Raw genomic sequence first — 56335 nt, forward strand, 5'->3', positions numbered from 1 at the left:
TCGCGGCTGCGCCTTCGCTGCGCTCGGTCCGGTTCTTGTCCATCGGCTCGCAGGTTCGCTCCACGCTTCCTCCCCACGGTCGGTCGCCCTTCCGCAGTTGCGCTTCGCTTCGCTCGCTGTGGCCAGCTCGCGGGAGGACTTGCACCTCCAAGAGTGCGCCCGTGCCGGGCGCACCGAAGAAAAAGGCGGGCCGAAGCCCGCCTTTTTCGTGTACCGCGGAAGCCGCGATGCTTACGCGTCGGCGCCTTCCTCGTTCACGGCCTTCATCGACAGGCGGATGCGGCCCTGCTTGTCGACTTCCAGCACCTTGACCTTGACGATGTCACCTTCCTTGAGCTTGTCGGACACCTTCTCGACGCGCTCGTTGGAGATCTGCGACACGTGCACCAGGCCGTCCTTGCCCGGCAGGATGGTCACGAAGGCGCCGAAGTCCATCAGCTTGGCCACCTTGCCTTCGTAGATCCGGCCCGGCTCGACGTCCGAGGTGATCTGCTCGATGCGCGACTTGGCGGCCTCGGCGGCGGCGCGGTTGACCGAGGCGATGACGATGGTGCCGTCGTCCTGGATGTCGATCTGGGTGCCGGTCTCCTTGGTGATCGCCTGGATGGTCGAGCCGCCCTTGCCAATGACCTCGCGGATCTTGTCCGGGTGGATCTTCATGGTCAGCAGGCGCGGGGCGAACTCGGACAGCTCGGCGCGCGGCGCGCTGATGGCCTTGGCCATCTCGCCGAGGATGTGCAGGCGACCGTCCTTGGCCTGGGCCAGGGCGATCTTCATGATCTCCTCGGTGATGCCGTCGATCTTGATGTCCATCTGCAGGGCGGTGACGCCCTCGGCGGTGCCGGCGACCTTGAAGTCCATGTCGCCCAGGTGGTCCTCGTCACCGAGGATGTCGCTGAGCACGACGAAGCGGTCGGCTTCCTTGATCAGACCCATGGCGATGCCCGCCACCGGCGCCTTGATCGGCACGCCCGCATCCATCATCGCCAGCGAGGAGCCACACACCGAGGCCATCGACGAGGAGCCGTTGGACTCGGTGATCTCGGACACGCAGCGGATGGTGTACGGGAACTGCTCCATGGTCGGCATGACGGCCTGCACGCCGCGCTTGGCGAGACGCCCGTGGCCGATCTCGCGGCGCTTCGGGCCCATCATGCGGCCGGCCTCGCCGACCGAGTACGGCGGGAAGTTGTAGTGGAACAGGAAGTGTTCCTTCGATTCACCCTCGATCGCGTCGATGATCTGGCCGTCGCGCGCGGTACCGAGCGTCAGGGTGACCAGCGCCTGGGTCTCGCCACGGGTGAACAGCGCCGAGCCGTGGACACGCGGCAGTATGCCGGTGCGCACGGTGATCGGACGGATCGTGGTCAGGTCGCGGCCGTCGATGCGGACCTTGGTGTCGAGCACCGCGGAGCGCATGGTCTGGTACTCGAGCTCACCGAACTCCTTGCTCATCTCGCCGGCCGACCAGCCGTTCTCCTCGGCCTGCGCCTTGAGCGACTCGATGACCTCCTTCTTCAGCGCCGAGATGGCGTCGCGGCGCTGCAGCTTGTCGCGGATCTGGAAGGCTTCGGACAGACGGTTGCCGACGGCGGCGCGGAGCGCGGCGATCATGGCTTCGTTCTTGGCCGGCGGCTGCCAGTCCCAGTGCTTGACGCCGACTTCGGCGGCGAACTCGTTGATGGCCTGGATGACGGCCTGCATCTGCCGGTGACCGAACATCACCGCGCCGAGCATCACGTCTTCGGACAGCTCCTTGGCCTCGGACTCGACCATCAGCACGGCATTCGCGGTGCCGGCGACGACCAGGTCGAGCTGCGAGCCCTGCAGTTCGGTGGTGGTCGGATTGAGCAGGTACTGGCCGTTGGCGTAGCCGACGCGGGCAGCACCGATCGGCCCCTTGAACGGCACGCCGGACAGCGCCAGGGCGGCCGAGGCGCCGATCATCGCCGGGATGTCGCCGCTGACCTCGGGGTTCATCGAGAGCACGGTGGCGATGACCTGCACCTCATGGCGGAACTCTTCCGGGAACAGCGGGCGGATCGGACGGTCGATCAGGCGCGAGACCAGCGTCTCGCGCTCGGTCGGGCGGCCCTCGCGCTTGAAGAAGCCGCCGGGGATGCGGCCGCCGGCGTAGAACTTCTCCTGGTAGTCGACCGTGAGGGGGAAGAAGTCCATGCCCTCACGGACGGTCCTGTTGCCCACCGCGGTCACCAGCACCACGGTATCGGCCATCTTGACGATGACCGCACCACTGGCCTGGCGGGCGATCTCGCCCGTCTCCAGCGTGACCTGGTGGTTCCCGTACTGGAAGGTCTTGGTTACTTTCGCCACGTTTTCATTCCTTCAGTCTGATGAGGCGGGGACGGCACCCTTGCCGGCCCCCGCCGGACCGCGGCCCAAACCGCGGTCCAAAAAAAACCGCGGCGCATTTCTGCGCCGCGGGGAGATGCGGATCAGCGGCGGATGCCGAGGCGCTCGATCAGGGTCTTGTAGCGCTCCGCGTCCTTGCCCTTGAGGTAGTTCAGCAGGCGGCGACGCTGGTTGACCAGCTTGAGCAGGCCGCGACGGCCGTGGTGGTCCTGCTTGTGGACCTTGAAGTGCTCGGTCAGCTGCTCGATACGGGCGGACAGCAGGGCGACCTGCACTTCCGGCGAGCCGGTGTCGTTCGGCGCGCGCTTGAATTCTTCGATGATCTTGCCGGTGTCGATGGACATGTTTACCTCGTTGGATGCGCGACCTGCAGGAACGCCGCTACGCGGCGACGCACCGCCTGGCCCGCCGTTGATGGAAAAAATCGCTGGGTTAGCCGTGAAATTGTAGCCCGGACAGGGTTTTGCGAACAAGGGCGCTAGCAGGCTGTTGGAAAACAGCCTGCCAGGCGAGCCAGGGATGGCTCGCAACGCAGATCGATCACTGCAAGTGGTTGATCTGTCGGGAGCGAGTCCGGACATGTGCCGGACTCGCGACTTGAAAAACGCACAGGACGTGCGTTTTCAACAGGCTGCTAGTCCGCCACGCCCGGCTTGGCGGCTTCGGCCGCCCAGCGGAACAGCCGCTGCGGGCGCAGGCAGCCGTCCAGGCCGATCTCGCCCAAGCCCAGCACACGGCCCGCCCGGCCGAACACGGCGACCGGGCCCGGCGTGGCGCCCTCGGCCAACCGCAGGGTCTGCCCCTGTCCCAGCCGACGCGCCTGTTCAGGTTCCAGATCGATCCGCCGCCAATCACCCAGCCCGGCTTCGACCGGCAACAGCAGCGCCTCCCGCCCGGCCTCGTCCAGTGCTTCCAGCCTGTCCAGCGTGGTCATGGCAGGTTGCCGGAACGGATCGACCCAGAGCCGGCGCAACTCGAGGATATGGGCGCCGCAGCCCAAGGCCTCGCCCAGGTCGCGCACCAGGCTGCGGATGTAAGTACCCGGGCCGCACTCCACCTCCAACCGCAACCGGTCACCGTCGCGACCGAGCAGTTCCAGGCGGAAGACCTCGACCTCGCGCTCGCCGACCGTCACCTGCTCGCCGCGGCGGGCCTTGGCGTACAGCGGCTCGCCGCCCTGCTTGAGCGCCGAATAGACCGGCGGACGCTGGCGGATGCGGCCGCGCAGCCGTGTCAGTGCGTGCTCGATCGCGGCATCGTCGAACGCCGGTACCGGCCGCTCGCGCAGCACCTGGCCCTCGGCATCCTCGGTGTCGGTGGTGACACCCAGCCTGGCCACCGCCAGGTAGGCCTTGCGCGAGCCCAGCAGATGGCCGGCCAGCTTGGTGGCCTCGCCAAAACAGATCGGCAACAGGCCGGTGGCGAGCGGATCCAGGCTGCCGGTATGGCCGGCCTTGGCCGCACGCAGCAGGTGGCGCGCGCGCTGCAATGCCTGGTTCGAGCTGATGCCACGCGGCTTGTCGAGCAGCAGGATGCCGTCGAGGTCGCGGAAAACGGTGCGCTGGCGGTGGGTCATTCGCAGGAGCGGATCGTGACTTCGGTCGATGCATGGGAGCGGCCATGACCGCGACCGGAGTGCCATGCCGGGCTCATCGCGGCCATGCCCGCTCCCACGCAACCCGTCCTGCGCTCACGCGACGGGATCAGCCGCGGTCGAGGTCGCGCAGCAGATTGTCGATGCGCTCGCCGCGATCGACCGAATCGTCGTAGTGGAAGTGCAGCTCCGGAATGCTGCGCATGTGCAGCATACGGCCCAGACGGAAGCGGAATTCGCGTGCCAATTCCCGCAGCGCGGCCACGGCCTCGGCCGACTTCTCCGGCTGCAGCGCGGTGACGAACACCTTGGCGTGCGCCAGATCGCGGGTGACCTCGACGTCGGACACGCTCACCGACGGCAGCCCGTGCTCGCGCACGGCCTCGTGCACGAGCTGGCCCAGCTCGCGGCGGAGCTGGGCCGATACCCGGTCGGTCCGATGGAAGGTCTTCCGGCTCAATGCATCAGTCCCGTGCGATCACAGCGTGCGCTGGACTTCGATGCGCTCGTAGCACTCGATGTGGTCGCCGACCTTGACGTCGTTGTACTGCTTGACGCCAATGCCGCACTCGGTGCCCATGCGCACTTCGTCGACGTTGTCCTTGAAGCGACGCAGCGACTCCAGCTCGCCCTGGAAGATGACGGTGTTGTCGCGCAGCACGCGGATCGGCTTGTTCCGCTTGACCACGCCCTCGATCACCATGCAGCCGGCGACCGCGCCGAACTTGGAACTGCGGAACACCTCGCGGACCTCGGCGATACCGATGATCTCCTCGCGCACCTCCACGCCGAGCAGGCCGGAAGCCACCTGCTTCACCTGGTCGATCACGTCGTAGATGATCGAGAAGTAGCGCAGGTCCAGGCCGTTGGCCTCGATGACCCTGCGCGCCGAGGCGTCGGCGCGGACGTTGAAGCCGATCACCACCGCCTTCGATGCCGCCGCCAGGGTGGCATCGGACTCGGTGATGCCGCCCACGCCGGCCACGATCACGTTGATCCGGATCAGCTCGTTGGACAGGTTGGTCAACGCGTCGCGCAAGGCCTCGACCGAACCCTGCACGTCGGCCTTGACGACCAGGTTGAGGACCTGCTGCTCCCCGCCCTGGCCCATCTGTGCCATGATGTCCTCCATCCGGCTGCCGGCCTTGGCGACCAGGCGCGTTTCGCGGCGCTTGGCCTCGCGCTGCTGGGCCACGTCCTTGGCCAGGCGCTCGTCCTCGACCACGACGAAGTCGTCGCCGGCTTCGGGCACGCCGGACAGGCCCAGCACCACCACCGGGATCGACGGCCCGGCCTCGCTGACTTGCCGGCCGGTCTCGTCGAACAGCGCGCGGACGCGGCCGTACTGCACGCCGCAGACCAGGAAGTCGCCCTTCTTGAGCGTGCCGGACTGCACCAGCACCGTGGCGACCGGACCGCGGCCCTTGTCGAGCGAGGACTCGACCACCACGCCGGTGGCGCGACCGTCGCGCACGGCCTTCAGTTCCATGACCTCGGCCTGGACCGAGATCGCGTCGAGCAGGGCGTCGATGCCCATGCCGGTCTTCGCCGACACCGGCACGAACTGGGTGTCACCGCCCCATTCCTCGGGGATGACATCGTGGTTGGCGAGCCCCTGCTTGACGTTGTCCGGGTTGGCGTCGGACTTGTCCATCTTGTTGATGGCGACGATCAGCGGCACGCCGGCGGCCTTGGCATGCTGGATCGCTTCGACCGTCTGCGGCATCACGCCGTCGTCGGCGGCGACCACCAGCACGACGATGTCGGTGAGCTTGGCACCGCGCGCGCGCATCGCGGTGAACGCGGCATGGCCCGGCGTGTCGAGGAAGCTGATGACACCCTTGGGCGTCTGGACGTGGTAGGCGCCGATGTGCTGGGTGATGCCGCCCGCCTCACCCGAGGCGACCTTGGTGCGGCGGATGTAGTCCAGCAGCGAGGTCTTGCCGTGGTCGACATGACCCATGATGGTGACCACCGGCGGCCGCGGTTCGGGCGTGCCCTGCGCGGCCTCGGCATGCGCCTGCAGCGCCAGCTCGGCGTCGTCCTCATGGGCGCGCACGGCCTTGTGGCCGAGTTCCTCGACCACCAGCACGGCGGTGTCATGGTCGATGGTCTGGTTGATGGTGGCCATCACGCCCATCTTGAACAGCGCCTTGACCACTTCGCTGCCCTTGAGGGCGAGCTTCTGGGCGAGGTCGGCAACGACGATGGTGTCGCCGATGGCGACCTCGCGCGACACCGGCGCGGTGGGACGCGAGAAACCGTGCTGACCGGAGGCCTGACGGCCGTGCTCCGGTCCACGCGCCTTGCCGCCCTTCTTGCGGCTGGCGCCGCGGCGGGCACGCTCGGAGTCGGACAGGTGCAGCTGCCCGCCGGTATAACGGCCGCGCCCCTCGTCCTCCTCGCCGCCTTCGCGGTGGCCGTGGCCGCGGGCGGCCTTGTGGCGGTGCGCCTTGTCGTCGCGCGCGGGCAACGGCGCGGCCGTGCGCGGCGGCGCGGCCGGCGTCCGCGCCGGCGCTGGGGCCTCGATGGCGGGCTCGTCGGTGCGACGCGCTTCGGCGGCCTCACGCGCCAGGCGCTCGGCCTCCTCGGCCTCGCGGCGGCGGGCCTCCTCCTCGGCGCGCTTGCGCTCGGCCTCCAGCCGCGCGGCCTCCTCGGCCTCCTGCTGGCGGCGCGATTCCTCGAGCTTGCGCAACGCTTCCTCGCGCTCGGCGTCGACCGGCGAAGCCTCCTCGACCACGCTGCGCTTGACGTAGGTGCGCTTCTGGCGAACCTCGACGGCCACCGTGGTCTTGCTCTTGCCGGCCGCGACGGTCAGCTCCTGCACCTTGCGGCGCTTGAGCGTGATCTGCCTCGGCGCGGCCTCCTCGGCGGCCGTTTCGGACTTGCCGTGGGTGCGCCGCAGGAAGCCGAGAAGCTTCATCTTCTCGGTCGGGGTCACCAACTGGTCCGGCCCGCTGAAGCTCATGCCGGCCTCGGCAAGCTGCTCAAGGAGCTTCTCGACCGGGGTGCCGACCAGCTTGGCGAGCGTACGTACGGTGACTTCGGACATGTGACTTCCTGTTCCTGGGCGTCTGGGCGCCCGCTGGGGCGCCCGGTTCAAGCAAGCGTGCTCGACTCAAGCGAGCGATTGTACAGCCTGGCCGGCCATGCCGGCGCGGCTCATTCGAACCAGTGCTGGCGCGCGGCCATGATCAGGGCCGCGGCGCGCTCCTCGTCCATGCCTTCGATGTCGAGGATCTCGTCCACCGCCAGGTCGGCGAGGTCGTCACGGGTGACGATCCCGCGCGCGGCCAGGGCGTAGGCGGTCGCCTCGTCCATGCCGTCCAGCGCGAGCAGATCGGGGTCGGGCTTGTGCTCCTCCAGCTCCTCCTCGGCCGCCAGCGCCTCGGTCAGCAACGCGTCGCGGGCACGGGCGCGCAACTCTTCGACGATATCCTCGTCGAAGCCCTCCACCGCCAGCAGCTCGCCGACCGGCACGTAGGCGATCTCCTCGACGGTGCTGAAGCCCTCGGACACCAGGATGCCGGCGATTTCCTCGTCCACTTCCAGCTTGTCCATGAACAACTGGCGGGCGGCGGCCTGCTCGGCCTCCGTCTTGGCGGTGACCTGGTCCTGGGTCATCACGTTGAGCTGCCAGCCGGTCAGCCGGCTGGCCAGGCGCACGTTCTGGCCGCCCTTGCCGATCGCCTGGGCGAGCTTGTCCTCGGCCACGGCGATGTCCATGGAGTGCTTCTCCTCGTCGACGATGATCGACTGGACCTCCGCGGGCGCCATCGCGTTGATCACGAACTGGGCCGGATTCTCGCTCCACTGGATGATGTCGATGCGCTCGCCGTTGAGCTCGTTCGACACCGCCTGCACGCGCGAGCCGCGCATGCCGATGCAGGCACCGATCGGATCGGTACGGTTGTCGTGGGCGATCACCGCGATCTTGGCGCGGTCGCCGGGGTCGCGGGCGGCGGCCTTGATCTCGACCAACCCCTGGCCGACCTCGGGCACCTCGAGCTTGAACAGTTCGATCATGAATTCCGGCGCGGCGCGCGAGATGAACAGCTGCGGGCCGCGGGTCTCGGCGCGCACGTCGTACAGGTAGCCGCGCACGCGGTCGCCCGGGCGCAGCACGTCGCGCGGAATCGCCTTGTCCTTGGGAATGAAGCCTTCGGCGTTGCCGCCCAGGTCGACGTAGACGTTGCCGCGCTCGACACGCTTGACGATGGCGGTGACCAGCTCGCCGACGCGGTTTTTCCATGCCTCGACGACCTGCGCACGCTCGGCCTCGCGAACCCGCTGCACGATTACCTGCTTGGCAGCCTGGGCAGCGATCCGGCCGAACTCCGGATTCTCGATCTTCTCCTCGATGAAGTCGCCGACCTGGACATCCGCCTTCTCCTCGATCGCGTCCATCAGACGGATCTGCCGGTCGGGAGACTCCATCACCACGTCATCGGGGACGACCTCCCAGCGGCGGAAGGTCTCGTAGCTGCCGTCCTTGGGGTTGATCGACACCCGGACCAAAACGTCCTGGTCGTGGTAGCGCTTCTTCGCCGCCGAGGCGAGCGCCGCCTCCATCGCCTCGAAGATGACCTCGCGCGGGACGCCCTTCTCGTTGGCGACCGCGTCCACCACCATCAACAGTTCCTTGCTCATGGCATAGCTCCAAATGCGGTCGGACCGCTCAAGATTTCCTGGAAGACTTTCCGGCGCGCCGCGCACGACCGGCGCCTGGCGCCGGCTCGGGCCTGGCCGGCGCCAGACCGAGCGCGACCAGGTCCGGCACCAGCCGGGCCTTGTCGATATTGCCGTGCGGCAGCGCGAATTCCTGCTCGTCGGCGACCAGCACGATGGTGTCGCCATCCACGCGGGCGATGATGCCCTGCAGGCGGCGGCGCCCGTCGATGGGCAGACGCAGCGACACTTTGGCCCGCTCTCCGGCGAAACGGGCGAACTGTGCCGGGGTGAACAGCGGCCGGTCGATGCCGGGCGAGGACACTTCCAGCGTGTACTGACCGCTGATCGGATCGTGAACGTCGAGCACCGCCGACACCTCGCGACTGACCGATTCGCAGTCGTCCAGCGTCACGTGCCGCTCGGGCGCGTCGATATACAGACGCAGCAGCGAGCGGCCGCTCGACGGCGCGAATTCCGCGCCCAGCAGCTCCAGCCCCAGCGAGGTCACGGTGGGGGCCAGCAGTTCGACGATTTCGGTCGCCTTGTCGCTCACGTCGGCTGTTCCTGTGCAATCGAGCGGGATGATTCCGCCAACAAAAAAGGGCCCGCAAGGCCCTTTCCGGTACGTCCTGGTTCCGGGGTGCCGCGCCCGGCCGGGCGATCACGGCACCAAGCCCCGGTAAGCAAAAGAGCCTCGCGAGGAGGCTCTTTCGTTACCAGAAACTGGTAGCGGGGGCAGGATTTGAACCTGCGACCTTCGGGTTATGAGCCCGACGAGCTGCCAGACTGCTCCACCCCGCAGCAGAGACCGCAATTATAGGAACGCACCGCGTGGTTGGCAAGCCTCTGGCCCCGGGGACGGCACGATCAGATTCCGAAGGCCCGCTGGCACCAGACCATGACCGGGCTCCAGGCCAAGCCCAGGCCAAGCAGCAGCAGCGCATTGACCGACAGCAGCCAGCGCAGGTGCGGATCGGCCGCCGGCGCGGGGCCGGTCTCACCCTCGGGCTCGTCGAAGTACATCGCCTTGATCACGCGCAGGTAGTAGAACGCGCCGATAACGGCGAACACCACACCGACGATGGCCAGCCAGATCATCCCGGCCTCGACCGCGGCGCGCAGCACCGCCAGCTTGGCCCAGAAGCCCAGGAAAGGCGGCACGCCGGCCAGCGAGGCCATGATGCACAGCACCAGCAGCGCGTGCCACGGATTGCGCGCGTTCAAGCCGCGGAAATCGGCGATGTTCTCGGCTTCGAAGCCCTTGCGCGAGAGCAGGATGATCGAGGCGAAGGCGGCGGCCGACATCAACGCATAGCTGATCGCGTAGAACATCGCCGCGGCGTAGCCCTGGGCGTCGGCCGCGGCCAGGCCCAGGAACAGGAAGCCGACGTGCGAGATCGTCGAATAGGCCAGCATGCGCTTGAGGTTGGTCTGCATCAGCGCGATCAGGTTGCCGGTGGCCAACGACAGCACCGCCAGCCAGGCGACCATGATCTGCCACTGTTCGCCCAGCGGACCGGCGGCGCCCTCCAGCAGCCGGTACGCCATGCCGAAGGCCGCCAGCTTGGGCGCCGAGCCGATGAACAGGGTGACCGGGGTCGGCGCGCCCTGATAGACATCCGGCAGCCACATGTGGAACGGGGCGGCGCCGAACTTGAAGGCGATGCCGGCCAGCACGAACACCACACCGAACATCAGCAGGGTCTTGTCGCCGTCGGCGGCGGCCGCGCTGTAGATGGCACCGAGGTCGAGCGAGCCGCCGGAGGCGCCGTAGATCATCGACATGCCGTACAGCAGCATGCCCGAGGCCAGCGCGCCGAGGACGAAGTACTTCATCGCCGCCTCGGACGCCAGGCGGTTGTCGCGGTCCATCGCCACCAGCGCGTAAGAGCTCAGCGCCAGCAACTCCAGGCCGAGGTAGACGGTGATCAGGTTGCCGGCCGAGACCAGGATCATCATGCCGAGCACCGCGAACAGCGTCAGCACGTAGAACTCGCCCTTGAACAGGCCGCGATCGACCAGCCACGGCTTGGCGTAGACGAAAGCGGCACCGGTGACCACGTAGATCACCAGCTTGAGCACGTCGCTGGCGGTGTCGCGGATGAACATGCCGCCGAAGGCGGTCGCGTCGGGCAGCGCGCCGGCACCCCCCTGGCGGAAGGTCAGGATGCCGGTGGCGATCAGGGTGAAGATGGCCAGGAAATGCACCAGGCCGCGGCGCTGGTCGCTGAGGAACAGGTCGAGCAACAGGATGGCGCAGGTCGCACCGAGCAGGAGCAGCTCGGGCGCAAGCAGCAGGAAGTCGGCGGAAGTCACCATGGGGTCGTGGTCCTTACAGCTTGCTGACGGCGAGCAGACGCACCAGCTCGACGATCGAGGCATCCATCAGGTCGGTCAGCGGCTTGGGCCACAGGCCGATCGCCAGCACACCGATGGCGAACACGACCAGTACCAGCGCCTCGCGTCCGTTGATGTCCTGCAGCTCGGCGACGTGCTGGTTGGCCACTTCGCCGAAGATCACCCGCTTGACCAGCCACAGTGTGTAGGCCGCGCCGAGGATCAGGGTGAAGGCCGCGGCGAAGGCCAGCCACGGGCTTTGCTGGAAGGCCGCCAGGATGACCATGAACTCGCCGACGAAGCCGGAGGTGCCGGGCAGGCCGGAGTTGGCCATCGCGAACAGCACGAAGAGCGTCGCGAACCACGGCATCGTGTTCACCACGCCGCCGTAGTCGCGGATCTGACGGCTGTGCACGCGGTCGTAGAGCACGCCCACGCAGGAGAACAGCGCACCCGAGATGAAGCCGTGCGAGATCATCTGCACCATCGCGCCCTGCAGGCCGAGCTGTGCCGCCGTCTGGTTGCCGTGCTCGCGCACCAGCGCGAAGGCGATGAAGGTGCCGAGGGTGACGAAACCCATGTGCGAGATCGACGAGTAGGCGATCAGCTTCTTCATGTCCTGCTGCGCGAGCGCGACCAGACCGATGTAGATCACCGCGATCAACGACAGCGCGATCACCAGCCAGGCCCACTCATGTCCCGCATCCGGCGTGATCGGCAGCGAGAAGCGCAGGAAGCCATAGCCGCCGATCTTGAGCATGATCGCGGCCAGGATCACCGAGCCGCCGGTCGGCGCCTCGACGTGCGCGTCGGGCAGCCAGGTGTGCACCGGGAACATCGGCACCTTGACCGCGAACGCCACCAGGAAGGCGAAGAACAGCCACATCTGCTCGGTGGCGCTGAGCGGCAGCGCGTACAGGTCGGCGAGCTGGAAGCTGCCGCCCTTCAGGTACAGGTACACCAGGCCGACCAGCATGAACACCGAGCCGAGGAAGGTGTACAGGAAGAACTTGATCGAGGCGTACACGCGCCTGGGGCCGCCCCAGACACCGATGATGATGAACATCGGAATCAGCATGCCCTCGAAGAACACGTAGAACAGGATGGCGTCCATGGCGCAGAACACGCCCACCATCAGGCCTTCGAGGATGAGGAACGCGGCGTAGTACTGGCTGACGCGCTGCTCGACCGAGCCCCAGGCGCCGATCAGCACCAGCACCGAGGTCAGCGTGGTCAGGATGATCAGCGCCACCGAAATGCCGTCGGCGCCGAGCGCGTACCAGATGTCGTAGCTCGGCACCCACTCGCGCCGCTCGACGAACTGCATGACCGCGCCGGTCGGGTCGTAGCCGGTGTACAGCGGCAGGCTCAGGGCGAAGGTGACGATCGCGACGACGAGCGCGAACCAGCGCGCCTGTGCCGGACGTGCGTTGCCGAACGCCAGGGTCGCGAAGCCGCCGAGGATCGGCAGCCAGATCAGCAGACTGAGCAGGGGCCAGGAGGACATCTGCGGCGCTTCCTTGTCTTTCTTGTCAGCTCAGCGCGCGGATCAGCACGGCCAGCATCACGATGAGGCCGAGGATCATGGCGAAAGCGTAGTGGTAGAGATAACCCGACTGGACACGGCGCACCACCGCGGCCACCCGGTCGACCAATGCGGCCGAACCGTTGACGATGGCGCCGTCGATCAGGCCGGTGTCGCCGGCCTTGTACGACACCTCGCCCAACTTGACGCCGCCCTTGGCGAAACCGTCGATCCAGAGCCTGTCGAAGCCGTACTTGTTCTCCAGCACCCGGTACGGCAGCGCGAACATTTGCTTCAGCCGGTCGGCCAGCGACGGGTTGAACAGATAAATGTACGTGGCTGCGGCGAAACCGGCGAAAGCCAGCCAGAACGCGGGCGAGGCCCAGAAATGCAGGCCGAAGGCCAGCGCGCCGTGGAACAGCTCGCGACCCACCACCGCCAGGGTGTCGTTGGCCTCGCGGACGAAGATCGCACCCTCGAAGAAATCCGAGAACAGCATCGGCCCGACGGTGAAGAAGCCGATCAGGATCGACGGGATCGCCAGCAGCACCAGCGGCAGGGTCACCACCCAGGGCGATTCGTGCGGCGTGTGGGCGTGATGATGGTCCTCATGCGCGTGCGCCAGCGCCTGCTCGTGCTCGGTGCTGTCGGCCTCGGGCGCCACGTAGTCTTGGCCGACCCGGTCGTGGAAGCGCTCCTTGCCGTGGAAAGTCAGGTACAGCAGGCGGAAGCTGTAGAAGCTGGTGACGAACACCCCCAGCAGCACCGCCCAGTAGGCATAGGCCTGCACCCAGCCGCCCCGCCCCATCGCCACCTTCACGGCCTCGATGATCGAGTCCTTCGAGTAGTAGCCGGAGAAGAACGGGAAGCCGACCAACGCCAGCGTGCCGATCAGGCAGGTGGCGTAGGTGACCGGCATGTACTTGCGCAGGCCACCCATGCGGCGCATGTCCTGCTCGTGATGCATGCCGATGATGACACTGCCCGCGGCCAGGAACAGCAGTGCCTTGAAGAAGGCATGGGTCATCAGGTGGTACACGGCGCCGGCGTAGGCCGACACGCCCAGCGCCACGGTCATGTAGCCCAGCTGCGACAGGGTCGAATAGGCCACCACCCGCTTGATGTCGTTCTGCACGATACCGATCAGGCCGGTGAAGAAGGCCGTGGTGGCGCCGATGAACAGCACGAAGGCCAGCGCGGTGTCGCTCAGCTCGAACAGCGGCGACATGCGGGCGACCATGAAGATGCCGGCGGTTACCATGGTGGCGGCGTGGATCAGCGCCGAGATCGGGGTCGGGCCTTCCATCGAGTCCGGCAGCCACACGTGCAGCGGCACCTGCGCCGACTTGCCCATGGCGCCGATGAAAAGACAGATGCAGATGAAGGTCGGCACCGACCAGTCGCGGCCGATCAGCTCGACCATCGTCAGGTGCTCGATCTCGGTCGCCCGAGCGAACACGGTGGCGTAGTCGAGCGTGCCGAACCAGTACAGGATGCCGGCAATGCCGAGCAGGAAGCCGAAATCACCGACACGGTTGACCAGGAAGGCCTTGAGGTTGGCGAAGATCGCCGTCGGCCGCTTGTACCAGAAGCCGATCAGCAGGTACGAAACCAGGCCCACCGCCTCCCAGCCGAAGAACAGCTGGAGGAAGTTGTTGCTCATGACCAGCATGAGCATCGAGAAGGTGAACAGCGAGATGTAGCTGAAGAAGCGCTGGTAGCCGGGATCCTCGTGCATGTAGCCGATGGTGTAGATGTGCACCAGCAGCGACACGAAGGTGACCACCACCATCATCATCGCGGTCAGACGGTCGACCATGAAGCCGACATGCGCGGAATAGCTGCCGATCTCGAACCAGGTGTAGATGTTCTCGTTGAATGGCGCGGCGCCGGCGAATGCAAGCTGGTAGAACACCTGTACCGACAGCGCGCAGCTGACCGCAACGCCGAGGATGGTGACCCAGTGGGCGCCGGCGCGGCCGATCTGCCGGCCGAACAGGCCTGCGACGATGGCGCCGAAAAGCGGCGCCAGCGCGATGACGAGCAGGGTGTTTTGGCTCAGCACCGGTTTACCCCTTCATCGATTCGATTTCGGCGACGTTGATCGTGCGCCGGTTGCGGAACAGCACCACCAGGATCGCCAGGCCGATCGCCGACTCGGCCGCGGCCACGGTGAGGATGAAGAACACGAAGACCTGGCCGTCGACGTCGCCCAGGAAGCGGGAGAAGCCGATGAAGTTGATGTTGACGGCGAGCAGCATCAGCTCGATCGCCATCAGCAGCACGATCAGGTTCTTGCGGTTGACGAAGATGCCGGCGACGGCGACGCAGAACAGCACCGCGCCCAGCGCGAGGTAGTGGCCCAGGCTGATCACGGGGTGTCCTCCTGCTTGCGCTCGGCGGCCATCTTCACAAGCCGCACGCGGTCCTCACGACGCACCATCACCTGCCGTGCCGGGTTCTGGTGCTTGGTACCCTTGCGACGACGCAGCGTGAGCATGATGGCGGCGATGATCGCCACGGTCAGGATCACGGCGGCCAGTTCGAATGGCAGGATGTAGTCGGTGAACAGCGCCTTGCCCAACCATTCGGTATTGCTCATGCCGGCGGCCAGTGCCGGATCCGGCGAAGTGATCTTCTGGCCGAAGCGCTGTACGCCGATCAGCGCGATCATCTCGACCGCCATGATCACCGCCACCAGCGCGGCCACCGGCAGGTAGCGGGCGAAGCCTTCGCGCATCGGTGTGGTGTTGATGTCGAGCATCATCACCACGAACAGGAACAGCACCATGACGGCGCCCACATAGACCAGCACCAGCGCGATGGCGAGGAACTCGGCCTCGGCCAACAGCCAGATGCAGGCGGTGGAGAAGAAGGTCAGCACCAGGCAGAGCACGGCGTAGACCGGGTTCTTGACGGTGATCACCGCCAGCGCGGACAGCACGGTGACGGCAGCGAAACCGTAAAAGGCGATCAGGGAGAAATCCATCGTGTTCTCCGGTCCTCAGCGGTAGGCCGCGTCGAGCGCCCTGCGCTCGGCGATCTCGGCCTCGAAGCGGTCGCCGATGGCCAGCAATTGCGGCTTGGTGACGATGTTCTCGCCGCGCTTCTCGAAGTGGTACTCGTAGATGTGCGTCTCGACGATCGAATCGACCGGACAGCTCTCCTCGCAGAAGCCGCAGAAGATGCACTTGAACAGGTCGATGTCGTAGCGCGTGGTACGGCGGGTGCCGTCCTCGCGCGGCGCCGAGTCGATGGTGATGGCCAGCGCCGGGCATACGGCCTCGCACAGCTTGCAGGCGATGCAGCGCTCCTCGCCGTTCGGGTAGCGGCGCAGCGCGTGCAGGCCACGGAAACGCGGCGACTGCGGGAACTTCTCGAACGGGTAATGCAAGGTGTACTTCGGCTTGAAGAAGTACTTCAGGGTGAGCCACAGCCCCTGGAGCAGCTCCAGCAGCAGCAGGCTCTTGAGGTAGTTGATGACGCGCTTCATTCGTTCGACCTCACTGGCCCGCGACGAACCAGCCCGCGTGCGCAGCCCAGGCGGCGACGAGGATCCAGACGATGGTGATGGGGATGAAGACCTTCCAGCCCAGGCGCATGATCTGGTCGTAGCGGTAGCGCGGGAAGGTGGCGCGGAACCACAGGAAGCAGAAGGCGAAGAAACCGGCCTTCAGGAACAGCCACAGGATGCTCGGCTGACCGAGGAAGGAATCCGTCCAGCCCTGGAACGGGCTCAGCCAGCCGCCCAGGAACAGCAGGGCCGCCAGGAAGCTGATCAGGATCATGTTGGCGTATTCGGCCAGGAAGAAGATCGCGAAGGCCGAACCGGAATACTCGACGTGGAAGCCGGCGACGATCTCCGACTCACCCTCGGCGACGTCGAAGGGTGCGCGGTTGGTCTCGGCCACGCCGGAGATGAAATAGATGACGAACAACGGCAGCAGCGGCAGCCAGAACCAGTCGAACAGCCCGGCCCCGCCCTTCTGCGCGTTGACGATCTCGCTGATGTTGAGCGTGCCGGCGGCGACCAGCACGCCGACCAGGGCGAAGCCCATGGCGATCTCGTAGCTGACCACCTGCGCGGCCGAACGCATGGCGCCGAGCAGCGCGTACTTGGAGTTGGACGCCCAGCCACCGAGGATGACGCCGTAGACGCCCATCGAGGTCATCGCCAGCAGGAACAGCAGGCCGGCATTGATGTCGGCCAGCACCAGCCCGTCCTCGAACGGCACCACCGCCCAGGCTGCGAGCGCCGGGGCCAGCGCCAGCACCGGCGCCAACCGGTACAGGAAGCCGTGCGCGTTGGTCGGAACGATCAGCTCCTTGAACAGCATCTTGAACACGTCGGCGAACGGCTGGATGAGGCCGATCCTCAGGCCGAACAGGTTGATGCCGCCGACGTAGGCCGGGCCGTGACGCACGTGCATCCAGCCGATCACCTTGCGCTCGGCCAGGGTGTAGAAGGCAACGGCAACGATGATCGGGACACTGATGAGCAGGATCTTCAGCAGCGTCCAGACCAGCAAGCCGAAGGTGCCGAAGGCGAGGAAGAACTCGCGGACGATCTCGATCACGCTCAGGCCCTCGTCACGGAAAGCACGCCGTGCGGCGCGATCGGCGCCGTGGCGTCGTAGCAGGATTCGATCCAGGCCGCGCCCTTGGCGACGGCGGCATCAACGGCCACCGGCAGCGCCGCGGTGCCGCGACCGTCGTCGACCTTGGCGATGGCGCCGGTGGACAGGCCGCGCGAAAGCGCATCCTCGGGGTGCAGCACCACGCGCGCGCCCTTCGTGAGCGGATGCGCGTTGAGCGCGGTGGCACGGCGCAGCACGGCGTCGGTCCGGTAGATCGGACGGGTGGCGATGCGCTCGAGTCCCTCGCCGGGGGCATGGACGACCGCCAGCCCCTGGCCGCAGGCGGCCGGCGTGGCCGTGAGCCGGTCGCGCAAGGCATCCAGCTCGACGAAGTCGAAGCCCGCCAGGCCAAGCGATTCGCCCAGCGCACGCAGCACCTTCCAGCCCGGGCGCGCCTCGCCCGGCAGCTTGCCGCCGGCGCGGGTGGACTGGTCGATGCCATCGACGTTGGTGAGGGTCGCCTCGATCTCGGGCGTCAGGCCGATCGGCAGGATCACCTCGGCCACGTCGCGCATGAAGGCCGGAGCGTAGGCGCTGAAGGCAACGACCCGGGCGCCGGCCAGCGCCTTGGCCGCCAGCGCGCCGTCGGCGAAGTCGTGCGGCGGCTCGGCGCCGTAGAGCAGGTAGGCTTGGCGCGGCTGCGCCAGCATGGCCTGGGCGTCGAGCCTGCCAGGCAGCACGCCATGGCGGGTCAGCCCCAGCGCATTGGCACCAAGCGGGATGCGGTTGATGCGGGCACCGGTTGCCTCTGCCAGCCGGCGTGCGGCGTCACGCAGGTGGCTGGCCTGCGGGTGCGTCTCGGCGATCTCGCCAAGCACGATGAGCGCCGAGGAGGCGTTCTTCAGCGCATCGAGGATCGCGCGGGCGTCATCGCCCTGCCCCTCGGCCACGGCCTTGAGCGCAGCCGGCAGCTGCGACGGCGCGACGACCCGCTTGCCGGCCAGTGCGAAGGTGAACTCGAAATCGACCGGATTGATGGCGTAGACCTTGGCCCCACGCTTGGCGGCCTTGTGCAGGCGCTGGTGCAGCAACGGCATTTCGTGGCGGAGGTTGCTGCCGACCAGCAGTACCGCCGTGGCCTGTTCGACCTCGGCCACCGGCAACCCGAACGGTTCGGCCACCGGCGCATCGGCAAAGTCGGTGAAATTCAGGCGGTGGTCGAGGTTGGGGCAACCCAGGCCATCGGCGATCGCCTTCAACAGCGCCCCCTCCTCGTTGGAGGTCGCCGGATGCACCAGCACGCCCAGGTCGTCGCCGCCTTGCGCCTTGAGCGCAGCGGCGGCGGCGGCCAGGGCCTCGTCCCAGCCCACCTCGCGCCACTGCCCGTCGACCTTGAGCTGCGGACGGGTCACGCGATCCTCGGCATACAGGCCCTGGTGCGAGTAACGGTCACGGTCGGACAGCCAGCACTCGTTGACCGCCTCGTTGTTGCGCGGCACCACGCGCAGGACCTCGCCGCGGCGCACATGCAGGAACAGGTTCGAACCGAGCGCGTCGTGGTAGCCCAGCGATTCGCGCGCCATCAGCTCCCACGGCCGGGCGCGGAAGCGGAACACCTTGTTGGTCAGTGCGCCGACCGGGCACACGTCGATGACGTTGCCCGACAGCTCGCTCTCCAGCGGCTTGCCGTCGTAGGTGCCGATCTCCAGCCGCTCGCCGCGCTGCATGCCGCCCAGTTCGTAGGTGCCGGCGATCTCGGCAGTGAAGCGGACACAGCGGGTGCAATGGATGCAGCGGGTCATCTCGGTGGCGACCAGCGGCCCCAGATCCTCGTCGGCCACCACGCGCTTGCGCTCGGAAAAGCGCGACACCGAGCGGCCATAGCCCAGGCTCAGGTCCTGCAACTCGCACTCGCCGCCCTGATCGCAGATCGGGCAGTCGAGCGGATGGTTGATCAGCAGGAACTCCATCACGTTGCGCTGGGCGTCCAGCGCACGCTTGGACTGGGTGTAGACCCTCATGCCTTCCATCACCGGCGTGGCACAGGCCGGTGCCGGCTTGGGCATCTTCTCGACGTCGACCAGGCACATGCGGCAGTTGGCCGCGATCGGCAGCTTCTCGTGGTAACAGAAGCGCGGAATCGGAATGCCGGCCTTGTCGGCGGCCTGGATGATCATCGAGCCCCTGGGCGCCTGCAGGGCGACGCCGTCGACTTCGATGTTGACCAGGTCGGGGGCCTGATTGTTTGTCGGTGCGGCGCTCATGCGGTCGCCTCTTCCGGAAATGGGGAACGGGAAGCGGAAAATGGGAAAAGAATTCCGGGCTGGCGCAGCTTCCGCCGCCCCCGATTTCCGGTTCCCGATTTCCGGCTTCCGAAAACGAAACTCATGCTGCCTGCTCCAAGCGGGCGTCATCCACAAGGAACCGCTTGTTGACGATCGCGTACTCGAACTCGTGCCAGAAGTGGCGCAGGAAACCCTGCACCGGCCACGCGGCGGCCTCGCCGAAGGCGCAGATGGTGTGGCCCTCGATCTGGCCGGCGGCGGCCTTGAGCATGTGCAGGTCGTCCATCGTCGCCTGGCGCTCGACGATGCGGGTCAGCATGCGATACATCCAGCCGGTGCCCTCGCGGCACGGCGTGCACTGACCGCAGCTCTCCTTGAAGTAGAAGCGGGCGATGCGCTGGCAGGCGCGCACCATGCAGGTGGTCTCGTCCATGACGATCACCGCGCCCGAGCCCAGGCCCGAGCCGGCCTTCTGGATCGAGTCGTAGTCCATGGTGCAGCCCATCATCACCTCGCCCGGCAGCACCGGCATCGACGAGCCGCCCGGAATCACCGCCTTGAGCTTGCGACCGCCGCGCACACCGCCGGCCATCGCCAGCAGCTCGCTGAACGGCGTGCCCAGGCGGATCTCGAAGTTGCCAGGGTTGTTGACGTGGCCGGACACCGAGAACACCTTCGGGCCGCCGTTGTTGGGCTTGCCCAGGCCCAGGAACCACTCGGCACCGTTGCGGATGATGGCCGGCACCGAGGCGTAGGTCTCGGTGTTGTTGATCGTGGTCGGCCGGCCGAACAGGCCGAAGTTGGCCGGGAACGGCGGCTTGAAGCGCGGCTGACCCTTCTTGCCCTCCAGTGACTCCATCAGCGCGGTTTCCTCGCCGCAGATGTAGGCGCCGGCGCCGAGCGCGTTGTGGATGTCGATGTCCACGCCGCTGCCCAGCACGTTCTTGCCCAGCCAGCCGTGGGCATAGGCTTCCTTCAGCGCCTGCTCCATGCGCTCGAACGGCTCATGGTGGAACTCGCCGCGCATGTAGTTGTAGGCCACGGTCGCCCCGGTGGCGTAGCAGGCGATCGCCATCCCTTCGATCACCGCATGCGGGTTGTAGCGCAGGATGTCGCGATCCTTGCAGGTCCCCGGCTCGGATTCGTCGGAGTTGCACAGGATGTACTTCTGCCCCGGCGCGCTGCGTGGCATGAAGCTCCATTTCAGTCCGGTCGGGAAGCCCGCGCCGCCGCGACCGCGCAGACCCGACTGCTTGACCATGTCGATGATCTGCTCCTGCGGAATCTTCTCGGTGAGGATCCTGCGCAGGGCCTGATAACCGCCGACCTTGAGGTAGTTCTCGTACGACCACGGCTCCTCGAAATGGAGCGTGTTGCGCACGACGTTGTGCTCCTCCGGAGCCGGACCGAAAGGACCGCGAATCTGATGATGCGCCATCTCGAATCACTCCAGCCCGTCGAGAATCTCGTCCACCTTCGCAGGGGTGAGCTTCTCGTGGTAATGCCCGTTGACGACCATCATCGGCGCGCCGCAGCAGGCGGCCAGGCACTCTTCCTCGACCTTGAGGTAGATGCGGCCATCCGGCGTACTCTCGCCGTGCCTGATGCCGAGCTTGCTCTCGCAGTGGCGCACGATGTCCTCGGCGCCGTTGAGCCAACAGCTGATGTTGGTGCAGATGGCGACGTTGTTGCGGCCGACCGGCCGGGTTTCGAACATCGAGTAGAAGGTGGCGACTTCGTAGGCCCACACCGGCGGGATGCCAAGATACTTGGCGACCGCCGCGATCAGCTCGTCACTGAGCCAGCCGCCATTCTGCTCCTGCGCCGCCATCAGGCCCTGGATCACCGCCGAGCGCTTGCGGTCGGGCGGGAACTTCGCCACCCAGTGGTCGATGTGCTGGCGGGTCCTGTCGCTCAGTGCGACCAGTGGGTCCACATGCCGGCAGGCCTCGAAATTACCGGTGGCCTTCATCGGTCGATCTCTCCGAAAACGATGTCGTAGGTGCCGATCATGGCGACCACGTCGGGCAGCATGTGACCCTTCACGATGGCATCCATCGACGACAGATGGGCGAAGCCCGGCGCGCGCAGCTTCAGGCGGAACGGCTTGTTGGCGCCGTCGGAGACGATGTAGGCGCCGAACTCGCCCTTGGGCGCCTCGACGGCGGCGTAGGCCTCGCCTTCCGGCACGCAATAGCCCTCGCTGAACAGCTTGAAGTGGTGGATGAGGGCTTCCATGTCGTCCTTCATCTCCTCGCGGGAGGGCGGCGCGACCTTGAAGTTCTTCACCATCACCGGACCGGGATTGGCGCGCAGCCAGGCCACGCACTGCTTGATGATGCGGGCCGACTGGCGCATCTCCTCGACACGTACCAGATAGCGGTCGTAGCAGTCGCCCTGCACGCCCACCGGGATGTCGAAGTCGACTTCGGCGTACTTGGCGTAGGGCTGCTTCTTGCGCAGGTCCCAGGCAATGCCCGAGCCACGCAGCATCGGGCCGGTCATGCCCCAGGCCAGCGCCATCTCCGGCGGCACCACGCCGATGCCGACGGTGCGCTGCTTCCAGATGCGGTTGTCGGTCAGCAGGGTCTCGTACTCGTCGATCTTGCCGAAGAAGTCGTCGCAGAAGGCGTCGAGGAAGTCGAGCAGCGTGCCTTCGCGCCACTCGTTGCTGCGCTTGAGGTCCTTGCCCTTGCGCCAGGGCGACTCCTTGTACTGCGGCATCCGGTCCGGCAGGTCACGATAGACGCCGCCCGGGCGGTAGTAGGTCGCGTGCATGCGCGCACCCGACACCGCCTCGTAGACGTCCATCAGCTCCTCGCGCTCGCGGAAGGCGTACAGGAACAGCGCCATCGCGCCCAGGTCCAGGCCGTTGGAGCCGATCCACATCAGGTGGTTGAGGATGCGCGTGACCTCGTCCATGCAGGTCCGGATCCACTGCGCGCGCTCGGGCGGCTCGATGCCCAGCAGCTTCTCGATGGCGCGCACGTAGGCGTGCTCGTTGCACATCATCGAGACGTAGTCGAGACGGTCCATGTAGCCGATCGACTGGTTGAACGGCTTGGACTCGGCCAGCTTCTCGGTGGCGCGGTGCAGCAGGCCGATGTGCGGGTCGGCGCGGCGCACGGTCTCGCCGTCCATCTCCAGCACCAGTCGCAGCACGCCGTGCGCGGCCGGGTGCTGGGGACCGAAATTCATCGTGTAGCTGCGGATTTCCTCTGTCATGCCGGGCCCCTCACTGCTTTTCCGGCTGCCGCTCGGCCCGGGCCTGCTGCAGACGCGAATCGTGACGGATCACGCGCGGCACCAACACGCGCGGCTCGATGGAGACCGGCTCGTACACGACCCGCTTCCTGTCGGCGTCGTAGCGGACCTCGACGTTGCCGATCAGCGGGAAGTCCTTGCGGAACGGATGACCGACGAAACCGTAGTCGGTCAGGATGCGACGCAGGTCGGGATGTCCTTCGAAGACGATGCCGAACAGGTCGAATGCCTCGCGCTCGAACCAGTTCACGCCCGGCCAGACATCGACCAGCGAGGGCACCACCGGCAGCGACTCGTCGGCGGCGAAGCAGCGGACCCGCAGGCGACGGTTGTGGTGGATCGAGAGCAGATGGACGACGACGGCGAAGCGCTTGTCGGGCCCCTTGCCGCGCGGGCGCTCGGCCCAGGTGAAGCGGCCCATCGCCTGGCCCTCGACGCCGCGACTGAAGCCCTCGGAGGACACGTCGGTGGTGTCCCATTCGGCCTGGCCGTAGCCGAGGTAGTCGACGCCGCACAGGTCGGTCAGCTGCTCGAAGCGCAGTTCGGGCTCGTCGCGCAACGCGCGACACACTTCGAGCCAGTGGTCGGGGGCGACCTCGATGGTGGTTTCGCCATGCGCCTGCGCGATCGACAGCAGCTTGCCGTCGAAGCGTGCGCGCAGGCGCTCGATGAAGGGGGTTGCTTGCTCGGCCATGGGCTTGGCGGGCAGTCCTGGATGTGTCGTGGGCGGCCGCGCTCAACGCGCGATCGTGTTGGTGCGGCGGATCTTCTTCTGCAACTGCAGGATGCCGTAGACCAGCGCCTCGGCGGTCGGCGGACAGCCTGGCACGTAGACATCCACGGGCACGATGCGGTCGCAGCCGCGCACCACGGCGTAGGAATAGTGGTAATAGCCGCCGCCGTTGGCGCAACTGCCCATCGAGATGACCCACTTCGGGTCGGGCATCTGGTCGTAGACCTTGCGCAGCGCCGGGGCCATCTTGTTGACCAGCGTGCCGGCCACGATCATCACGTCGGACTGGCGCGGCGACGGGCGGAAGATGACCCCGTAGCGGTCGAGATCCAGGCGCGAGGCGCCGGCGTGCATCATCTCGACGGCGCAACAGGCCAGACCGAAGGTCATCGGCCACATCGAGCCGGTGCGGGCCCAGTTGACCAGGGCATCGACACTGGTGGTGACGAAGCCGCGCTCCAGCAGCGGGTTGTCGCCCTCGGGACGCAGGATGTCGTCGACCCGGCCGATCGGCTCGGGGTTATGGAAGAACTCTTTCACTCCCATTCCAGCGCGCCCTTCTTCCACTCGTACACGAAGCCGATCACGAGGATGCCGAGGAACACGGCCATGGAAACGATCGCGGTCATGCCGATGTCGCGGAACACCACCGCCCACGGGAACAGGAACGCGATCTCGAGATCGAAGATGATGAACAGGATGGCGACGAGGTAGTAGCGCACGTCGAACTGCATGCGCGCGTCCTCGAAGGCCTCGAATCCGCACTCGTAGGGGGAGAGCTTCTCGCTCTCCGGGCGCTGCGGGCCGAGCAGCCAGCCCAGCACCAGCAGGGCCACACCGATGACGGTGGAAACGAACAGGAAGAGCAGGATCGGCAGGTATTCGCCCAGCACGTGCGCCTCACATCGCGCCACAGGGGCGCATGCGTCGCGCCGCCCGTGCGGCGGGCGGCGCGCCGTCAGTTCAATCTGGTGCCCAAGGGGGGACTCGAACCCCCACGACTTGCGTCGCTACCACCTCAAGGTAGTGCGTCTACCAATTCCGCCACCTGGGCAGGTGTCGTTCCGGTTGCGCGAACCGCGCCGCGGAACCTTGCAAATTGTATCAGCCGATCAGTCCTGCGTGTCGTCCTGCGTGTCGTCTTCTGACGGCTCTTCTTCCACAGGCGCGGCCGGAACCTCCGCCTGCGCCGGCCCGACTGCCGGCGCGGCCGGCACCTCGGCCGGGGTGGCGGCCGCCGGCACGCGCCCCATCACACCCAGATCCTCGGCCGCCGGCCCACGCACCGAGCGCGTCGCGTACATGGCCATAGCGAGGCTCAGCGCGAAGAACACGATCGCGAGCCACTTGGTGGCCTTCGAGAGGAAGTTGGAGGCGCCGCGCGCACCGAACACGGTGGCCGAGGCGCCGGCACCGAAGCCGGAGCCCGCGGCCGCACCGGCGCCGCGCTGCATCAGGATCAGCGCGACCATCGCCACGGCGACGATCAAGTACAGGATGGTGGCCAGCTGGATGAACATGTCGTATCGGCTCAGGCCGGCGCCGCGGCCGCGGCGATGGCCAGGAAATCGTTCGCAACGAGGGAGGCTCCCCCGACCAGGCCGCCATCGACGTCCGGCTGGGCGAACAGCTCGGCGGCGTTGGCGGGCTTGACGCTCCCCCCGTACAGGATGGGCAGCGAGCCGGCAATGTTAGCATCCCTCGCCGCGACTTCGCCACGGATGAAGGCATGCACGTCCTGCGCCTGCTGCGGGGACGCGGTCCTGCCGGTGCCGATCGCCCACACCGGCTCGTAGGCCACCACGGCGTCGGCGAGGACCCCGGCGCCGCCGAGTTCGAACAGCGGCTCGAACTGCCCGCGGATGATCCGCTCGGTCTCCCCTGCCTCGCGCTGCGCCAGGGTCTCGCCGACGCAGAGCACCGGGATCAGGCCGGCCCGCTTGGCGGCGATGAACTTCTCGGCCACCCGGCGACTGCTCTCGGCATGATACTGGCGACGCTCGGAGTGGCCCACCAGCACGTAACGGCAGCCGATGTCGGCCAGCATCCGTGCCGACACCTCGCCGGTGTAGGCCCCCTGCTCGTTGACGTCCACGTCCTGGGCCCCGAACGCCAGCCCACGCCCGCCGTAGGCGGCGATCAGCTCGGCCAGATAGGGCAGCGGCGGGCAGACCACCAGCTCGACGCCGGCCGGCCGCGGCCCGGCCACCACCGCATCGAGCAATTCGCGGGCGAAGGCACGGTCACCGTGCAGTTTCCAGTTGCCGGCCACGATGCGTGCACGCATGGGGGACTCCTTCCTGAAAGCGCGGAAGGATAGCCGGCCGTCTCCGGCCAGCCAAGGCGAGGCGCATGACTTGCGTCAAGCGGGACGCTCCGTGAGGCTGTCGCGACCCGATCGCGACGAGATTCCCGCATGACCACGACCCCGCCCGGCCACACCCTGATCACCGGCGCCTCCAGCGGCATCGGCGCCGCCCTGGCCCGCGAATACGCGCGCCGCGGCCGGCCGCTGGTACTGACCGCGCGCCGCGTCGACCGGCTGCAGGCGCTGGCCGACGAGTTGTCCGCGCAGGTGCCGGTCGAAATCATCGCGGCCGACCTGGCCGACCCCGCCACGCCCTCGGCGCTGTTTGCGGAAGCGCAGCGACGGGGACTGTTCGTCGCCACGCTGGTCAACAATGCCGGCTATGGCGTGCCCGGCCGCTACCTCTCGGCCGACTGGGACACCCATGCGCGCTTCCTGCAGGTGATGCTCACCGCCGTCGCCGAGCTGACCCACCGCTTCCTGCCGTCGATGGAGGCCGCCGGCCATGGCCGCATCCTCAACGTCGCCTCGATGGCGGGCCTGGTGCCGGCCTCCGCCGGCCACACACTGTACGGCGCGAGCAAGGCCTGGATGATCAAGTTCAGCGAGGCCCTGGCGCAGGAAAGCCGGCCGCGCGGCGTACACGTCACCGCGCTGTGCCCGGGCTTCACCCTGACCGAATTCCATGACGTCACCGGCACCCGCGACCGCGTCTCGCGGATGTCGCCGGGCATGTGGCTGGACGCGGCCCAGGTGGCCCGCGCCGGCGTGGATGCGGTCGAGGCCGGACGGGTGCTGTGCGTGCCGGGCTGGCGCTACAAGCTGATCCGGCAGATGGCCAAGCTGTTGCCCGACGCACTGATGCACCGGATCGTGGCGGCGCGGGCGAAGGATTTTCGGGACGCAGAATGAGGGCCGGGGCTCGGGGCCGGGGCCGGGGAATCGCATCAAGACATCGCCACCCCGGCACAAGCCGGGATGACGGCTGCTGCGAGTGCGACGGCTCGCGCGTCCCTCCCGCGCCCGCTCCAGGCAATTCCCGGGCCTCCGGCCCCGTGCCCCGGGTCCCCGCTCTTACTTGAGCCTGATCTCGCGCAGCCGCTCTTCTAGGTAGTCGTGCGAGGTGATCGGCGTCGGGTAGCGGTCCGGATTGTCGGCCGAGACGCACTGCGGCAGCGTCCGGATCAGGAAGTCCGGGTTCGGGTGCAGGAAGAACGGCGTGGAGTAGCGCGGCTGGCGCGCCTTCTCGCCGGGCGGGTTGACCACCCGGTGGGTGGTCGACGGATACACGTGGTTGGTCAGACGCTGCAGCATGTCGCCGATGTTGACCACGATGGTGTCGGCATCGGCAGTGAAGGGGATCCACTCGCCCTTGCGCGAGAGCACTTCCAGCCCCTCGGCGCTGGCGCCGACCAGCAGTGTGATGAAGTTGATGTCCTCGTGCGCGCCAGCGCGGACGTTGGGAATGTCGGGCGTGGTGATCGGCGGGTAGTGGATCGGACGCAGGATCGAGTTGCCGAATTGGGTCTTGTCGGCGAAAAAATCCTCCGGCAGGCCGATGTGCAGGGCCAGTGCGGCGAGCACGCGCGAGCCGAGCGCATCCAGCGCCTCGTACAGCGCGTAGCCGTATTCGCGGAAACCAGGCACTTCCTCGGGCCACAGATTGGGCGGCATCACCGACGCATACTTCGAATCGCGCGGGATCTCCCGGCCGATGTGCCAGAACTCCTTGAGGTCGGGGTACTGCGAGTCCTTGGCTGTCTCCACGCCGAAGGGCGTATAGCCGCGCGCGCCGCCGCTGCCCGGCAGGTGGTACTTCATCTTGGTCTCGGTCGGCAGCGCGAAGAAACGCCGAAAGGCGTCGTAGGCATCGTCGATCAGGGTCTGCGGGATGCCGTGGCCGCGGATGCCGCAGAAGCCCCATTCGCGGTAGGCGGCGCCCAGCTCGGCGACGAAGGCCTGACGGTCACTGTCGAAACGGCGGATGTCGAGTGTCGGGATGGTCGTGTTCACGGGCTGTCTTCTGTCGGAGCCGCCGGAAATCCGGCGGCAAGTCTGGTTCTGGAAAGGGGATTTTGGCTCGATCGCCATCAGGCCGCTGCCGCCACGGCCTTCGCCAGCCGCTGCAGGGTCTCTTCCAGCAGGGCCTCGTCGGCGGCCTCGACGGTGACCCGCACCACCGGCTCGGTGCCGGAAGGCCGCAGCACCACCCGGCCCTGCCCGGCCAGCCGGTCGCGGGCATGGGAGAGCTCGGCCTGCACGACGGCCGAATCGACCGGCCGGGTGCCCGGCACCACGCGCACATTGACCGTCTTCTGCGGCACCTTGCGCAGGTCCTGCAAGGCATCGCGAAGGCGCAGGCCACGGCGGCGCAAGACTTCCAGCACCTGCAGCGCGCTGACGATCCCGTCACCGGTGCTGGCGCGATCCAGGCACAGCAGGTGGCCGGAGGTCTCGCCGCCGAGCACGCCGTCATGGGCCAGAAGCTGCTGGTGCACGTAGCGGTCGCCGACCTTGGCGCGGACCAGGCCGATGCCGGCGGCGGTCAAGGCCTGCTCCAGGCCGAAGTTGGTCATCAGCGTCCCCACCACCGGGCCGCGCAGGCGTCCACTGGCCTGCCAGTCCATGGCCAGTACGTAGAGCAGGTCGTCGCCATCCACCGGCGAGCCGAGATGATCGACCATCTGCACGCGGTCGCCGTCGCCGTCGAAGGCGATGCCCAGTTCGGCGCCGCTGTCGAGCACATGCCGCGACAGCGCCTGGATGTGGGTGGAGCCGACGTCACGGTTGATGTTGAGCCCGTCGGGCGCGGCACCGATGGCGCTCACCTCCGCGCCGAGCTCGGCGAACAGCCGGGGCGCGATACCGTAGGTGGCGCCGTGCGCGCAGTCCAGCGCCAGTTTCAGGCCGCGCAGATGGAACTCCTCGGGCACGGTCGACTTGCAGAACTCCGCGTAGCGTGCGGCGGCATCGGGCACGCGCAGCGCCTTGCCCAGCGCCTCGGAGGCGACCGTGGCGAACGGCGCATCGAGCGCGGCCTCGATCGCCGCCTCGGTCGCATCGTCGAGCTTCTCGCCGTGGGCGGAGAAGAACTTGATGCCGTTGTCGTGATGCGGATTGTGCGAGGCGCTGATGACGATGCCGGCATCGGCCCGCAGCGAACGCGTGAGATAGGCCACGGCCGGGGTCGGCATCGGCCCGAGCAGCCTGACGTTGGCGCCGGCCGCGACCAGCCCGGCCTCCAGCGCTGACTCGAACATGTAGCCGGAAATGCGGGTGTCCTTGCCGATCACCACCACCGGCTGGTCGCGACCGGCGGCGGCCAGCACGCGACCGAGCGCGTTGCCCAGCCGCAGCACGAAGTCGGCCGAGATCGGGCCCTCGCCGACCCGGCCACGGATGCCGTCGGTGCCGAAATACTTGCGCTCGCGCATGGAATCGTCTCGTCCCTGCTGTCGCGGATCAGGCCGCAGAAGCGGCCGGCGCCGGCCGGCGGGTGAGGATGGCCAGCAGCGCGGCCAGCTTGTCGCGCATCTCGCGGCGATCGACGATCAGGTCGATGGCACCGTGCTCCAGCAGGAACTCCGAGCGCTGGAACCCCTCCGGCAGCGTCTCGCGCACGGTCTGCTGGATCACCCGCGGGCCGGCGAAGCCGATCAGCGCCTGCGGCTCGCCGACATTGATGTCGCCAAGCATGCCCAGGCTGGCGGACACGCCGCCGGTGGTCGGATGGGTCAGCACCGAGATGAACGGCAGGCCGGCGGCGCGCATGCGCCCGAGCGCCGCGGCGGTCTTGGCCATCTGCATCAGCGAGAACAGGCTCTCCTGCATGCGCGCGCCGCCGGTCGCCGAGAAGCACACCAGCGGACAGCGCAGCGCCAGCGCGCGCTCGGCGGCACGGGCGAACTTTTCGCCCACCACCGACCCCATCGAGCCGCCCATGTACTTGAACTCGAAGGCCGCCGCGACCACCGGCATGCCCTTCAGACGCCCCTCCATCGAGATCAGCGCGTCCTTCTCGCCGGTCTGCTTCTGCGCGGCCTTGATGCGGTCGGGGTACTTCTTGGTGTCGCGGAACTTCAGCGGGTCGGTCGGCGCCAGGTCGGCGTCGAGTTCGGTCGCGCTGCCCTCGTCGAGGAAGGCGGCCAGCCGCGCACGCGCGCCGATGTAATGGTGGTGGCCGCACTTGGGGCAGACCTCCAGGTTGCGCTCCAGCTCCGGCCGGTAGAGCACGGCCGAACACTTCTCGCATTTCTCCCACAGCCCTTCCGGAACCCCTCGCTTGTTACCGGTCTGGGTGCGGATGCGCGACGGCATGAGTTTCTGCAGCCAGCTCACGATGCGGCCTCGTTCAAGAGCTCGAATGTCATGGCGATGTCCTCGATCCGGGCGCCGGCGCCGGAGGGCGCGGCACGACCGGCCAAACCGGCAGTTTACGTCAGCCGGCCGGCGGCGACATCGTCGAGCGCGGCCCGCAGGGGGGCGAGGAAGTCGCGCGCCCGCGCCGGCGCCTGCGCCGGATCGCCCGCAGCCAGCCGCTCGACCAGTGCGCTGCCGACCACCACGCCGTCGGCGCATGGCGCCAGCGCGGCGGCGGTGGTGGCGTCCTTGACGCCGAAGCCGACCACTACCGGCACGGCGGCTTGCGCACGCAGTGCGGCCACCCGACCGGCCACCGCGCCGGTGTCGATCCGGTCGGCGCCGGTCACGCCGGCGAAGCTGACGTAGTAGAGATACCCCTGCGCCTCGCGCGCCATCCTCGCCAGCCGCTCCGGCGAGGTGGTCGGCGACGCCAGCGCGATCAGCGCCAGGCCGTGCCGGTTGAAGGCAGCGCGGGTGTCTCCGGCTTCCTCGGGCGGCAGGTCGACCAGCAGCACACCATCCACACCGGCCGCCGCGGCTTCGCGGGCGAAGCGCCCGGCGCCGCGCATTTCGACCGGGTTGAGGTAGCCCATCAACACCACCGGGGTATCGGCATCGGTGTCGCGGAAGGCGCGCACGCAACCGAGTACGTAGTCGGTACCGGCCCGGCGCGCCAGCGCACGCTCGGAACTGCGCTGGATGACCGGCCCGTCGGCCATCGGATCGGAGAACGGCATGCCCAACTCGATCACATCGGCCCCGGCCGCGACCAGCGCGTGCATCACCGGCACGGTCGCCTCCAGCGACGGATCGCCGGCGGTGATGAACGGAATCAGCGCCTTGCGGCGATGGGCGGCGAGTTGCGCGAAACGGGATTCGATGCGGGTCATTTTTCCTGCCACGGATCTACACGGATGAACACGGATGAGTACGCAGTTGGATCATGCATCCAGGATTGCGCCATGTCGGGCCGGTCGGTACGTCCATGCATTCATCCTTCGGCTCTATCCGTGTTCATCCGCGTCGATCCGTGGCAAGAACTCAAAGCGCGATGCCTTCGCGCGCCGCGATCGTGTAGATGTCCTTGTCGCCGCGCCCGGACAGGTTGCACAGCACCAGCGCGTCCTTCGGCAGCTCGCGGGCGAGCTTGATCGCCTGGGCGACGGCGTGACTCGACTCCAGCGCGGCGAGGATGCCCTCGGTGCGGGCGAGCAGGTGGAAGGCCTGCATCGCCTCCTCGTCGGTGATGCCGACATAGGTGGCGCGGCCGGTGTCCTTGAGGAAGGCGTGCTCGGGGCCGACGCCCGGATAGTCCAGGCCGGCCGAGACCGAGTGGGTTTCGACGATCTGCCCGTCGTCGTCGCAGAGCACGTAGGTGCGGTTGCCGTGCAGCACGCCCGGGCGACCGGCCGCCAGCGAGGCGGCATGATGGCCGGTCGTGATGCCCTCGCCTGCCGCTTCGGCGCCGTACAGCGCCACCCCGCGGTCGTTGAGGAAGGCATGGAACATGCCGATCGCGTTGGAACCGCCGCCGACGCAGGCGGTGACGGCATCCGGCAGACGGCCGTACTCGGCCAGCATCTGCTCGCGCGCCTCGCGCCCGACCACGGCGTTGAAGTCGCGCACCAGCATCGGGTACGGGTGCGGACCGGCCACCGTGCCGATGATGTAGAAGGTGTCGTGGACGTTGCTGACCCAGTCGCGCATCGCCTCGTTGAGCGCGTCCTTGAGCGTCCTGCTGCCAGAATGCACCGGCACGACCGTCGCGCCGAGCAGCTTCATGCGGAACACGTTCGGCGCCTGCCGCTCGACGTCGGTGGCGCCCATGTAGACCACGCACTCCAGGCCCAGCCGCGCGGCCACCGTGGCGCTGGCGACGCCGTGCTGGCCGGCGCCGGTCTCGGCGATGATGCGGGTCTTGCCCATCCGCCTGGCGAGCATCGCCTGGCCGATGGTGTTGTTGATCTTGTGCGCGCCGGTGTGGTTGAGATCCTCGCGCTTGAGCAGGATGCGCGCGCCGCCGACGTGACGGCTCAGCCGTTCGGCGTCGTAGATCGGGCTCGGGCGGCCGACGTAATGACGGTAGTCGCGCTGCAGCTCGGCGAGGAACTCCGGGTCGTCGCGGTAACGGCGATAGGCGGCATCGAGCTCGCGCAGCGGCTCGATCAGCGTCTCGGAGACGAAGACGCCGCCGTAAGGGCCGAAATGTCCGCGCGCATCCGGGAACGCGCTGTAGTCCTCAACCGGCGGTAGTGTCGTCTGCACGCCTGACCTCTTCCACGAAACGTCGCATCTTCTCGCCGTCCTTGACACCCGGCGCGCTCTCGATCCCGCTCGACACGTCCACGCCCCACGGCCGTGCGACGCGGATCGCCCGGCCGACGTTGCCGGCGTCCAGTCCGCCGGCCAGCAGCCAGGGCCGGGCGAGTTCGCCGGGAATCCGGGACCAGTCGAAACTGCGGCCGCCGCCGCCGGGCTGGCCGGCGGCGTGGCCATCCAGAACCAGACCTGCGGCGGAAGGGTAACGTGCGGCGAGACCGCGCGCATCCACTTCGCCGGCCATCGGCACGACCTTGAAGAACGGCAAGCCCCAGCGGCGGCACTCGACCTCGTGCTCGTCACCGTGGAACTGCAGCACCTGCGGCTTGAGCGTGCGCACGACGCGCTCGATCTCGGCCGGCGGATTGTCCATGAACAGCGCGACCACGCTGACGAACGGCGACACCGCCACGCGCAGGGCCATGGCCTGCTCCAGGGTCAGGCGGCGCGGGCTGGCCTCGGCGAAGACCAGGCCGACCGCATCCACGCCCAGCTCGCAGGCCAGCCGGACATCGCCGGGCCGGGTCAGGCCGCAGAATTTGATCCGGGTACGCATGTTCGTTCCACTCCGATCCGCCCATCTTACGCCCCTGCCGTGCGCGGCCCGTGACGACCGCCAGGCTGGGCGCTCAGAGGCAGACCTCCTCCGGCAGCCCCCACTGACGCGGATAGCGCGGCCCGAGAAAGGTCAGACCGGAGGCCGGCGCGGTCGGCCCGGCGACGATGCGGTCGCGGCCGGCCAGCAGCTCGGCGATCCACGATTCAGGCCGCTCGCCACGACCGACCGGGATCAGGCTGCCGACGATGTTGCGCACCATGTGGTGCAGGAAGGCGTTGGCCTGCACCTCGATGACCACCTCGTCGCCCGCGCGGGCAACCGTGATCTCATGCAGGTCCCGGCGCGCGTGCCTGGCCTGGCAGTGCACGGTGCGGAAGGCGCTGAAGTCGTGCTCGCCGACCAGCACCTGGGCGGCGCGGTGCATGGCCACGTGATCGAGCGGCAGCCGCTCCCAGGCGACGAACTGCCGCTGCAGGGCCGCCCGTACCGGGCGATTGAGGATGCGGTAACGGTAACGGCGCGCCCGGGCGGAGTAGCGCGCATGGAATTCGTCCGGCACTTCCCGCGCCCACAGCACCACGATCGAGTGCGGCAGGCGCGTGGTGATGCCCAGCACCCAGCCGCGCGGATCGCGCCGGACCGGCGCGTCGAAATGCACGACCTGGCAGCGCGCGTGCACGCCGGCGTCGGTACGACCCGAGCAGACCACCTCGACTGGCGCGTCGGCAACGAAGGACACGGCGTCTTCCACGGCCGCCTGCAGCGAGGCGCCGTGCGAGAGCCGCTGCCATCCCTGGAAGCCGGTGCCGTCGTATTCGATTCCCAATGCGATGCGCATGGCGCTGTCGGTCTCTCCGGAAACCGGAAGGGCCGGGTCGCCCCGGCCCTTCCGCTGTGTCGCCGGCTGCCGGCCCGCGGCCGTCAGCCGATCTCGTCCAGCAAGCGGCGGGCCTCCTGCTGCTGCCTCTCGTTGCCCTCGAAGGCGACCTCCTCCAGCATGCCGCGCGCGCCTTCGACATCGCCGATGTCGAGGTAGGCGCGGGCCAGTTCCAGCTTGGTGGCGACGGCGTCCTCGATGCCCTCGCCTTCGTCGCCGGTCTCGCCGCCGGTCTCGCCGCTGAAGTCGGCGGCAGCGGTCGCCGGCTCCGCTCCGTCCACGACCGACTCAGCCGGCTCCGGCTCCGCTGCGTCGCTCCGGGCCGCCGCGACTTCCTCGAACGCGGCCCTCCACGGATCTTCCGCCGCGTCCTCGGCAGGCCCGCTCCCGGACCCTTCGGCGAGGAGGTCGCCGGTCGCCTCGTCGCGCTCGATGAAGTCGTCGGAATCGGCCGGCGATCCGGCGAAGTCACCCTCCTCGGCGAACAGCGGACTGTCGGGCGACAGCGCCCGCCCCATCCGCCTGACCTCGTCCCAGCGCGGATCGTCCGGGTCGTCGAGCCGGACGCGCATCGCCGCCGCAGCCGCCTCGAAAGCCTCCGCGTCGCCGCGCGCATGGTGCTCGCGCAGCAGGGCGAGATGGGCGTCGATGTCGCCGGCATCGGACTCGACCGCCGACTCCAACGCGGCCAGTCCCGCGTCCTGGCGCTCCGCCTGCCCATCGTCGGCGTCGAAGGCTTCCGTCTCCGCCAGTTCCTCGACCTCGACCCTTGGCGTCGTCGCCCGTGGCGCGGCCGCGCCGGCCGTCAGCGCGCCGACATCGATGTGCCGCCGCGGCGGCGCCTCGGCGGGCTGCCGGCGGCGACCGAACAGCCAAGCCAGCAGGCCGACCGCGAGCAGCGCCATGCCGCCCAGCCCCCACGGCCGCTGGTACCACGGCGTGGTCGGGCCCGGCGCGGGCGCGGGCGGCGTCATGTCCGGCGTCGATGCCGGCGGCGCCGGCTCGCCAGCGGCGGCCACCGCCTCGGCGCTCTCCGGCCCGGTTTCTCCGCCCGCCGCATCGGCCACCGCCTCGCTGGCCGCCTCGACGGCCGGCGCGTCGGCCGCGGCGGGCTGGTGCTCGCGCCCCTCCAGCTCGGCCAGACGCCGCTGCAGGGCGGCCAGCTCGCTGTCCTTGAGCGACAGCAGGCGCTGCTGGTCGCGACTCATCCGCTCCAGGTCGTCGAGGCGCGCCTTCAGCTCGGCCACCTCGGCGCTGCGCGCGGCCAGCTCCTCGCGGGCCTGGCCCAGCTCGGCGCGCAGGGCGGTGCCTTCGCCGTCGGCGCTGGCGCCGGACTGCGCGCCGCGCGCCGGCGCATCACCGACCGGGGGCACGATCTCCAGCCGGGCGTCGGCCGGCGCGCGTGCCGGCCGGCGCGGCGCCGCGGCGGCGGCCACGCTCTCCGCCGGTTGCGGCAGGGCACGCCGGCCCTGCTGCCAGGCTTCGTTCTGCTCGCGCACCAGCAGCGCCGCCTCGGCGGCACTGAGCGTCTGCACTTCGCCCGCGCCGGGAATGCGCAGGATCGCGCCACGCTTGAGACGGTTGATGTTGCCGTCGATGAAGGCGTCCGGATTGGCGCGCAGCATCGCCAGCATCATCTGGTTGACCGACGTGCCAGCCGGGCGGTGCGCCTCGGCGATCGCCCACAAGGTCTGGCCGGCGGCCACCGGGCCGATGCTGTCCGGCGCGGCGGCCGGAGCAGGTGCCGGGGCGGGAGGCACCGAAGGCGCAGGCGTGGACGGCGGCGACGGCGGCCGTGACTCGGCGACCGGCGCCGGGGCTACCGGAGCTGCGGCCGGCGCCGGCGGCGACGGCTCGGCGGCGGGCTCCCGCACAGCCGGCGCGGGGGCCGGGGCCGGCAATGGAGCCGCGCCGGCGGCAGGCGGGGCCGGTGACGGCGCCACCGTCGCCGGCGTCACCACCTTCGGCACGGCCGGGGCCAGGTAGGGCGGGTCGAGCAGGACGGTGAACTCGCGCACCAGACGGCCACGCCCCCAGTCCACCTCCAGCAGGAAAGTGACGAAGGGGTCGCTGACCTTGTTGCGGGTGGTCACCCGGATGACCCGTTCGCCGCGGGCATTGGTACCCACGGCGAACTCCAGGTTCGCGGCCAGTGCGGCCGGCCGCTCCAGACCGACGCGGGCGAACGCGTCGGGCGGCGCCAGGCGCACCAGCAGGTTGTCGGCCTCGCCCGGCACCGTCTGGATGATCGGGATCTCGGCCTGCAGCGGCTGGTTGAGGTGGGACTTGACCTCGATCTGTCCCAGACCGAGCGCGTGGGAATGCGAAGCGCCCAGCGCCAAGGCCAGGGCGAGCGGCAGTCGCAGATGCTTGGTTCTCACGTGGCTACTCCCCCGAAATCGGCATTGCGACGGCCATTGCCTGTCGCGGACGGCCGTGAATCGTCCACGGGACTATAGGCTCAGGCGGCATCCCGGGCCAAGAGCTCGGCCAGCTGCACGGCGTTGAGTGCGGCGCCCTTGCGGATGTTGTCCGCCACGATCCACAGGTTCAGGCCGTGCGGATGCGAGAGATCTTCGCGGATGCGGCCGACGTAGACCGCATCGGTCCCGGCGGCATGGGTCACCGGGGTCGGATAACCGCCGGCCGTGCGCTCGTCCACCACCTCCACGCCCGGCGCCCGCTCGAGCAGCGCGCGCGCCTCGGCGGCGGTGATCTTGTCGCGGGTCTCGATGTGCACGGCCTCCGAGTGCCCGTAGAACACCGGCACCCGCACCGCGGTCGGGTTCACCTGGATGCTGTCGTCGCCGAGGATCTTGCGGGTTTCCCAGACCATCTTCATTTCTTCCTTGGTGAAGCCGTTGTCCATGAACTCGTCGATGTGCGGGATCAGGTTGAAGGCGATCTGCACCGGGAAACGGTCCGGCCGGTGCTGCTGGAAGTTCAGCATCGCCGCGGTCTGGCGACCGAGCTCCTCCAGCGCCGAGCGGCCGGCGCCGGACACCGACTGGTAGGTGGCGACGTTGATGCGGACGATGCCCGCCTGGCGATGGATGGGCGCCAACGCGACGAGCATCTGCATGGTCGAGCAGTTGGGGTTGGCGACGATGCCGCGCGGGCGGTCTCGCATCGCTTCGGGATTGACCTCGGCCACCACCAGCGGCACGTCGTCGTCATAGCGGAAGGCCGAGGAGTTGTCGATCACCACCGCGCCGGCGGCGGCGAACTTCGGCGCATAGGCCTTCGACACCGCGCCACCGGCCGAGAACAGCGCAATGTCGATGCCGGCCGGGTCGAAGGTGGCCAGATCCTGCACGGTGAGTTTCTTCGCACCGAACGTCACCTGCTCGCCGGCCGAGCGTTCGCTGGCCAGCACGGCCAGATGGCCGACCGGGAATTTCCGCTCGGCCAGGATGCTCAGCATGGTTTCGCCGACGGCACCGGTGGCGCCGACCACTGCGACATTGAATGTCTTGCTCATTGGAGGTTCACGCGTCGGGGGAAGATGGGTTCCGGCCGGCAGGAACGGAAGTCGGGAACCGGGAATCGGTCGCGCGGTCCGGCCGCACTCGATCGAAGAGCGGAGCGTCGCCCCGATTTCCGAGTTCCGCATCCGCGAAACACAGACAGAGTCATTCTGCCGGATACGGCGGAATCCGCGGCACGACCTCGCCCACATCCCCGCACTGCGCGCGGTGGCGCAGCGCCTGATCCATCAGCACCAGCGCCACCATCGCCTCGGCGATGGGCGTGGCGCGGATGCCGACACAGGGGTCGTGGCGGCCGGTGGTGACCACTTCCACCGCATGGCCGTGAACGTCCACGCCGCGCCCGGGCAGGCGCAGGCTGGAGGTCGGCTTGAACGCGATCGAGGCGACGATGGCCTGGCCGGTGGAAATGCCGCCGAGGATGCCGCCGGCGTGATTGCTCAGGAAGCCTGCCGGCGTCATCTCGTCGCGGTGCTCGCTGCCCCGCTGGGTCACCGAGGCGAAGCCGGCCCCGATCTCCACGCCCTTGACGGCATTGATCGACATCAGCGCGGCGGCAAGCTCGGCGTCGAGCTTGCCGTACACCGGCTCGCCCCAGCCCGGCGGCACGCCCTCGGCCACCACCGTCACGCGCGCGCCGACCGAGTCGCCGGACTTGCGCAGCGCATCCATGCAGGCCTCCAGCGCCGGCACCTGTGCGGCATGCGGCCAGAAGAACGGATTGGTCTCGACCGCATCCCAGTCGAAACCGTCCGGTACCAGGTCACCGAGCTGGGCGAGGTGACCGCGGACACGCACGCCGTACCTTTCCGCCAGCCATTTCTTCGCGACCACCCCGGCCGCCACCCGCATGGTCGTCTCACGCGCCGAGCTGCGCCCACCCCCGCGCGGGTCGCGGATACCGTATTTCTGCCAGTAGGTGTAGTCGGCATGACCGGGGCGGAACCGGTCGGCGATGCGGTCGTAGTCCTTGCTGCGCGCATCGGTGTTGCGGACCAGCAGGGCGATCGGCGTGCCGGTGGTACGGCCCTGGTACACACCGCTGAGGATCTCGACCTCGTCGGCCTCGCGCCGCTGCGAGGTGTGGCGCGAGCGGCCGCTGGCGCGGCGGTCGAGGTCGCGACGGAAATCCTCGGCCGCGAGCGCCAGTCCCGGCGGGCAGCCGTCGATCACGCAGCCGATCGCCGGCCCGTGGCTCTCGCCGAAGGTGGTGACGCGCAGCAGACGGCCGAAGCTGTTGTCGCTCATCGGGCGTCCGCGAGCGCCTTGATGCGCGCATGGTGGGCGAGCAGGTCCTCGCGCTCGATCACGAACACGCCCATCGGACCGACCTTGAACTCGACCCAGGCGAACGGCACCTCCGGCAACAGCCCGACCAGGGCGCGTTCGCTCTCGCCGACCTCGCAGATCAGCAGGCCGTGCTCGCTCAGGTGCGCCGGGGCATCGCGCAGGATCTTCAGCGCCAGGTCCAGACCGTCGTCGCCGGCGCGCAGGCCGAGTTCGGGCTCGTGCGCGTACTCCGGCGGCAGCGCGTCGGTTTCGGCGTGGGTGACATAGGGCGGATTGCTGACGATCAGGTCGTAGACCTCGCCGGCCAGCGCCGACAGCAGGTCGGACTTGAGCAAGCGCACGTTGTCCGCGTGCAGCCGCGCCCTGTTCTCCGCGGCCAGGGCCAGCGCCTCGTCGCTGATGTCGACGCCGTCGACCTGCCAGTCCGGGTTGTAGTGCGCCATGGCGATGGCGATGCAGCCCGAGCCGGTGCAGATGTCCAGCGCGCGCCGCACCTGGCGCCCGCCCAGCCAGGGCTCGAAGCCGGCCTCGATCAGCTCGGCGATCGGCGAGCGCGGCACCAGTGCACGCGGATCGGACTTGAAGCTCAGGCCGGCGAACCAGGCCTCGCCGGTCAGGTAGCAGGCCGGGATGCGTTCGTCGATGCGACGAGCGAACAGACCGAGCACCCGGGCCTTCTCCTCGGCCGTCAGCCGCGCCTGGCCGTAGACCGGACTGAGGTCGTGCGGCAGGTGCAGGGCGTGCAGCACCAGCTGGGTGGCCTCGTCCAGCGCATTGTCGTAGCCGTGGCCGAAGGTCAGCCCGGCAGCATTGAAGCGGCTGGCGCCGTAGCGGATGAAGTCGACGATGGTGTGCAGCTCGGTGGCGGCCGATTCGGCGGTCATGCGGGTGGTAACCTGCTGAAGGAACGCGAGTATAGCGGTCGCGCAGCTATACTTGCGGCTCCCTCGCTACGAAAAATGGCCGAACGCGGCATGTTCAACCGCACCACTGTTCTCGTCCTCGTCGCCGCACTGGCGGCCGGCCTCGGCCTCTGGGCCGCACAGACCTTCACCGGGCCGCGCGCGGATGCCGGCCCGACGCTGGAAACCGTCCGCCTGTTGCCGCAGGCACGCGACATCCCGCCGTTCTCGCTGACCGCCGCCGACGGCAACCCGCTGACCCTCGAACAGCTGCGCGGCCGCTGGACCCTGGTGTTCATCGGCTTCACCCACTGCCCGGACGTCTGCCCCACCACCCTGGCCGAGCTCGGCCAGGCCGAAAAGCGCTGGAGCGCGGCGCTGCCGGAGGACGCGCGCCCGCGCATCCTGTTCGTCTCGGTCGACCCCGAGCGCGACAGTCCCGAGCGCGCCGGCGAGTACGCCCGCTATTTCAGCGCGAACGCACTGGCGGCGACCGCCGACATCCCGACGCTCGAGCACTTCGCCAAGTCGCTGGGCATGGTGTTCATGAAGACGCCACTGCCCGGCGGCAGCGACCCCGAAGCCTATACCGTCGACCACAGCACCCAGGTCGCCCTGCTCGATCCGCAGGGCCGCTTCGCCGGCCTGGCCCGGCCGCCGCTGTCGCCGGCCAAGCTGGGCGACGACATGGCCACGCTGGCCGGGGCCGCCCGATGAGCCCGAAGGTCGCGCTGCAATACCTGCTGCCGCACCGCCTCCTCTCCCGCCTCGCCTACGCCGCCGCACGCTGGCGCTGGCGGCCGTGGAAGCACTGGCTGATCGGCCTGGTCGTGCGCAAGTTCGACGTGAACCTGGCCGAGGCGGCCAATCCCGACCCGGCGAGCTACCCGCACTTCAATGCCTTCTTCACCCGTGAACTCAAGCCGGGCGCACGCACTCCCGACGCCGACCCGCGCGCGCTGCTGATGCCGGCCGACGGCAGGATCAGCCAAGCCGGCCGCATCGAGGCCGGGCGGATCTTCCAGGCCAAGGGTCACCATTACACCGCCGCCGAACTGCTCGGCAGCGAGGCCGCCGCCGCACCGTATGCCGAGGGCAGCTTCGCCACCATCTACCTGTCGCCGCGCGACTACCACCGCGTGCACATGCCTTGGGACGGGCGGCTGGTCGAGACCCTGCACGTGCCCGGCCGGCTGTTCACCGTCGCCCCCTGGGGCGTGCGCGCCATCCCGCGCCTGTTCGCCCGCAACGAGCGGCTGGTATGCCATTTCGACACCGGCTTCGGCCCGATGTGCCTGGTGATGGTGGGCGCGATGCTGGTGTCCGGTGTGGAGACGGTCTGGAGCGGCGAGGAGATCCCACCCTATGCCAGCCGCCCCGTCCGCAAGGACTGGCGCGACCGCGGCATCACGCTGGCCCGTTTCGCCGAGATGGCGCGCTTCAACTACGGCTCGACGGTGATCGTGCTGCTGCCGCCCGGCGTGGCGGAGCTCGACGCCGGCCTGCGGCCGGAGCAGCCGGTGCGGTTGGGCGAGCGGCTCGGGCGTGTGACCTGAGCCCTTGCAGGCGATCACATGGTGTGGGTGGGCTTGTCGGCGTTCAGCGTACCGGCCAGCAGGGTCTCGATCTTGTTGCGCACCGCCTCACCCTCGGCGGTATCGGCGAACTGCACGCCGATGCCGGCGGTGCGGTTGCCCTGGGCGCCCGGGGGAGTGATCCAGACCACCTTGCCGGCCACCGGCAGGCGATCCTTCTCTTCCATCAGGGTGAGCAGGATGAACACCTCGTCGCCAAGCGCGTAGCGCCTGGTGGTCGGCACGAAGATGCCGCCGCCCTTCACGAACGGCATGTAGGCGTTGTACAGCGCGCTCTTGTCCTTGATGGCCAGGGACAGGATGCCCTGTCGTGCGCCCGCTCCCGCGATCATGGTCTCACTCCTGCGCCGCGACGGCGCTCAGGTTCCGGCAAAGGCCAGCCGCCAGTCGCGCAGCAACCCGGCCAGGGTCAGGTCGGCGCGTACCGTGGTCCGCAGCAGATCGCGGGTGCGGTTGGCGGCATCGAACCACGCGCTGAGCTTGGTGAAATCGGCGCGGGCGGTCAAGGCGGCAGCCTCGCCCATCGGCACGGCGCCGGCCAGGCGGCCGCACAGATCGCGGGCGGTGTCGGCAGCGAAGCTCAGCCGCAGCTCGACGCGCTCGTCGGCCAGCCAGCGCGCAGCCACGTCGAGCGCGCCGGCCTTGCCGGCAGCCAGAGCAGCCAGGTCGGCACGCACGCTGCGGCGCAGCTCCAGCGAACCGTCGGCCAGCCAGTCGGCAGCCAGACCGGGATGGCCGTGCGCGGCCTCCAGTGCGGCATCGACCTGCGTCGCCGCATGACCGGCGGCCAGCAGCCACTGGCGCGCTTCGTCGCGGCCCGGGATACGGAACTCCAGTCGCTGGCAGCGGCTGCGGATCGTGGCGGGCAGTCGCGCCGGATGGGCACTGACCATCAGCAGGTAGCGGCCCGGCATGGGCTCTTCCAGGGTCTTGAGCAGCGCGTTGCAGGCGCTGGTGTTGAGCGCGTCGGCCGGGTCCAGCACGGCGACCTGGGCGCCGCCGAGCTGGGGCGTCAGCGCGAACTGCCGGCCGAGCCGGCGCACCTGGTCGATGGTGACCTCGCTGCGCAGCTTGTCGGTCTTCTCGTTGACCTCCAGGCCGATGCCGAGGAAATCCGGATGCGTCCCGGCCGCAAGCAACCGACAGCCACGGCAGTGTCCGCAGGCCAGACCGTCGGCGCCGGGTGTGGAGCAGAGCAGGCGCGCGGCCAGCGCATCGGCAACGGCGCGCTTGCCCAGTCGCGCCGCTCCGCCCAGCAGCAGGGCATGGCCGAGCCGGCCAGCCATGAGCGCGGCCAGTGCGGTCTGCAGCGGTCGCTGCTGCCAGGGCGCCAGCACACTCACGCCAGCGTCTCCATCCAATCCTCCAGCGCGGCGCGGACCGCCGCGACGACGGCCTCCGCCGGCTGGCCGGCATCGATCACGCGGAAGCGCTGCGGCTCGGCGGCGGCACGGGCCCGGTAGGCGGCGCGCACGCGCTCGAAGAAACCATTGTGCTCGCGCTCGATGCGGTCGGGCTCGCCGCCGCGGCTGCGTGCGCGCGCCAGCCCCTGCTCGACGCCGAGGTCGAGCAGGAAGGTCAGGTCGGGTTTGATGCCCGCCGCCCAACGCTCCAGCTCGGCGATGCGGCCCATGTCGATGCCGCGGCCGCCGCCCTGGTAGGCGAAGCTGGCGTCGGTGAAACGGTCGCTGACGACGAAGGCGCCGCGCGCCAGCGCCGGCCGGATCAGCTCGCGCACCAGTTGCGCGCGGGCGGCGAACATCAGCAGCAGCTCGGTCTCGGCGGCGAGCGCGTGTGCGGGGTCGAGCAGCAGCGCGCGGATCGCCTCGCCGACCGGCGTGCCACCGGGCTCGCGGGTCAGCACCACCTCGTGTCCGCGCGCCTCGATCGCGGCGCGCAGACCGGCGATGACGGTGGATTTGCCGGCGCCCTCGCCGCCTTCGATGGTGATGAGCTTTCCGGTCATTGCCTTCCGTTGCCGTCGTTGCCGTCGTTGCCGTTGTTGCTGCCGTTGTCAGTGTTGCCGCGACCGAGGATGTAGCGGGCCACGGCGTGGTTGTGTTCGGCCAGCGTACGCGAGAAGTGGTGGGTGCCGTCGCCCCGGCTGACGAAATACAGCGTGTCGCCCGGCTTGGGGTTCACCGCCGCCTCCAGCGCGGCGCGGCCGGGCATGGCGATCGGCGTCGGCGGCAGGCCGTCGCGGGTGTAGGTGTTGTAGGGCGTGTCGGTATCCAGCCCGCGCCGGCCGATCCGCCCCTGGTAGCTGTCGCCCATGCCGTAGATCACGCTGGGATCGGTCTGCAGCCGCATGCCGATCCGCAACCGCCGCACGAACACGCCGGCGATCTCCGGCCGCTCGTGGGCGGCGCCGGTTTCCTTCTCGATCAACGAGGCCAGGATCAGGGCCTGCTCGGGTGTCTCGATCGGCAGTCCCTCCTGCCGCCCCGCCCAGACCTCGGCCAGGGTGCGCTCCATCGCCTGCCGCGCACGCCGCAACAGATCCACGTCGCGCGTGCCGCGGGTGTAATGGTAGGTCTCGGGCAGGAAGCGCCCCTCCGGGTGGGTGTCGGGTTCGCCGAGCGCGGCCATCACCTCGGCGTCGGACAGTCCATCCAGCGTGTGCGTCAACGCCGTCGCGGCCGCCAATGCCGCCCGCAGTTCGCGGAAATTCCAGCCCTCCACGATCGTGAAGCGGTACTGGATCACCCGCCCCTGTTCGAGCTTGCGCAGCAGACCGCGCGGGGTGATGCCGGGATCGATCGCGTATTCGCCGACCTTGAGCCTGCGCGCGACATCCATCTGCCAGGCCAGCGCCTGCCACTGCCAGTCGCGGCCGTCGGCGACGCCGGCCTCGCGCAACCGCCGCAGCACGTCGCGGAACGAGTCGCCGCGCTCGATGTCGAGCACGCGCGGCGTGTCGGCCGCCGCCAGCGGCCGGTCGGCGAAGGCGGTGTAGCCGCTCCACAGCCGCCAGCCGGCGAAAGCCGCGGTCAGCAGCAGCACGAGGACGACGATGCCGACGAAGCGGAACAAGGCGGAAAGCTTGGAATCGTTCACACGGTCTCCGGGCCGGCGGTCGCGAAGGCGGGCTCCGCGGCGGCCAGCCGCTCGATCAGGGCGGATGTGGCGGCATCGGGCGGCCACCGCCGCGCACCCAGCCGCGCCACCGGGAGGATACCGCGCACGCTGTTGCAGAGAAAAACCGCCTCGGCGCGCTCGACCTCGTCCGGCGACAGTTCGCGCTCACCGGCATCGGCATGCGCCATCAGCCAGCTCCGGCAGACGCCGGCGATGCCGCAGCGGTCCACCGGCGGCGTCCACCACTGGCCGTCGAGACGCACGAACAGATTGGCGGCGGTGGCGCAGACCGCCCATCCTTGCGTGTCGCACATCAAACCTTCGTGGATGTCCGGATCGCGCCACTCGCCACGCGCCAGCACCTGTTCGAGACGATTCAGATGCTTGATGCCGGCCAGACGCGGCTGGACCGCCAGTGGCGTGTCGCACCAGCGCAGCGCGAGTCCGCCGGCCGGTACGGCGGGCGGCGCGTCATGCAGCGACAGCAGCATCGTCGGCACCGGCTCGACCGGCGGCGAATAACCGCGACCACCGCTGCCACGGGTCAGGATCAGCTTGAGCACGCCACGCGCGATGCCGGCGACGCACGCATCGGCTTCGGCGCGCAGCAGCGCCGCATCCGGCAGCGGGATGCCGAGCCGCACGGCACCGGCCGCCAGCCGCGCGGCATGCGCCTCCCACCAGACCGGTCGGCCACGATGGACGAGGATCGTCTCGAACACGCCATCGCCGTAGGCCAGCCCGCGATCGCCGGGATCGACCGCATCGACGGCACGGCCGCCACGGAGGATGCGCACCGTCACCGTGGCCTCATTCCGCGATGCCCAGCGCACGCAGCAGGCCGCGCGCCTTGGCCCGCGTCTCGTCCAGCTCGTGCACGGGATCGGAGTCGATGACGATGCCGGCGCCGGTGCGGAACTGCAGCGCGTCGCCGGCCAGCCAGGCGCTGCGGATCAGGATGTTCAGGTCCATGTCGCCGTCGCGGTTGAGGTAGCCGAGGGCGCCGGTGTACGGACCGCGCCCCTCGCCTTCCAGCTCGGCGATGATCTGCATGCAACGCACCTTCGGACAGCCGGTGATGGTGCCGCCCGGGAACACCGCGCGGATCGCCTGCCCCGGCGTCACGCCGGGCCGCAGGCGGCCACGCACGTTGGAGACGATGTGGTGCACGTGGGCGTAGCTCTCCACCGTCATCAGCTCGTCGACCTCGACGCTGCCCGCCGTGCAGACGCGGCCGAGGTCGTTGCGTTCCAGGTCGATGAGCATGACATGTTCGGCACGCTCCTTGGGGTGGCCGACCAGTTCGCGGATGCGCGCCGCGTCGTCGTCGCCGGGAAACCGCGGCCGGGTGCCGGCGATCGGCCGCGTCTGGATACGCCCGCCGTTCACCGACACCAGCCGCTCGGGTGAAGAGCTGGCCAGCGCCCAACCGTCCCAGGCCAGCAGGCCGGCGAACGGCGCCGGGTTGGCGCGGCGCAGGCGATCGTAGAGCGCCGCCGGGTCGGGAGCCGTGTCGAAGCGGGCGCGCCAGGCACGCGAGAGGTTGGCCTGGAAGATATCGCCGGCGGCGAGATAATCGAGGACGCGGCGCACGCCGTCGATGAAGCGCGCCGGCGGATCCTCTGACAAGATCGCACCAGGCAAGGCCGGGACCGGCGCAAGCGCCGCGCTCGCCGTGGCATCGGCGGAGAACGCATCCAGCCAGCCGTCATGGCCCGCCTCGGCGACAGCGATGACCTCGCCGTGCGCACGATCGCGCAGCACGGCCGCCGGGCAGCGCAAGGCCAGCGCGACCGGCAACGGCCCCGGCGCGGCCGGCAGGCGCAGCACCGGCTCGACCTGCGCGGCCAGTTCATAGGCAAGGAACAGCGCCCAGCCGCCGCGAAACGGCAACGTCGTCTGGCCCCCCGTCGCGCGCTCGCGGGTGAAGTCGGCATCGAGCGCGGCGAGGAAGTCGTCCGTCACCGCCTCGCCATCGAGCCGGCGCGTCACGCCGTCGGCATCGAGCCGAAGCCCCCTGCCTTCGGTGGCAAGCAGCACATCCCAGCGCGCCCGTGGCGTACCGGTCGCCGCGCTCTCCAGCAGCAGCGGGTAGCGCGCCGGCGCGAGCCGGTGCAGGGCCAGCAGGTCGGTGTCGGGAGCGAGTCGCCGGATCGACAGCATGGAAGCGACGGCCTGGCGCCGAGAACAGGGAATCGAGGAATGCCGCCTGCGGCTCCTACGATTCGCGATTCCCCGCCCCCGGTTCCCGTGACCGCATCACAGCCGCCTGAACACCAGCGTGCCGTTGGTGCCACCGAAGCCGAAGCCGTTGGACACCGCCACGTCGATGCGCTTCTCGCGCGCCACGTTGGGCACGTAGTCGAGGTCGCAGCCCTCGCCCGGCTCGTCGAGATTGATCGTCGGCGGGATGACCCCGGTATGGATGGCCATGACCGAGAAGATCGCCTCCACGCCGCCGGCGGCGCCGAGCAGGTGGCCGGTCATCGACTTGGTCGAGCTGACCATGGTCCGGTAGGCGTGCTCGCCGAGCGCACGCTTGATGGCGAGCGTCTCGGCCACGTCGCCGAGGGGCGTCGAGGTGCCGTGGGCGTTGAGGTAGTCGACCTGCTCGGGGGTGATGCCGGCGTCCTTGAACGCCGCCGCCATGCAGCGCGCCGGACCTTCGCCGCTTTCGCTCGGGGCGGTCATGTGGAAAGCGTCGGAGCTGGCGCCGAAGCCGGCCAGCTCGCAGTAGATGCGTGCGCCGCGGGCCTTGGCGTACTCGTACTCCTCCAGCACCAGGATGCCGGCACCGTCGCCGAGCACGAAGCCGTCGCGGTCCTTGTCCCACGGCCGCGAGGCGCGGGTCGGCTCGTCGTTGCGGGTGGACATCGCCTTCATCGAACAGAAGCCGCCCACCGAGGTCGGCGAGGAGCCGCGCTCGGCGCCGCCGGCGATCATCACGTCGGCATCGCCGTACTGGATCATCCGCATCGCCATGCCGATCGAGTGGTTCGAGGTCGCGCAGGCCGAGACCGCCGAGAAGTTCGGCCCCTTGATGCCCTTCATCAGCGTGATCTGGCCGGGCAGCATGTTGATGATGGTGCTGGGCACGTAGAACGGCGAGATCTTGCGCGGCCCGCCCTCGATGTACTTGGCGGTCTGCTCCTCGATGCCGAGGATGCCGCCGATGCCCGACCCGATCAGCACGCCGATGCGCTCGGCATTGGCCTCGGTGACTTCCAGCCCGGCGTCCTGCATCGCCATCAGCGAGGCGGCGACACCGTAGTGGATGAAGGGGTCCATCTTCTTGACGTCCTTCGCCGGCATCCAGGCGGTCGGATCGAAGTTGCGCACCTCGCCGGCGATGCGGGTGCTGAAGGCGGAGGCGTCGAAATGGGTGAGCGGGCCGATGCCCGAGCGGCCGTTGACGATGTTGTCCCAGGCGCTGGCCAGATCATTGCCGACGGGCGACACGATGCCCATGCCGGTGACGACGACGCGACGGTGGCTCATCCGGTAATCCTCGCTTTGCTGCGCGCGGGCTCGCCGCGCTGGCGGTTCGGGCGCTCGACGCGCCCCACAAACGCATGGGGCCGCTCGTCGGCGGCCCCCTGCGTGGATCGCTCGCCGGCGATCAGCTCTTGACGTGCGCCTTGATGTAGTCGATCGCCTGCTGGACGCTGGTGATCTTCTCGGCTTCCTCGTCGGGAATCTCGCACTCGAACTCTTCCTCCAGCGCCATCACCAGCTCGACGGTGTCCAGCGAGTCGGCGCCGAGGTCGTCCACGAAGGACGCGTTGTTGGTGACTTCTTCTTCTTTGACGCCAAGCTGCTCGACGACGATCTTCTTGACGCGCTCTTCGATGGTGCTCATGGGTTTTTCGACCTCCCGAGGGGGATAAACGGGCGCATTGTAGTGGATTGCCGCGCGCCAAGACAGCTTCGCGACGGGCCCCGGCGCGCGCCGATTGTGCCGGTGGCCGTATCTGGTCGAGGGGTGAGTTTCCTCCGCTCGCGCGCCGGGCGCAAACGCCGGATCAGGGCATGTACATTCCGCCGTTGACGTGCAGGGTTTCGCCGGTGATGTAGGCTCCACCCGGGCCGACGAGGAAGGCCACGGCGCGGGCGATGTCGGCCGCCTCGCCGAGCCGGCCCAGCGCGATCTGGGCGGTCAGCGCCTCGCGCGCGGACTCCGGCAGCGCGCGGGTCATGTCGGTGTCGATGAAGCCGGGTGCGACGACATTGACCGTGATGCCGCGGCTGCCCACCTCGCGCGCCAGCGACTTCGAGAAGCCGATGATGCCGGCCTTGGCCGCGGCATAGTTCGACTGTCCGGGATTGCCGGTCAGGCCGACCACCGAGGCGATGCTGACGATGCGGCCGCGGCGCGCCTTCATCATGCCGCGCAGCACGGCCTTGGAGGTGCGGTAGACCGAGCTGAGGTTGGTGTCGATGATCGCCGCCCAGTCCTCGTCCTTCATCCGCATCAGCAATTGGTCGCGGGTGATGCCGGCATTGTTGACCAGGATGCTGACCGCGCCGAACTCGGACGCGATCGCGTCGACCAGCGCCTCGACGGCCGCACCGTCGGTCACGTCGAGCCTGCGGCCGACGCCGCCATGGGCGGCGAGACGCTCGCCGATCGCCTGCGCGCCGGCATCGCTGGTGGCGGTGCCGATCACCCTGGCGCCGAGCGCGGCCAGTTCGTCGGCGATGGCCGCGCCGATGCCGCGGCTGGCACCGGTGACCAGGGCGATCTCGCCTGTGAGGGGAAGCTGCTGGGTCATGCCTTGCTCCATTCGTTGAGGGCCGCGTCGAAGTCGGCGGGCAGGCCGAGCGCGCGGGCGTCGAGCGACTTGTCGATGCGCTTGGCCAGACCGGTCAGGACCTTGCCGGGACCGCATTCGGCCATGCGCGTGGCGCCGCCCGCGACCAGCGCCTGCACGCACTCGGTCCAGCGCACCGGCAGGTAGAGCTGGCGCTGCAGCGCGTCGCGGATCGCGACGACCGAATCGCGCGTTTCGGCGTCGACGTTCTGCACCACCGGCAGTGCCGGCGCGCTCCAGCGCAGCCCGGCCATGACCTCGCCGAGGCGGTTGGCCGCCTCGCGCATCAGCGGCGTGTGCGAGGGCACGCTCACCGCCAGCCTGACCGCCTTGCGCACGCCGCGTTCGGCCAACGCCGCGATCGCACGGTCGACGGCGCCGGCATGGCCGCCGATCACGATCTGGCCGGGCGAGTTGTAGTTGGCCGGGACGACCACCTCCTCGCCCGATACCTGCGTGCAGACCTCGGCGACGACCTCGTCCTCGGCGCCGAGCACCGCGGCCATCGCGCCGACGCCGGCCGGCACCGCGGCCTGCATCAGCCGGCCGCGCTCGCGCACCAGTCTGGCACCGTCGGCCAGCGACAGGCTGCCGGCGGCGACCAGCGCGGTGTACTCGCCCAGGCTGTGGCCGGCCAGGCGCGACGGCATCGGGCCGCCGTGCGCCTGCCACAGGCGCCAGACGGCGATGCCTGCAGCCAGCAGCGCCGGCTGGGTGAATTCGGTCTGATTGAGGCGGTCCTCGTGGCCTGGCTGCGACAACTCCCACAGGTCCACGCCGGCGCCCTCGGAGGCTTCGGCGAAGGTGTCGCGGACCTGCGGATGGAGCGCGGCCAGTTCGGCCAGCATGCCGGGCGACTGCGAGCCCTGGCCGGGGAACACGAAGGCGAGATTCGGTTGCGTCACGCGCGGGTCTCGTCGGGAAAGCGGGGAATGATACGGGCGGGCGGCGCCCATCGTCTGTACCGGGGCGTAGGGTACGGCAAACGGGACAGTGGATCCGGGATTCGCGAGGAGCCGCCTGCCCACCCTCCATGTCGCCGGCGGTCGGCGCTCGGCGGATTCCGTGTCAGATCAGAACATCAGATCGATCAGGGCCACACCGACGTCATCGGCCTGCTCGCCCAGCAACAGCAGCCACAGGACGACCGCCCCCACGCTGGCCAGGGCGCGCAGCGCCTGTGCCAGCGCCCGGCCGCGTTCACCGCCGAGCGCAGCCAGCGGGGCGAGCCAGCGCAGGCGCCGGGCAACGCGGGAAATTTCCTCGCGCACCCCGGGCGACTCCGTCGCGACCTGGGTCTGCAGCAGCTCGGCGTAGCGCTCGGGCCGATCGGCCAGGAAGCGCGCGGTCGATTGCACGTAGAGCAGGACATCGCGCGCCTGCGCCGCCGGCAGCGACATCGTCGTGCGCGGATCCTCCTCCAGGTCGATGAAGCCGACGCCTTCGGGCGTGATCACCATGTTGCGGGCGAAGGCCTGGCTGAGATAGCCGCCGCGGGCATGCAGTTCGCGCAGCGCGGCGAAGCCGCTGCGGATCAGCGATGCGCGGCGCTCCGGGTCGGGTTCGTTCTTGCAGCGGATCGCCAGCGTGGGGCCGAGATCGGAGAGCACCAATTCGGTCGGCTCGGCGGCCAGCACCTCGGGCACGCGCACGCCGAGCCCGTCGAGGCGCGCGATCATCTCGCGCTCGGTGCGACAGGCCTGCTCGGGATCCTGTGGCGGCGGCGCGATCAGCGCGCTGGCGCCCAGCCGGCGCGCCAGCCAGCGCAGGGCCGCCAGCCGCACCCGCCGCTCCGGCGCGCCGTAGCGTTTGCGCCAGGCGACGCGGCCGTTGAAGCGGATCCGCTCGACGCGTGGCTCACTCATGACAGCTGCTGGGTGTGTGGCGACCGCGGGATCAGTAACGGATCAGGGCCGAACCCCAGGTGAATCCGCCGCCGAAGGCCTCCAGCAGCAGCAACTGGCCGCGCTGCACGCGGCCCGAGCGCACCGCCTCGTCCAGCGCCAGCGGCACCGAGCCGGCCGAGGTGTTGCCGTGACGGTCCACGGTGACCACCACCCGGTCCATCGGCATGTCCAGCCGCTTGGCGGTGGCCTGGATGATGCGCAGGTTGGCCTGGTGGGGGATCAGCCAGTCGATGGCGTGCTTGTCGAGATCGTTGGCGGCGAGGGTTTCCTCGACCACCGCATCGAGCGTCTTGACCGCGACCTTGAACACCTCGTTGCCGGTCATCAGCACGCGCACGCCGACGTTCTTCTCCTCCGGCTTGAAGCCGGCGGAGACGCCGACCGGGTTGTACAGCAGATGCTTGTAGCCGCCATCGGCATGCAGGTGCGTGGACAGCACGCCGGTCTCGCTGTCGGCCTTCAGCACGACCGCACCGGCACCGTCACCGAACAGCACACAGGTGCCGCGGTCGGACCAGTCGAGCATGCGTGAGAGCGTCTCGGCGCCGACCACCAGGGCGGTCTTCGCGGCGCCGCTGCGGATGAACTTCTCGGCCACCCCGAGCGCGTAGATGAAGCCCGAACAGGCGGCATTGACGTCGAAGGCGGCGCAGCCGTTGGCACCCAGCCGGTGCTGCAGCAGGCAGGCGGTGGAGGGGAAGACAATGTCGGGCGTGGTCGTGCCGAGCACGATCAGGTCGAGCTCGGAGGCCTGCACGCCGGCCGCCTCCAAGGCGCGCACGGCCGCTTCGTAGGCGAGATCGCCGGTGGTCTGCCCCTCGGCCGCGATGTGGCGCTGGCGGATGCCGGTGCGCTCGCGGATCCACTCGTCGCTGGTCTCGACGAACTGCGCGAGGTCGTCGTTGGTCAGCACCTTCTCCGGCAGGTAGCTGCCGGTACCCGCGATGCGGGCGTAGATCTGTCCCGTCATGCCGTCTCCTGGGATGCCGGCCCCGCCGGGCCGAAAACGGACGCGGCGGGACCGGGCCCGCCGCGCAGCACGGCCCGAGGCCGTGACCGGACTGTAGCGCGATTACTCTTCGTCGACGACCGGCGCGGCCGTCTCGATCACCTTGCGGCCGCGATAGTAGCCGTCCTTGGTGACGTGGTGACGCAGATGGGTCTCGCCCGTGGTCGGGTCGGTGGCCAGCTGCTTGGCGGTGAGGGCGTCGTGCGAACGGCGCATGCCGCGACGGGACGGGGTCTTGCGGCTCTTCTGGACTGCCATGGCGTATCTCCGGAACTAACTCTGGTGTTTTTTCAGCGCGACCAGCGCGGCGAACGGGTTGGGGGCGGGCTCGTCCTCGGCCTGCCCGGCGGGAAAGACCCGCTCGACCGCCTCGGTGCCCGGCTTCACCGGCACCACCGGAACCGCGAGGATCAGCTCATCCTCGATCAGCTCGGCAGGCCGGAGCGTGCCTTCGGCGTCCAGCAGCACGGGTTCGTAGCCCGGCGGCAGGCCCGCCTCCTGCGATTCGTCGGTGATCAGGCCCAGCCGCTGCGTCACCCGCACCGGAAGCCGGAAAGGCTCCAGCGTGCGCTGGCACTGGAGGGGAAGCTCGGCTTCGATCTGCAGCTCCAGGAAGCGCACGCCCAGGGCGTCGCGTCCGAACTCCAGCGCGAACCGGCAGTCGCCCTCGACGACTTCCAGGCTGCCGCACAGCCGCGCGAACGCCGACAGCGGCAGACGGCCTTCGAAACACCGCCGCGCCGCGACCATGCGCCAAGCATCCAGCACTTCGGGCAGGGTCGCGGACATAAGAGCGAAATGGTAAAGCCGTCACCGACCCGCTGTCAATCAAAAAAGGCCTTTCGCCACGCGGGTTTGCGGCCCCCGGCCGGCTCGGGCAGACTGCGGACATCCCGTCGCGGCCGATGGAAAACCGCGTGAGCTACATCTCCCAAGCCCTGGTCCTGCTGGCGCTGGCGGCTGCCGCGGCGTTGTGGCTGCACCGGCGTGCGCAGCGCCGGCAGAATGCGCTCGGCCGGCTGCTGGACGGCGCCGACGCGATGGAGCGCCTGCTGCACCGCACCCGCGAACGCATGAACGCGATGCGCGGCGTGGTCGACCGCGTGCCCGACGATGTCGGCGCGGTGGCGCGCGCCTCGCTCGACAGCGACCAGGTCATCCAGGATGCCCTGCGCGACGTGCTCCAGCACCGGCTGTGGATCCAGCGCCACGGCGGGCACGCCAGCCAGCGCGAACTCGACGAGGCCTGCGCCGCCATGGACCGCGCCCGCGAACGCATCACCGCCGAGCTCGACCGTCTGGAACGCGCCGGCGCCGAGCTGACCGAAGCCACCGACGCGGCCCTCGAGGCCGCACGTCGCGAGCCGCCCGAGCTGCGCCGCCAGAGCGGCTGAGGCCCCGATGCCGAAATTGATCCTCGCCTCGACCTCGCCCTACCGGCGCGAGCTGCTGGGCCGCCTGGGACTGCCGTTCGAGACGGCGCGCCCCGAGGTCGACGAAGCCCCGCAGCCCGGCGAGCCGCCCGCCGCCCTCGCCCGCCGCCTGGCCGCGGCCAAGGCCCGTGCGGTCGCCGCACGCCACCCCGAGGACTGGGTGATCGGCTCCGACCAGGTCGCCGATCTCGATGGACGACCGCTCGGGAAACCCGGCGACCATGCCCGCGCGGTCGCGCAGCTGCGCGCAACCGCAGGCCGCGAAGTCCGCTTCCACACCGGCCTGTGCCTGCTGCGTGGGACCGATGACGAGGTCCAGCACCACCTCGACCTGACAGTGGTGCGCTTCCGCCCGCTCGACGTGGACGAGATCGAGCGCTACCTGCGCACCGAGCGACCCTACGACTGCGCCGGCAGCTTCAAATGCGAGGGATTGGGCATCACCCTGTTCGAGGCGATCGAATCGCGCGACCCCACGGCGCTGATCGGCCTGCCGCTGATCGCGCTGGCGGGAATGCTGCGACGGGCGGGGTTCGCAGTGCCCTGAGTCCCTGCGCGGCGCGCCCTAGTCCACCCGCAGCCAGCGCGCTCCAACGACCTCGACGCTGCCGTCGCCGCCATGCACGCGCAGCGCCAGACGGTACCGGCCAGGCGCAAGCGAGCCGGCCGGGAGTTCGGCACGGAAGCCGAGATCGGGCTGCGCCGGGTCGGTCGAGCCGCGCCAGAAGTCCACCACGTCCGGGCGCGGCAGCCCGAGCATGGCCTCGGCCACCGGCTCGCCGCCCAGCAGCACCTCGACCCGGCGCACGCCGGCGCCGTCCTTCATCGTCCAGCCCTCGAACACCAGCGCGTCGCCACGCGGGACACGCTGCCCGGGGCGGTCGATGGCCCCCAGCGCCGGCGTGACGCAGGGCGCATCCGCCGGCACCGCACCGGCGGGCAGGCGGAACAGCAGGAAGCGCTTGCGGCCGTCATCCACCGCCACGGTCACGGGCGGCGGCAGCGGACCGGCCAGCACGCAGACCTGCCGGTACCAGTCGACCAGTTCACGCGGCCGCACCGCGCCGTCCTCCAGCACTAGCAGGACCGGTGCCGGGCGCTTGCGCAGACTGTCGCGTACATACCCCCAAAGCGCCAGCTGGGCGGCACGGCCGTGCTTGTGGTTCTTCGGGTGGTCGAGCACCCCGATGTCGCGCCGCCGCAGGTGGAAGGCGAGCGCCGCCGCCGGCATGAAGTTGTCCGCCACCACCTGCGTCGAGGGCGACAGCCGGTCCAGCTCGTGCGCCACCGCCACGGCCAGCTCACGCCAACCGCTGAAGTTGTCCGGGTACAGCGGCCGGTCGGCCAGCGGCGACCGCCAGGTCGGCATGGCCGCGGCGGCGAGCCAGACGAACGTGGCCAGCAGCCCTGCGGCCGCCAGGCCGTGCGCCGCCCGCCACGACCACGACCACGACCACGACCTCGCCCCGTCGCCCAGCGCCGGCAGCACCGCCATCAGCGCCAGCCAGGCCGGCAGCGGCCAGTGGAAGCTGACGCGCTCGGCATCGGCGAAGAAGCCGAGCACGAACAACCCGAGCAGCGGCACGCCTGCCGCACCCAGCACCAGGCCCCATGGCCCGGCCTCGCCGCGGCGCCAACGCCGCCACACCTGCACCAGCGCCCACAGCAGCAGCACGAACAGCAGCGGCGTCACCACCACCGCCTGCACCAGCGGAAACCACGCGCCGTCCCAGTGGAAGGCCCAAGGATGACGGTCGACCAGCTGGAAACCCACGCCGGCCCCGCGATGGGCGAGATTCCATGCACCCAGCGGCAACCAGGCCGCCGCACCCAGCGCCAGCACGCCCCACAGCGCCGGGCGCCGCAGCAGTGCACGTCCCTCGGCGACGAGGAGCAGGCCGACCAGCCCGGCGGCGAGCACCACCACGAAGCGGTAGTGACTGAGCGCACCGAGTACCAGCCCGGCCGCCAGCAATGCATAGGCGCCACGCTCGCGGCCACGCAGCAGCGCGGCGATGGCGTCCAGACACAGCAACGTGGCGAAGGTCAGCGGCACGTCCGGCAACGCGAGCACGCCGAGCGTGCCGGTCAGCGGCATCAGCAGGCACAGGATGCCGGCGCGCCAGCCGGCCTCGGCGCCGAACCAGCGTGCCGCGATGCGCGCCAGCAGCCACGGTATCGCCGCGCCCATCAGCAGGAAGGGCCAACGCAGGCCCAACGGCGTCGGGCCGCCGAGCTCCATGCCCAGCCAGGCCAGCCAGGCCGTGCCGGCCGGCAGGTCGGAATACGCCCAGGCCGGATGCCGTGCCTCCCAGGCGTAGAAGGCCTCGTCGCCGAACAGGTCCAGGGAGGCGGCCAGCCACAGCTTGACCGCGCCCAGCAGTGCCCAGAGGGTGACAAACTTCACGTAGGCTGAAGGCCGCGCCATGCCAGCATCCTGCTCGCGTCGACAAGAAAAGGACGGTCCAAGAACGACATGCATGCCCAGACCCACACCCCACCCATCGTAGCCGACGCCGCGCGCACGGCGCTGACCGGGGCGATCGCGCAGGTCAACCGGCTGGTGCTGGGCAAACGGCGCGAGGTGGCCCTCGCCTTCACCTGCCTGCTGGCCGGCGGCCATCTGCTGATCGAGGACTTGCCCGGGCTGGGCAAGACCACGCTGGCACGCGCCCTGGCGGCAACCCTGGGCCTGGATTTCCAGCGCATGCAGTTCACCTCCGACCTGCTGCCATCCGACATCCTCGGCGTCAGCGTGTACGACCAGAGCGCGCGCGAGTTCCGCTTCCATCCGGGGCCGGTGTTCACCCAATTGCTGCTCGCCGACGAGATCAACCGCGCGCCGCCGCGCACCCAGAGCGCGCTGCTGGAGGCGATGGCCGAGCACCAGGTCAGCATCGACGGCATCACCCACCTGCTGCCGCAACCGTTCTTCGTCATCGCCACGCAGAACCCGGTCGACCTGGCCGGCACCTTCCCGCTGCCCGACTCGCAGCTCGACCGCTTCCTGCTGCGCCTGCGGCTGGGCTACCCCGACG

At 69.3% G+C, this 56335-nt stretch carries 55 protein-coding genes and 2 tRNA genes (1 of these 57 cut by a window edge); 6 read left to right on the forward strand and 51 right to left on the reverse strand.

The genetic code is table 11. The annotated features are described in order from the left end of the window. Positions 1–231 precede the first annotated feature (231 nt). From pnp to tpiA, 25 genes are all read right to left on the reverse strand, one after another. Positions 232–2334: a polyribonucleotide nucleotidyltransferase gene (pnp, locus tag HNQ58_RS05350; protein WP_183947769.1), complete on the reverse strand. Its 2103-nt coding sequence runs from the start codon at positions 2332–2334 to the stop codon at positions 232–234. Between the two features lie 122 nt (positions 2335–2456). Then, a complete protein-coding gene (gene rpsO, locus HNQ58_RS05355; protein WP_183947770.1) occupies positions 2457–2717 on the reverse strand; it encodes a 30S ribosomal protein S15 in 261 nt (86 codons plus the stop codon). Positions 2718–3007: 290 nt separating this feature from the next. Further along, positions 3008–3949 (reverse strand): tRNA pseudouridine(55) synthase TruB, encoded by a 942-nt coding sequence (gene truB / locus HNQ58_RS05360; RefSeq protein ID WP_183947771.1) that lies wholly within the window; start codon positions 3947–3949, stop codon positions 3008–3010. A gap of 127 nt (positions 3950–4076) precedes the next feature. Then, positions 4077–4427, reverse strand: a complete 351-nt coding sequence (gene rbfA, locus HNQ58_RS05365; RefSeq protein WP_183947772.1) for a 30S ribosome-binding factor RbfA — start codon at positions 4425–4427, stop codon at positions 4077–4079. A gap of 18 nt (positions 4428–4445) precedes the next feature. Further along, positions 4446–7019 carry a translation initiation factor IF-2 gene (infB, locus tag HNQ58_RS05370; RefSeq protein ID WP_183947773.1) on the reverse strand — a complete coding sequence of 858 codons (2574 nt, stop codon included), beginning with the start codon at positions 7017–7019 and terminating at the stop codon, positions 4446–4448. A gap of 110 nt (positions 7020–7129) precedes the next feature. Beyond that, positions 7130–8617, reverse strand: a complete 1488-nt coding sequence (gene nusA / locus HNQ58_RS05375; RefSeq protein WP_183947774.1) for a transcription termination factor NusA — start codon at positions 8615–8617, stop codon at positions 7130–7132. 28 nt (positions 8618–8645) lie between these two features. After that, positions 8646–9191, reverse strand: coding sequence for a ribosome maturation factor RimP (rimP, locus tag HNQ58_RS05380; RefSeq protein WP_183947775.1), 546 nt, complete (start codon positions 9189–9191; stop codon positions 8646–8648). Positions 9192–9362: 171 nt separating this feature from the next. Then, a tRNA-Met gene (locus HNQ58_RS05385) sits at positions 9363–9439 on the reverse strand. Positions 9440–9505: 66 nt separating this feature from the next. Further along, on the reverse strand, positions 9506–10957 hold the full coding sequence (nuoN, locus tag HNQ58_RS05390) for an NADH-quinone oxidoreductase subunit NuoN (protein WP_183947776.1): 1452 nt from the start codon (positions 10955–10957) through the stop codon (positions 9506–9508). 13 nt (positions 10958–10970) lie between these two features. Next, positions 10971–12482 (reverse strand): NADH-quinone oxidoreductase subunit M, encoded by a 1512-nt coding sequence (locus HNQ58_RS05395; protein WP_183947777.1) that lies wholly within the window; start codon positions 12480–12482, stop codon positions 10971–10973. A gap of 25 nt (positions 12483–12507) precedes the next feature. Further along, a complete protein-coding gene (gene nuoL, locus HNQ58_RS05400; protein ID WP_183947778.1) occupies positions 12508–14565 on the reverse strand; it encodes an NADH-quinone oxidoreductase subunit L in 2058 nt (685 codons plus the stop codon). Positions 14566–14569: 4 nt separating this feature from the next. Further along, entirely contained in the window at positions 14570–14875 is a 306-nt protein-coding gene (nuoK, locus tag HNQ58_RS05405; RefSeq protein WP_183947779.1) for an NADH-quinone oxidoreductase subunit NuoK, read from the reverse strand. Then, a complete protein-coding gene (locus HNQ58_RS05410; RefSeq protein WP_183947780.1) occupies positions 14872–15489 on the reverse strand; it encodes an NADH-quinone oxidoreductase subunit J in 618 nt (205 codons plus the stop codon). The genes nuoK and HNQ58_RS05410 overlap by 4 nt, the downstream gene beginning before the upstream one ends. Positions 15490–15504: 15 nt before the next feature. Beyond that, positions 15505–15993 (reverse strand): NADH-quinone oxidoreductase subunit NuoI, encoded by a 489-nt coding sequence (nuoI, locus tag HNQ58_RS05415; protein ID WP_183947781.1) that lies wholly within the window; start codon positions 15991–15993, stop codon positions 15505–15507. Between the two features lie 10 nt (positions 15994–16003). Further along, positions 16004–17083: an NADH-quinone oxidoreductase subunit NuoH gene (nuoH, locus tag HNQ58_RS05420; protein ID WP_183948028.1), complete on the reverse strand. Its 1080-nt coding sequence runs from the start codon at positions 17081–17083 to the stop codon at positions 16004–16006. Next, positions 17080–19341, reverse strand: a complete 2262-nt coding sequence (gene nuoG / locus HNQ58_RS05425) for an NADH-quinone oxidoreductase subunit NuoG (protein WP_183947782.1) — start codon at positions 19339–19341, stop codon at positions 17080–17082. Before nuoG ends, nuoH begins: the two co-directional genes overlap by 4 nt. Before the next feature lie 121 nt (positions 19342–19462). Then, positions 19463–20800: an NADH-quinone oxidoreductase subunit NuoF gene (nuoF, locus tag HNQ58_RS05430; protein ID WP_183947783.1), complete on the reverse strand. Its 1338-nt coding sequence runs from the start codon at positions 20798–20800 to the stop codon at positions 19463–19465. 6 nt (positions 20801–20806) lie between these two features. Next, positions 20807–21334 carry an NADH-quinone oxidoreductase subunit NuoE gene (nuoE, locus tag HNQ58_RS05435; protein ID WP_183947784.1) on the reverse strand — a complete coding sequence of 176 codons (528 nt, stop codon included), beginning with the start codon at positions 21332–21334 and terminating at the stop codon, positions 20807–20809. Further along, on the reverse strand, positions 21331–22587 hold the full coding sequence (locus HNQ58_RS05440; protein WP_183947785.1) for an NADH-quinone oxidoreductase subunit D: 1257 nt from the start codon (positions 22585–22587) through the stop codon (positions 21331–21333). The genes nuoE and HNQ58_RS05440 overlap by 4 nt, the downstream gene beginning before the upstream one ends. Positions 22588–22597: 10 nt before the next feature. Further along, a complete protein-coding gene (locus HNQ58_RS05445) occupies positions 22598–23320 on the reverse strand; it encodes an NADH-quinone oxidoreductase subunit C (RefSeq protein WP_183947786.1) in 723 nt (240 codons plus the stop codon). A gap of 42 nt (positions 23321–23362) precedes the next feature. Then, positions 23363–23905, reverse strand: coding sequence for a NuoB/complex I 20 kDa subunit family protein (locus HNQ58_RS05450; protein WP_183947787.1), 543 nt, complete (start codon positions 23903–23905; stop codon positions 23363–23365). Next, complete coding sequence (locus HNQ58_RS05455; protein ID WP_183948029.1) at positions 23896–24252, reverse strand: NADH-quinone oxidoreductase subunit A; 357 nt, start codon at positions 24250–24252, stop codon at positions 23896–23898. Before HNQ58_RS05455 ends, HNQ58_RS05450 begins: the two co-directional genes overlap by 10 nt. Before the next feature lie 76 nt (positions 24253–24328). Further along, positions 24329–24413, reverse strand: a tRNA-Leu gene (locus HNQ58_RS05460). 58 nt (positions 24414–24471) lie between these two features. Next, positions 24472–24879, reverse strand: a complete 408-nt coding sequence (secG, locus tag HNQ58_RS05465) for a preprotein translocase subunit SecG (RefSeq protein WP_183947788.1) — start codon at positions 24877–24879, stop codon at positions 24472–24474. A gap of 11 nt (positions 24880–24890) precedes the next feature. Further along, positions 24891–25646: a triose-phosphate isomerase gene (gene tpiA / locus HNQ58_RS05470; protein ID WP_183947789.1), complete on the reverse strand. Its 756-nt coding sequence runs from the start codon at positions 25644–25646 to the stop codon at positions 24891–24893. Positions 25647–25775: 129 nt separating this feature from the next. Here tpiA and HNQ58_RS05475 point away from each other — a divergent pair, with 129 nt between their 5' ends. After that, complete coding sequence (locus HNQ58_RS05475) at positions 25776–26579, forward strand: SDR family NAD(P)-dependent oxidoreductase (RefSeq protein WP_183947790.1); 804 nt, start codon at positions 25776–25778, stop codon at positions 26577–26579. Between the two features lie 162 nt (positions 26580–26741). On the opposite strand, the gene HNQ58_RS05480 is transcribed toward HNQ58_RS05475, so the two are convergent. The 11 genes from HNQ58_RS05480 to prmB form a co-directional block, all read right to left on the reverse strand. Further along, the gene (locus tag HNQ58_RS05480) at positions 26742–27680 is read right to left on the reverse strand and encodes an isopenicillin N synthase family oxygenase (RefSeq protein WP_183947791.1); all 939 of its coding nucleotides are present in this window, start codon (positions 27678–27680) and stop codon (positions 26742–26744) included. A 77-nt stretch (positions 27681–27757) separates the two neighbouring features. Next, positions 27758–29101, reverse strand: a complete 1344-nt coding sequence (glmM, locus tag HNQ58_RS05485) for a phosphoglucosamine mutase (RefSeq protein WP_183947792.1) — start codon at positions 29099–29101, stop codon at positions 27758–27760. 28 nt (positions 29102–29129) lie between these two features. Next, positions 29130–30005 carry an acetyl-CoA carboxylase, carboxyltransferase subunit beta gene (accD, locus tag HNQ58_RS05490; protein ID WP_183947793.1) on the reverse strand — a complete coding sequence of 292 codons (876 nt, stop codon included), beginning with the start codon at positions 30003–30005 and terminating at the stop codon, positions 29130–29132. Positions 30006–30100: 95 nt separating this feature from the next. Then, positions 30101–30919, reverse strand: coding sequence for a tryptophan synthase subunit alpha (gene trpA / locus HNQ58_RS05495; RefSeq protein WP_183947794.1), 819 nt, complete (start codon positions 30917–30919; stop codon positions 30101–30103). A gap of 151 nt (positions 30920–31070) precedes the next feature. Next, positions 31071–32294, reverse strand: a complete 1224-nt coding sequence (gene trpB, locus HNQ58_RS05500; protein ID WP_183947796.1) for a tryptophan synthase subunit beta — start codon at positions 32292–32294, stop codon at positions 31071–31073. Next, a complete protein-coding gene (locus HNQ58_RS05505; protein WP_183947798.1) occupies positions 32269–32904 on the reverse strand; it encodes a phosphoribosylanthranilate isomerase in 636 nt (211 codons plus the stop codon). The genes trpB and HNQ58_RS05505 overlap by 26 nt, the downstream gene beginning before the upstream one ends. 73 nt (positions 32905–32977) lie before the next feature. Next, the gene (truA, locus tag HNQ58_RS05510; protein WP_183947800.1) at positions 32978–33745 is read right to left on the reverse strand and encodes a tRNA pseudouridine(38-40) synthase TruA; all 768 of its coding nucleotides are present in this window, start codon (positions 33743–33745) and stop codon (positions 32978–32980) included. Positions 33746–33828: 83 nt separating this feature from the next. Continuing rightward, on the reverse strand, positions 33829–36165 hold the full coding sequence (locus HNQ58_RS13535) for a FimV/HubP family polar landmark protein (RefSeq protein ID WP_183947802.1): 2337 nt from the start codon (positions 36163–36165) through the stop codon (positions 33829–33831). A gap of 80 nt (positions 36166–36245) precedes the next feature. Next, the gene (locus tag HNQ58_RS05520) at positions 36246–37265 is read right to left on the reverse strand and encodes an aspartate-semialdehyde dehydrogenase (protein ID WP_183947812.1); all 1020 of its coding nucleotides are present in this window, start codon (positions 37263–37265) and stop codon (positions 36246–36248) included. Positions 37266–37416: 151 nt separating this feature from the next. Further along, positions 37417–38520: a chorismate synthase gene (gene aroC / locus HNQ58_RS05525; protein ID WP_183947820.1), complete on the reverse strand. Its 1104-nt coding sequence runs from the start codon at positions 38518–38520 to the stop codon at positions 37417–37419. Then, a complete protein-coding gene (gene prmB / locus HNQ58_RS05530) occupies positions 38517–39446 on the reverse strand; it encodes a 50S ribosomal protein L3 N(5)-glutamine methyltransferase (RefSeq protein WP_183947822.1) in 930 nt (309 codons plus the stop codon). The genes aroC and prmB overlap by 4 nt, the downstream gene beginning before the upstream one ends. Positions 39447–39536: 90 nt before the next feature. Between prmB and HNQ58_RS05535 the strand changes: the two genes are divergently transcribed. Both HNQ58_RS05535 and asd read left to right on the forward strand, forming a co-directional pair. Further along, complete coding sequence (locus HNQ58_RS05535; RefSeq protein ID WP_183947823.1) at positions 39537–40181, forward strand: SCO family protein; 645 nt, start codon at positions 39537–39539, stop codon at positions 40179–40181. Then, positions 40178–41020 carry an archaetidylserine decarboxylase gene (gene asd, locus HNQ58_RS05540; protein ID WP_183947826.1) on the forward strand — a complete coding sequence of 281 codons (843 nt, stop codon included), beginning with the start codon at positions 40178–40180 and terminating at the stop codon, positions 41018–41020. The genes HNQ58_RS05535 and asd overlap by 4 nt, the downstream gene beginning before the upstream one ends. 14 nt (positions 41021–41034) lie before the next feature. Here asd and HNQ58_RS05545 read toward each other — a convergent pair whose 3' ends face one another. The 14 genes from HNQ58_RS05545 to HNQ58_RS05610 form a co-directional block, all read right to left on the reverse strand. Then, positions 41035–41391 carry a PilZ domain-containing protein gene (locus HNQ58_RS05545; RefSeq protein ID WP_221301167.1) on the reverse strand — a complete coding sequence of 119 codons (357 nt, stop codon included), beginning with the start codon at positions 41389–41391 and terminating at the stop codon, positions 41035–41037. Positions 41392–41418: 27 nt separating this feature from the next. Then, complete coding sequence (locus tag HNQ58_RS05550) at positions 41419–42402, reverse strand: DNA polymerase III subunit delta' (RefSeq protein WP_183947828.1); 984 nt, start codon at positions 42400–42402, stop codon at positions 41419–41421. Continuing rightward, on the reverse strand, positions 42399–43025 hold the full coding sequence (gene tmk, locus HNQ58_RS05555) for a dTMP kinase (RefSeq protein WP_183947830.1): 627 nt from the start codon (positions 43023–43025) through the stop codon (positions 42399–42401). Before tmk ends, HNQ58_RS05550 begins: the two co-directional genes overlap by 4 nt. Next, complete coding sequence (mltG, locus tag HNQ58_RS05560; RefSeq protein WP_343057203.1) at positions 43022–44116, reverse strand: endolytic transglycosylase MltG; 1095 nt, start codon at positions 44114–44116, stop codon at positions 43022–43024. Before mltG ends, tmk begins: the two co-directional genes overlap by 4 nt. Next, the gene (gene pabC / locus HNQ58_RS05565; protein WP_183947832.1) at positions 44113–44934 is read right to left on the reverse strand and encodes an aminodeoxychorismate lyase; all 822 of its coding nucleotides are present in this window, start codon (positions 44932–44934) and stop codon (positions 44113–44115) included. Before pabC ends, mltG begins: the two co-directional genes overlap by 4 nt. Positions 44935–44947: 13 nt before the next feature. Continuing rightward, the gene (locus HNQ58_RS05570; protein WP_183947834.1) at positions 44948–46300 is read right to left on the reverse strand and encodes an aminodeoxychorismate synthase component I; all 1353 of its coding nucleotides are present in this window, start codon (positions 46298–46300) and stop codon (positions 44948–44950) included. A gap of 96 nt (positions 46301–46396) precedes the next feature. After that, entirely contained in the window at positions 46397–47635 is a 1239-nt protein-coding gene (gene fabF / locus HNQ58_RS05575; RefSeq protein WP_183947836.1) for a beta-ketoacyl-ACP synthase II, read from the reverse strand. A 121-nt stretch (positions 47636–47756) separates the two neighbouring features. Beyond that, on the reverse strand, positions 47757–47996 hold the full coding sequence (gene acpP / locus HNQ58_RS05580; RefSeq protein ID WP_183947838.1) for an acyl carrier protein: 240 nt from the start codon (positions 47994–47996) through the stop codon (positions 47757–47759). A gap of 163 nt (positions 47997–48159) precedes the next feature. After that, a complete protein-coding gene (gene fabG / locus HNQ58_RS05585) occupies positions 48160–48909 on the reverse strand; it encodes a 3-oxoacyl-ACP reductase FabG (protein WP_183947840.1) in 750 nt (249 codons plus the stop codon). Beyond that, the gene (gene fabD, locus HNQ58_RS05590) at positions 48906–49853 is read right to left on the reverse strand and encodes an ACP S-malonyltransferase (RefSeq protein WP_183947842.1); all 948 of its coding nucleotides are present in this window, start codon (positions 49851–49853) and stop codon (positions 48906–48908) included. The genes fabG and fabD overlap by 4 nt, the downstream gene beginning before the upstream one ends. 168 nt (positions 49854–50021) lie before the next feature. Further along, positions 50022–50813 carry a BUD32 family EKC/KEOPS complex subunit gene (locus HNQ58_RS05595; protein WP_183947844.1) on the reverse strand — a complete coding sequence of 264 codons (792 nt, stop codon included), beginning with the start codon at positions 50811–50813 and terminating at the stop codon, positions 50022–50024. A gap of 31 nt (positions 50814–50844) precedes the next feature. After that, positions 50845–51825: a beta-ketoacyl-ACP synthase III gene (locus HNQ58_RS05600; RefSeq protein ID WP_183947846.1), complete on the reverse strand. Its 981-nt coding sequence runs from the start codon at positions 51823–51825 to the stop codon at positions 50845–50847. 102 nt (positions 51826–51927) lie between these two features. After that, positions 51928–52122 (reverse strand): 50S ribosomal protein L32, encoded by a 195-nt coding sequence (gene rpmF, locus HNQ58_RS05605; protein WP_183947848.1) that lies wholly within the window; start codon positions 52120–52122, stop codon positions 51928–51930. Positions 52123–52137: 15 nt separating this feature from the next. Further along, the gene (locus HNQ58_RS05610) at positions 52138–52653 is read right to left on the reverse strand and encodes a YceD family protein (protein WP_183947850.1); all 516 of its coding nucleotides are present in this window, start codon (positions 52651–52653) and stop codon (positions 52138–52140) included. A 128-nt stretch (positions 52654–52781) separates the two neighbouring features. Between HNQ58_RS05610 and HNQ58_RS05615 the strand changes: the two genes are divergently transcribed. Both HNQ58_RS05615 and HNQ58_RS05620 read left to right on the forward strand, forming a co-directional pair. Beyond that, positions 52782–53258 carry a hypothetical protein gene (locus HNQ58_RS05615; RefSeq protein ID WP_183947852.1) on the forward strand — a complete coding sequence of 159 codons (477 nt, stop codon included), beginning with the start codon at positions 52782–52784 and terminating at the stop codon, positions 53256–53258. A gap of 7 nt (positions 53259–53265) precedes the next feature. Next, positions 53266–53844, forward strand: coding sequence for a Maf family protein (locus tag HNQ58_RS05620; protein WP_183947854.1), 579 nt, complete (start codon positions 53266–53268; stop codon positions 53842–53844). A gap of 18 nt (positions 53845–53862) precedes the next feature. On the opposite strand, the gene HNQ58_RS05625 is transcribed toward HNQ58_RS05620, so the two are convergent. After that, positions 53863–55725, reverse strand: a complete 1863-nt coding sequence (locus HNQ58_RS05625) for an ArnT family glycosyltransferase (RefSeq protein ID WP_183947856.1) — start codon at positions 55723–55725, stop codon at positions 53863–53865. A 48-nt stretch (positions 55726–55773) separates the two neighbouring features. On the opposite strand from HNQ58_RS05625, the gene HNQ58_RS05630 reads away from it, so the two are divergent. Continuing rightward, a protein-coding gene (locus tag HNQ58_RS05630) for an AAA family ATPase (protein ID WP_183947858.1) crosses the window boundary here: on the forward strand, positions 55774–56335 show its 5' portion. It continues 392 nt past the right edge of the window; only the first 562 of its 954 coding nucleotides appear in the window; its start codon is at positions 55774–55776; its stop codon lies beyond the right edge, outside the window.

It is taken from the genome of Rehaibacterium terrae, assembly GCF_014202935.1.
Lineage (GTDB): Bacteria > Pseudomonadota > Gammaproteobacteria > Xanthomonadales > Xanthomonadaceae > Rehaibacterium > Rehaibacterium terrae.

What these genes read in the sequence shown, in the direction of transcription:
- rpsO (WP_183947770.1), bottom strand. Translation starts at nt 2,717, where the DNA reads ATGTCCATCGACACCGGCAAGATCATCGAAGAATTCAAGCGCGCGCCG.
- truB (WP_183947771.1), bottom strand. Translation starts at nt 3,949, where the DNA reads ATGACCCACCGCCAGCGCACCGTTTTCCGCGACCTCGACGGCATCCTG.
- infB (WP_183947773.1), bottom strand. Translation starts at nt 7,019, where the DNA reads ATGTCCGAAGTCACCGTACGTACGCTCGCCAAGCTGGTCGGCACCCCG.
- nusA (WP_183947774.1), bottom strand. Translation starts at nt 8,617, where the DNA reads ATGAGCAAGGAACTGTTGATGGTGGTGGACGCGGTCGCCAACGAGAAG.
- nuoN (WP_183947776.1), bottom strand. Translation starts at nt 10,957, where the DNA reads ATGGTGACTTCCGCCGACTTCCTGCTGCTTGCGCCCGAGCTGCTCCTG.
- HNQ58_RS05395 (WP_183947777.1), bottom strand. Translation starts at nt 12,482, where the DNA reads ATGTCCTCCTGGCCCCTGCTCAGTCTGCTGATCTGGCTGCCGATCCTC.
- HNQ58_RS05410 (WP_183947780.1), bottom strand. Translation starts at nt 15,489, where the DNA reads ATGGATTTCTCCCTGATCGCCTTTTACGGTTTCGCTGCCGTCACCGTG.
- nuoI (WP_183947781.1), bottom strand. Translation starts at nt 15,993, where the DNA reads ATGAAGCGCGTCATCAACTACCTCAAGAGCCTGCTGCTGCTGGAGCTG.
- nuoG (WP_183947782.1), bottom strand. Translation starts at nt 19,341, where the DNA reads ATGAGCGCCGCACCGACAAACAATCAGGCCCCCGACCTGGTCAACATC.
- nuoF (WP_183947783.1), bottom strand. Translation starts at nt 20,800, where the DNA reads ATGGCGCATCATCAGATTCGCGGTCCTTTCGGTCCGGCTCCGGAGGAG.
- nuoE (WP_183947784.1), bottom strand. Translation starts at nt 21,334, where the DNA reads ATGAAGGCCACCGGTAATTTCGAGGCCTGCCGGCATGTGGACCCACTG.
- HNQ58_RS05440 (WP_183947785.1), bottom strand. Translation starts at nt 22,587, where the DNA reads ATGACAGAGGAAATCCGCAGCTACACGATGAATTTCGGTCCCCAGCAC.
- HNQ58_RS05445 (WP_183947786.1), bottom strand. Translation starts at nt 23,320, where the DNA reads ATGGCCGAGCAAGCAACCCCCTTCATCGAGCGCCTGCGCGCACGCTTC.
- HNQ58_RS05450 (WP_183947787.1), bottom strand. Translation starts at nt 23,905, where the DNA reads ATGGGAGTGAAAGAGTTCTTCCATAACCCCGAGCCGATCGGCCGGGTC.
- secG (WP_183947788.1), bottom strand. Translation starts at nt 24,879, where the DNA reads ATGTTCATCCAGCTGGCCACCATCCTGTACTTGATCGTCGCCGTGGCG.
- tpiA (WP_183947789.1), bottom strand. Translation starts at nt 25,646, where the DNA reads ATGCGTGCACGCATCGTGGCCGGCAACTGGAAACTGCACGGTGACCGT.
- HNQ58_RS05475 (WP_183947790.1), top strand. Translation starts at nt 25,776, where the DNA reads ATGACCACGACCCCGCCCGGCCACACCCTGATCACCGGCGCCTCCAGC.
- glmM (WP_183947792.1), bottom strand. Translation starts at nt 29,101, where the DNA reads ATGCGCGAGCGCAAGTATTTCGGCACCGACGGCATCCGTGGCCGGGTC.
- trpA (WP_183947794.1), bottom strand. Translation starts at nt 30,919, where the DNA reads ATGACCCGCATCGAATCCCGTTTCGCGCAACTCGCCGCCCATCGCCGC.
- HNQ58_RS05505 (WP_183947798.1), bottom strand. Translation starts at nt 32,904, where the DNA reads ATGCGTACCCGGATCAAATTCTGCGGCCTGACCCGGCCCGGCGATGTC.
- truA (WP_183947800.1), bottom strand. Translation starts at nt 33,745, where the DNA reads ATGCGCATCGCATTGGGAATCGAATACGACGGCACCGGCTTCCAGGGA.
- HNQ58_RS05520 (WP_183947812.1), bottom strand. Translation starts at nt 37,265, where the DNA reads ATGAGCAAGACATTCAATGTCGCAGTGGTCGGCGCCACCGGTGCCGTC.
- aroC (WP_183947820.1), bottom strand. Translation starts at nt 38,520, where the DNA reads ATGAGCGACAACAGCTTCGGCCGTCTGCTGCGCGTCACCACCTTCGGC.
- prmB (WP_183947822.1), bottom strand. Translation starts at nt 39,446, where the DNA reads ATGACCGCCGAATCGGCCGCCACCGAGCTGCACACCATCGTCGACTTC.
- HNQ58_RS05535 (WP_183947823.1), top strand. Translation starts at nt 39,537, where the DNA reads ATGTTCAACCGCACCACTGTTCTCGTCCTCGTCGCCGCACTGGCGGCC.
- asd (WP_183947826.1), top strand. Translation starts at nt 40,178, where the DNA reads ATGAGCCCGAAGGTCGCGCTGCAATACCTGCTGCCGCACCGCCTCCTC.
- HNQ58_RS05545 (WP_221301167.1), bottom strand. Translation starts at nt 41,391, where the DNA reads ATGATCGCGGGAGCGGGCGCACGACAGGGCATCCTGTCCCTGGCCATC.
- tmk (WP_183947830.1), bottom strand. Translation starts at nt 43,025, where the DNA reads ATGACCGGAAAGCTCATCACCATCGAAGGCGGCGAGGGCGCCGGCAAA.
- HNQ58_RS05570 (WP_183947834.1), bottom strand. Translation starts at nt 46,300, where the DNA reads ATGCTGTCGATCCGGCGACTCGCTCCCGACACCGACCTGCTGGCCCTG.
- fabF (WP_183947836.1), bottom strand. Translation starts at nt 47,635, where the DNA reads ATGAGCCACCGTCGCGTCGTCGTCACCGGCATGGGCATCGTGTCGCCC.
- acpP (WP_183947838.1), bottom strand. Translation starts at nt 47,996, where the DNA reads ATGAGCACCATCGAAGAGCGCGTCAAGAAGATCGTCGTCGAGCAGCTT.
- fabG (WP_183947840.1), bottom strand. Translation starts at nt 48,909, where the DNA reads ATGACCCAGCAGCTTCCCCTCACAGGCGAGATCGCCCTGGTCACCGGT.
- HNQ58_RS05595 (WP_183947844.1), bottom strand. Translation starts at nt 50,813, where the DNA reads ATGAGTGAGCCACGCGTCGAGCGGATCCGCTTCAACGGCCGCGTCGCC.
- HNQ58_RS05600 (WP_183947846.1), bottom strand. Translation starts at nt 51,825, where the DNA reads ATGACGGGACAGATCTACGCCCGCATCGCGGGTACCGGCAGCTACCTG.
- rpmF (WP_183947848.1), bottom strand. Translation starts at nt 52,122, where the DNA reads ATGGCAGTCCAGAAGAGCCGCAAGACCCCGTCCCGTCGCGGCATGCGC.
- HNQ58_RS05610 (WP_183947850.1), bottom strand. Translation starts at nt 52,653, where the DNA reads ATGTCCGCGACCCTGCCCGAAGTGCTGGATGCTTGGCGCATGGTCGCG.
- HNQ58_RS05620 (WP_183947854.1), top strand. Translation starts at nt 53,266, where the DNA reads ATGCCGAAATTGATCCTCGCCTCGACCTCGCCCTACCGGCGCGAGCTG.
- HNQ58_RS05625 (WP_183947856.1), bottom strand. Translation starts at nt 55,725, where the DNA reads ATGGCGCGGCCTTCAGCCTACGTGAAGTTTGTCACCCTCTGGGCACTG.